Here is a 57,671-nt window from a genome sequence, read left to right on the forward strand (position 1 = left end):
CGCAAAGCGGGCCTGAATTATTCATTTTTTTTGCGATGGTCACATTTTTATCCTTTAACCATAAGCTTAAGCAATATTTTAACCGCGATCACACTCATGAAAATAATTTTCATTCATCCTCAGCAAAACCGCTAATGTATGAAATATGTTTTCAAACGAGGGGAAAGTTGTAATGAAAAAAATCATGTTGTGCTGCGCAGCCGGAATGTCCACCAGCATGCTGGTGCAGAAGATGCGTGCCGAAGCCGAGAAGCGTTCGCTGGCGGTGGAGATCAACGCCTATCCGGTCGCCGAGATTGAGCAGCAGCTTGCTCAGGCGGATGTGGTGCTGCTTGGCCCACAGGTGCAGTTTGAACTGGCTCGCCTGAGCGAAATCTCAGCGCCGCTTGGCAAACCGGTGGCGGTTATCGACATGATGGATTACGGCACCATGCGCGGCGATCGCGTACTCGATAAAGCGATCCAACTGATGGCCTGAGGCCGTGGAGCAGACGATGAAAATTACCGTTATTGGTGGGGGCAGCAGCTATACCCCGGAATTGATTGAAGGATTAATTACCCGCCACGCCTCCTTACCCATGGCGGAACTGGCGCTGGTTGACATCGAAGCGGGGCGTCAGAAGGTCGAGATCATTGCCGCCCTCGCCCGCCGGATGCTCGACAGAAGCGGGCTGGAATCGGTGAAGGTATCGGTTCATTTCGATGCCGATAGCGCCATTGAAGGCTCCCAATTCGTTCTCACCCAGCTACGCGTCGGCCAACTCCCCGCGCGTGCGGCCGATGAACGGCTGGGTTTAAGCCATAAGCTACTGGGACAAGAGACCACCGGTGTTGGCGGTTTCGCTAAAGCGCTGCGCACCATCCCGGTGATGCTGGATATTGCCAAGCGCGTAGAGCGACTGGCCCCGGATGCGTGGATCATCAACTTCACCAACCCCGCCGGGATCGTCACCGAAGCGGTATCACGCCATAGCAACGCCAAAATCATCGGTCTGTGTAACGTGCCGGTCACCATGCACCACATGATTGCCGACATGCTGAAGCTCCCCTACGACCAGGTATCGCTACGCTTTGCCGGCCTCAATCATATGGTGTGGGTGCATAAGGTTCTGGCGAACGGTCGCGATGCCACCGACGATGTGATTGAAATGCTTTGCGATGGCGAGCAGCTGTCGATGAATAACATCAAAGCGATCCCATGGCCGCCATCGCTGCTGCGGGCGCTGCGCGCGATCCCCTGCCCTTATCATCGTTACTTCTGGCAAACCCGCACCATGCTGGAAGACGAGTTGGTGGATGCCGACAGTAAAGGCACCCGCGCTGAGCAGGTGATGAAGGTGGAAGCGTCTCTGTTCAAACTGTACGCCGATCCGCATCTGGATAAGAAACCCGAAGAGCTGAGCCAGCGCGGCGGTTCCTTCTATTCCGAAGTAGCGGTCCAGTTGATTAATGCACTGCATAACAATCTTGGCGTTGAAATGGTGGTCAACGCCGCCAACAACGGCGCCATTCAAGGGCTGCCGGACGATGCAGTAATTGAAACCAACTGCCTGATTGACGCGCTTGGCGCGCATCCTTTGGCCTTTGGCAAACTGCCGCCGCTGATGAACGGCCTGACGCAGCAGGTGAAAGATTTCGAACGTCTGACCATCGACGCCGCGGTGCACGGCGACAAAGATAAAGCGCTGCTGGCGCTGGTTGCCAACCCATTAGTGGCCGACGTCAATCTGGCGACGACGCTGGTCGACGAAGTGTTACGTATCAATAACGCGTGGCTGCCGCAGTTCGGCAAACAATAACTAAAACAATAAAACCCGGTCGGCAACGTCTGCTCCGGGCAGGGAGTGTCTGTGAATAAATCGATAATTGATAAATATGTTTTGCCGACCGCGCTTAAGATCGCCGGACAAAAGCACGTGCTTTCGGTACGTGACGGTATCATCCTCAACATGCCGTTTATGCTGATAGGCTCATTTTTCCTGATCTTCGCCTATTTGCCAGTACCCGGCTACGGCCAGTTGATGAGCGAACTATTCGGCCCAACCTGGCAGGAGAAAGTCCTCTACCCGGTAAAAGCGACCTACGACATCATGGCGCTTATCTCCAGCTTCGGTATCGCCTACCGCCTGGCGGAGAAGTACCGCACCCTTGATCCGCTGACCGCCGGGGCCGTATCCCTGGTCGCGTTCGTGATGACCATTCCTCAGCACATCATGTTTACACCGGCGGGCAGCGATGTGGCGCAGCTGGTAAAAGGGGTCATGCCGATGGGGCAAATTGGCAGCCAGGGGCTGTTCGTGGCCATCCTGATTGCCCTGCTGTCGACGGAAATTTACCGCTTCGTGAACGACCGTAATCTGGTTATCCGCATGCCGGAAGGCGTCCCCCCGGCGGTGGCGAAATCATTCCTTGCGCTGATCCCCGGCTTTTGCGTGCTGGCGGTGGTGCTGGCGCTGCGCCTGCTGGTTGAAGCGACGCCATTTGGCGATATCAATACCATGATCACCGAACTGGTAGGTATTCCGATGAGCCACGTCGGCGGTTCGCTGCCGGGAATGATTATCTCAGTGCTGCTGATTGGTATTTTGTGGATGCTGGGCCTGCACGGCGACACCATCGTACTTGTGTTTATCCGCCCGGTTTGGTTGAGCAATATGTCCGAGAACCTGGAGGCATTCCAGAACGGCCTGCCGATACCACACATTATTACCCAGCAGTTTTACGATCTCTGGATTGCGCCAGGCGGCACCGGTGCGCTGTTAGGGCTGGTGATTTTCATGATTCTGCGCAGCCGCAGCGTGCAGATGAAGCAGCTCGGCAAAATTGCCGCGCCGGGTAGCCTGTTTAACATCAGTGAGCCGATGGTGTTTGGGATCCCGATCGTGATGAACCCCTATCTGGTGGTGCCGTTTATCCTGACCCCAGTCGTGCTGGTGATTGTCTCCTACGTGGCGATGACTACCGGCCTGGTGGCGAAACCGGCCGGGATAGCATTACCGTTTACCACGCCGATTGTGGTCAGCGGATATCTGGCAACCGGCGGCCATATCTCCGGCTCGGTGCTGCAAATCGTTAACCTCGGTATCTCGCTGGTGATGTATTACCCGTTCTTCCGCATCTGGGATAACCTGAAATACCGTGAAGAACAGGCCAGTAAGTCGCAGCAGACCGCCGCCGCCATGCCGGCCACGGAACAATAACCCCGTCACCCGGCCCGGTTAAGTGCTGCCGGGTGACATACCTGAAAACGAAAGCTCATCAGACCTACAAAACAAAAACGCCGGGCATCTGCCCGGCATTTTTTATGCCTTACGCTTACTTATTAATCTGCGCGTGCATTTCCTGAACTGAAATCACCTTCTCGGTAGCATCAGCATTCAGCGCCATCGCGGTGGCGAAGCCGCCGTTCAGGGTGGTGTCGTAATGCACTTTGTACTGCAGTGCGCTGCGGCGAATCAGCTTGGAGTCTTCAATCGCCTGGCGACCTGCGGTGGTGTTGATGATGTAGGTGTATTCGCCATTCTTGATACGGTCTTGAATGTGCGGACGACCTTCATGCACCTTGTTCACCAGACGTGGGTTGATACCCGCTTCACCCAGCACGACCGCGGTACCGTGGGTTGCATCCAGCTCGAAGCCCTGTTTCAGCAGCTTCGCGGCCAGGTCAACCACGCGCTCTTTATCGCCTTCGCGAACGGAGAGCAGCGCACGGCCCTGTTTTTTCATGGTTGAGCTGCTGCCCAGCTGCGCCTTAGCGAAGGCTTCCGCGAAGGTACGCCCCACGCCCATCACTTCCCCGGTGGAGCGCATTTCTGGCCCCAGCAGTGGGTCAACGCCTGGGAATTTATTGAAAGGCAGCACCACTTCTTTCACCGAGTAGTACGGTGGGATGATTTCTTCGGTCACGCCCTGCTGTGCCAGCGTCTGGCCTGCCATCACGCGCGCCGCCACTTTCGCCAGCGGTACACCGGTGGCTTTAGAGACGAACGGTACGGTACGGGCCGCACGTGGGTTGACTTCAATCAGGTAGACTTCGTTGTCTTTCACCGCAAACTGCACGTTCATCAGACCGCGAACCTGCAGTTCGAAGGCCAGTTTCTGCACCTGCTGGCGCATCACGTCCTGAATTTCCTGGCTCAGCGTGTAGGCAGGCAGAGAACACGCGGAGTCACCGGAGTGCACGCCGGCCTGTTCGATGTGTTCCATGATGCCGCCAATCAGCACCATTTCGCCGTCACAGATTGCGTCCACATCGACTTCAATTGCATCGTCGAGGAAGCGATCCAGCAGTACTGGCGCATCGTTAGATACGCTGACGGCGGTCTGGAAGTAGCGACGCAGGTCAGCTTCGTCGTAGACGATTTCCATCGCTCGGCCGCCGAGTACATAAGAGGGGCGAACCACCAGCGGATAGCCGATATCTTTCGCTTTCTCTACCGCCATTTCGATGGCGGTCACGGTGGCGTTTGCCGGCTGCTTCAGCTTCAGGCGGTCAACCGCATGCTGGAAGCGCTCGCGGTCTTCTGCACGGTCGATGGCATCCGGGCTGGTCCCGATAACCGGTACGCCTGCGGCTTCCAGCGCACGCGCCAGTTTCAGCGGAGTCTGGCCGCCGTACTGTACGATGACGCCTTTTGGCTTCTCGATGCGCACGATTTCCAGTACGTCTTCCAGGGTAACCGGCTCAAAGTACAGGCGGTCGGAGGTGTCGTAGTCGGTCGACACGGTTTCCGGGTTACAGTTGACCATGATGGTCTCGTAACCGTCTTCGCGCAGCGCCAGTGAGGCGTGTACGCAGCAGTAGTCAAATTCGATACCCTGGCCGATACGGTTCGGGCCGCCGCCGAGAACCATAATTTTATCGCGGTCAACTGACGGGTTGGACTCACACTCATCTTCATAGGTGGAGTACATGTAAGCGGTGTCGGTTGCGAACTCTGCCGCACAGGTATCGACGCGTTTGTAGACCGGGTGCAGGTCATACTGGTCGCGCAGTTTGCGAATTTCAGCTTCACGTACGCCAGCCAGTTTCGCCAGGCGCGCATCGGCGAAGCCTTTACGTTTCAGGTGGCGCAGGAAGTCAGCGTTGAGGCCGGTGATCCCCACTTCAGCCACTTTCTCTTCCAGACGAACCAGCTCTTCAATCTGTACCAGGAACCAGCGGTCAATGTTGGTCAGGTTGAAGACGCCATCGACGGACAGGCCCGCACGGAAGGCATCGGCGATGTACCAGATACGCTCAGCGCCCGCGTCTTTCAGCTCACGGCGAATTTTGGTCAGCGCTTCTGGGTCGTCGAGGCTCACTTTCGGGTCAAAGCCTGTTGCGCCCACTTCCAGGCCGCGCAGCGCTTTCTGCAGGGATTCCTGCTGGGTGCGACCAATCGCCATCACTTCACCGACAGATTTCATCTGGGTGGTCAGACGGTCGTTCGCGCCGGCAAATTTCTCGAAGTTGAAGCGTGGGATCTTAGTCACGACGTAGTCGATGGACGGTTCGAAGGATGCCGGAGTACGGCCGCCGGTGATATCGTTCATCAGTTCGTCGAGGGTGTAACCGACCGCCAGTTTTGCCGCAACTTTAGCAATCGGGAAGCCGGTTGCTTTCGAAGCCAGCGCCGAAGAGCGGGATACACGCGGGTTCATTTCGATAACGATCAGGCGACCGTCTTTCGGGTTTACCGAGAACTGGACGTTGGAACCGCCGGTCTCGACGCCGATTTCACGCAGTACCGCCATCGAGGCGTTACGCATGATTTGATATTCTTTGTCGGTCAGCGTCTGGGCTGGCGCTACGGTGATGGAGTCACCGGTATGGATGCCCATGGCGTCGAAGTTTTCGATAGAGCAGACGATGATGCAGTTGTCGTTTTTATCACGCACCACTTCCATCTCGTACTCTTTCCAGCCAATCAGCGACTCATCAATCAGCAGCTCTTTGGTTGGGGACAGATCCAGACCGCGTTCGCAAATTTCTTCGAACTCTTCGCGGTTGTAGGCGATACCACCACCGGTGCCGCCCATGGTGAAGCTTGGACGGATGATGCACGGATAGCCCACGTCAGCAGCAACCGCCAGCGCTTCTTCCATGGTGTGCGCAATGCCGGAACGCGCGGTATCGAGGCCGATTTTCTTCATCGCCACGTCGAAACGGCGGCGGTCCTCAGCCTTATCAATTGCGTCGGCAGTCGCCCCAATCATGGTGACGCCAAACTCTTCAAGTACACCCTGACGTTCCAGCTCCAGCGCACAGTTCAGTGCAGTCTGGCCGCCCATGGTTGGCAGTACGGCATCTGGACGCTCTTTCTCGATGATTTTGCGCACGACTTCCCAGTGAATTGGTTCGATGTAGGTCGCATCGGCCATTTCAGGGTCAGTCATGATGGTCGCAGGGTTGGAGTTCACCAGAATGACGCGGTAACCCTCTTCACGCAGCGCTTTACACGCCTGGGCACCGGAGTAGTCAAACTCACACGCCTGACCGATAACAATCGGGCCCGCGCCCAGAATCAGGATACTTTTTATGTCTGTACGTTTTGGCATGGCTCTTTAACTCCTGATTATTTCGCGGACTGACGGTATTGCTCAATTAACTCGATAAAGTGGTCGAACAGCGGCGCTGCGTCGTGCGGCCCCGGGCTCGCCTCAGGGTGACCCTGGAAGCTAAACGCCGGTTTATCGGTGCGGTGAATCCCCTGCAGGGTGCCATCGAACAACGATTTGTGGGTCACGCGCAGGTTAGCCGGCAGCGTCGCTTCATCAACCGCAAAGCCGTGGTTCTGCGCGGTAATCATCACCACGTTGTTATCGATATCTTTCACCGGGTGGTTGCCACCGTGGTGACCGAATTTCATCTTGATGGTTTTCGCACCGCTGGCCAGCGCTAACAGCTGATGGCCCAGGCAGATACCGAAGACCGGAACCTCGGTCTGGAGGAATTTTTCAATCGCTTCAATCGCGTAGTCACACGGAGCCGGGTCGCCGGGGCCGTTTGACAGGAAGATACCGTCCGGATTCATTTTCAGAACCTCTTCGGCAGAGGTTTTCGCCGGAACCACCGTCAGGCGGCAGCCGCGGTCTACCAGCATACGCAGGATGTTGCGTTTGGCGCCAAAATCGTAGGCGACGACGTGGAACGGCAGCTCTTCTTCGGACTTCGCTTCCGGCAGTTCGCCTGCCAGCGTCCAGCTACCCTGAGTCCAGCCGTAGGTTTCAGCCGTGGTCACTTCTTTTGCCAGGTCCATGCCGTTCAGGCCTGGGAACGCTTTGGCCTTTTCCAGCGCCAGCTGCGCATCGAGGTTATCACCGGCGATGATGCAGCCGTTCTGAGCGCCTTTCTCGCGCAGCAAACGGGTCAGCTTACGGGTATCGATATCGGCAATCGCCACAATGTTATGGCGCTTAAGGTAAGAAGAAAGGTCTTCAGTGTTACGGTAGTTGCTGGCAATCTGCGGCAGGTCGCGGATAACCAGACCCTGGGCGTGAACTTGAGAAGATTCTTCATCAGCGGCGTTAGTGCCGACATTACCAATATGGGGATAAGTAAGAGTGACGATTTGGCGAGAATAGGAAGGATCAGTGAGGATTTCTTGATAACCGGTCATTGAAGTATTGAAAACGACTTCCCCAACCGCCGAACCCGTTGCCCCGATGGCCCGACCGTAAAACTGGGTTCCGTCTTCCAGAACCAATAGCGCTGACTTAATCAAAACACCCTCCAGAGAATATTTACTCGCTTTATTTGCATATTAATTCATAACAATGGCACAAATCAATGCAAATCTGCTTACCGACGTATTTCTGGCAAACGGCGGCATTCTAGAGACAGCCTCGACAAAAGTCTACCTTAAAGGACAATTTTTATTATTATTTTGTGGCACTGGTGAAATCAGTCGCCAGAAGAGGTTAAAAAGATCAACTAACTCATTGTAGAAAACGCTTGCGGACCAGGAAGAGTGTCAAATGAGACCAGAGAAGGTAAAAAAGTGGACCAGATGGTCAAAATTTACATATAACCAACATACATTCGCCAGAAAATATAGAAAAATACGCCTTTAACAATGATTAAACGGAAAAACGGATAAAATTAAGGGCGATAAAATATCGCCCTGTGTAATCAAGTAATTATGACTACAATAACCACATCACGATGGGTAATAAATTTTATAACTCATTCAAATTTAGCACATCACGCATATCAAAAAGACCATTTGACTTTGTTTTTAACCACAAAGCCGATCTCACTGCGCCATTGGCAAACGTCATACGGCTGGAGGCCTTGTGCGTAATCTCTACGCGCTCGCCAATATCCGCAAACATGGCGGTATGTTCGCCGACAATATCGCCCGCACGCACGGTGGCAAAGCCGATGGTTCCCGGTACACGTTCGCCGGTATAGCCTTCACGAGAATAGACTGCGCACTCTTTCAGATCTTTATCGAGCGCACCGGCAATCGCTTCACCCATCGCCAGCGCGGTTCCTGAAGGCGCATCCACTTTATGACGATGATGCGCTTCAATAATTTCAATGTCGGTGTAGTCACCCATCACCTTGGCCGCTTTCTCCAGCAGCTTCAGCATCACGTTGACGCCGACGCTAAAGTTGGCGGCAAAAACAATGGCAATCTGCTGCGAGGCGTCGCGAATAGCCTGTTTACCAGCATCGTCAAAACCGGTGGTACCAATCACCATGCCTTTGCCGTGCTGGCGACAAAACGCCAGGTGCGTTAGCGTCCCTTCCGGGCGGGTGAAATCAATAAACACGTCAAAATCATCTTTTACCGCCTCAAGGCTGCTCTGAACAGTGACGCCAGATTTCCCTGCGCCTGCCAGTTCACCGGCATCGCTGCCCAACAAAGAGGAACCTTCGCGTTCCAGCGCGGCACCTAATTGAACGCCTTCCATCGCCATCGCGGCCTGAATTAACTGCCGTCCCATACGGCCACCGGCGCCCGCAATGGCAACGCGGATTTGTGCTTCATGCATAGCTATTCTCTTTTATTAAATTGCGTAAATCGTTTTCAGAGTAACTAGCCCGCTGTAGGGTCGCCAGCCGAAAACGTCCATAATTAGAATTTAATGATAAACAGAGAGGAATATCAGTAAAAGACATGATTCATCCCGCAGGATGAATCATTGCCGCACAGGGGGAAAGAAGTCAAACTCGCTCACAATGTGGCGCAGTGGTGGGATAACAACCGGAAAAGCGCAAACTCACAGCCAATCAACGTAGCCTTATTACGGGTAAGGTCTTCAGGGCACTAACGAATAGTGAACGATCATTTGCCCCTTTTTGAGTTTCAGTTGGGTTATCGTCACATCACCAATTTCAGATAAACGGGCGACGTGGGTCCCACCGCAGGGGTAAGCCGGAAGTTCACCAAACCCTACCTGCCGCAGGCCGCTCTCGCAGGTTATTCGCCGCGGAAGATCCTCTCCCTGCCAGGCGCTGATAATCGCCAACAAAGCCTCGGCGGCGGGCAGCACGGCAGACTCCCCTGGTGCGAAGGTAATACGCCCTTCCCCAGGCCAGTGATGCGCTTTAACCGGCTGCCAGCCGTACCGTTCACCCGCCATCCCTATCAGATGCCCGGCTGAATGTAATCGCGCATGGTACTGACGGGCAGCGGCATCAATGCGCAACAGGGCCTCCCCCAGCGGCAACGCCTGGTCAACGATATGCACCACGGCATCGCCGCGAGTGATCACGCTTTGCACCGCGGCATCGCCAATCCAGCCGGCGTCCGAAGGCTGCCCACCGCCCTGCGGGTGAAACAGCGTGCGATCTAACGTAATAGCGTAGCGCCCATCCGGCTCAGCCAGACAGCTCATAATGTTCGCCTGCCCCTGAGTGGCATCGCTGGTGTAATAAAGGCGTTCAGTCATGGTTGTTCTCCTCTTGATGAGCAGAGTATATTCATCTTATCCACGACGATAATCCCGTATCCACTCAATGCATCTTTGCCTGGAATGCACAAATGAATCCTAATTTGCTCCCCGACCTTGCGACTTTTGTATTGATTATCGACCAGGGCAGTTTTTCGGCTGCCGCAAAAATCGCGGGGGCGACACCTTCAGCCATGAGCCGTAGCGTTTCGCGCCTTGAACAGGCGTTGGGCAGCAAGCTGCTGCACCGCACCACGCGTAAACTGGCACTGAACGACACCGGCAAGATGGTGTATGAACACGCCCAGGAGATGCTGAACGCGGCGCAGATGGCTTTCGATTCTGGCAGCAGCCGCCAAAGCGTTGCGCAGGGGAAACTGACCGTCAGCGTGCCTAAAGCCGTTGGCCGCTTTGTGGTTCACCCTTTGATGGCGGAGTTTTTTTCCCGCTTCCCGGAGGTTGATGTCTGTCTGCGGCTGGAAGACCGGTATATGGACTTAATTGACGACGGTGTCGATCTGGCCCTTCGCATCAGCCAGTCGCCGTCACCGGGCCTCTATGGCAGGCCGCTGATGCCGGTTAGCCACGTTATCTGCGCTACGCAGGAATACTTACGTCGTCACGGCATGCCCAACAATCCGCAGGCCCTGCGCGAACACAGCTGTATCAGCCTTGGTGAAACACCCGCCGATTCGCGCTGGAAGTTTCGTCGCGGCGATAACGTGGAAACCGTGCAAACGCGTGGGCGCTATGCTGCCAACCATACCGGCGTGCGGCTGGACGCGGTGAAGCATCATTTGGGGATTGGCAGTTTGCCGCTCTTTACCGCGCGCGAGGCGCTTGCCAGCGGCGAAATTGTGCAGGTACTCCCCGAGTGGGAATTTATCAGCGATTACAGCGGCGACCTGTGGCTGCTGTGGACGCGAAACAAACATATGCCCGCCAGGATGCGGGCGATGATTGATTATCTTGGTGAAAAGCTTACCGCATCCGGTGTTTGACAGACGCTAAGCACCTGCTGGCGCAGCCAGCGATGCGCCGGATCAACCTCCATTCTCGGGTGCCACATCTGCGAGACGGTAATCGGCGGCGTTTTCACCGGCAGCGCAAAGCCCTGTAACGCGCGGCCACCGAAGCGCCTTTGCAGGCCAGCAAACCAAGAGGCGGGAACCTGCGCAATCAAGTCCGAGCACTGAGCCACCGCGATTGCCGCTGAGAACCCCGGTACGATAGCGGCAATTTTGCGCTGCATACCATGTTCAGCCAACGCGCTATCGACCGGCCCCTGTGCTTTACCGTGGCGCGATGACACCACATGCCCATAAGCCGCATAGCCTTCAGTGCTTAGCGTCTCGGCCTGCAACAGCGGATGCCCTTGCCGCACCACCCCCATAAAATGATCCCGAAATAGCGCCTGCAGACGAATCTCCGGCCCCATTCCACTGAGCACACCAATCTCAAGATCGACCCGTCCTTCACGCAGCGGAGCCGCATCTTTCTCGGCTTTAGGGACGAAGCAGAGGCACACGCCCGGCGCAACCGCCGCCACCGCACTCATCAAACGCGGACCGAAAGTCTCGATAAACCCTTCGTTGGTACGCAGCGTAAAGGTTCTCTCCAACCCAGGTAACGTCAGCGCCGATACGGCTGGAGTCAACACCGATCGCGCCTCCATCGTCGCGCTATTCGCCCGTTGCTGAATGGCCTGCGCATGCGGTGTTAACACCATCCGCCGACCGGCACGCACCAACAGTGGGTCACCGGTCGTCGTCCGCAGTCGGGTGAGTGTCCGACTCATCGCTGAAGCACTCAATCCCAAACGGCGCGCAGCGCCGGCGACGCTGGCTTCGCTCAATAGCGCATCCAGCGCCAGCAGCAAATTGAAATCAGGTTCGTTCATCGTTGGCTCCGAATGAGATAAGGCGTTTGGTGCAGGTAATCACTGTAATTGCTGCGCCTTCCGCCATCTATTGTTTACTTCTATATTTTCGACATCACGCGAGATTCGCGAACGGGAGAAAATCTTATGCAGAGCAAAACCCTACTTTTGATTGGAGCCTCACGAGGCCTGGGCCACGCAATGGCAGAAACATTCGTTCAGCGCGGCTGGAAGGTGATAGGCGCCGTGCGCGATAGCGCGCAGCATACGCCGCTGCACGCGCTGGCGGGCGAATATCCGCAGCAGGTCCACATTGAACAACTGGATATCTGTGAATCGCCTCAAATCACCGCCCTTAGCCAGCGGCTCAGCGGCCAGACGATTGATATGCTGTTCGTGAATGCCGGAACCACCAACCGCGATCCCTCACAGACCATCGGTGAAATTAGCACCGATGAGTTTATGCAGATCATGCTGACCAACGCGCTGTCGCCGATGCGGGTCATTGAGCAATTCGCGGCACAGGTCACCGCCGGGGGATTGATTGGCGTCATGTCCTCAGGACAAGGCAGTATTGCCAACAACGAAAGCGGTCAGCGTGAACTTTACCGGGGAAGTAAAGCGGCGCTGAATATGTTTATGCGCAGCCTGGCGGCGCGTCCGACGATGAAGGCACGACCGCTGGTGACGATGGCACCCGGCTGGATAAAAACGGCGCTGGGCGGCCCTGATGCGCCCTATACCATTGAGGAAACCATACCGCTGCTGGTCAACGTGCTGCTGGAAAAACAGCAGCGCCCTGGGCTTGAATATCTCGACTTTCGCGGCAATACGGTTCCCTGGTAATGATCACACCGCGCGCGACAGCACCTCAGCCACCCACGTTTGGAAACCGGCAACATCCAGCCCCAGCGCCACCTGCGCGTTGGCAGGCTGGCCGAGCCGTCCTTCGATGTCCACGACGGTAGTACCCGCAGTATATTGCCCCTGAGTCTCCACGGCGACAAAACACGATTGCAGCGTAAATAACTCAGGACGTACCAGCCACGCAATGGCGCACAGATCGTGCATCCGCAAGCCGCTTTGCATACTGCCGCTGCGATAGTGGCTAAACAACGCGTGCAGCATATTACCGGTTTTATTCAACGCAGGAAGGGACGCGAGATACTCCGGCGTCAGCATCGCCTGATTGGTCACATCCAGCCCGCACATCACAATGTCCAGACCGCTGCGGAACACCAGCGCGGCGGCTTCCGGGTCGATAGCGATATTGAACTCCGCGTTTGGCGTAAAGTTACCGCGCCCGGCAGAACCGCCCATGATCACCAGACGGTGGATGTTAAAGCGGCATTCAGGGTATTGGGTCAGCAGCAGCGCAATATTGGTTAACGGCCCGATAGCTACCAGCGTAACTGGCTCCGGTGCCAGCATTAGTGCATCGCGAATCGCCTGAAACGCCGGTTTTGCCAGCGGCTGGCGGCTATGTTCAACAAAGTCATACCCCTCCATGCCGGATTCACCATGCACCGATGCAGCATCGCGCAGTGGGCGAACCAGCGGTGCCGCCGCCCCCTGTGCCAACGGAATATCGGCATTCCAGAAGTGCAGCAACTGTAGGGCATTACGGGTAGTTTTTTCGACGGAGACGTTACCCGCCACGGTGGTCATGAGCTGCAGATCCAGCTCAGGCGCAAAAATGGCGGCGGCAATTGCCGCAGCATCGTCGATGCCGGGATCGGTATCCAGGAATATTGGCAGGCGCATGATTTCTCCATAAAAAATGCCAGACGTTAAGCCTGGCATTTTTTCACATCTGCGGGAGAATTAATTTATTCGACTTCACGAACATCCACACGCAGCTCGCGCGGAACTTCAAAGACGATATTCTCTTCACGGCCTTCGAGGGTAATGGCTTCACCACCGCCCAGCGACTGCAAACGGGCGATCACGTTCTGCACCAGAATGTCCGGCGCCGACGCCCCAGCGGTTACACCGACGCAGGCGGCATCCTTCACCCAGGCTTCCTGTATGTCCGTCGCATCGTCAATCAGATAGGCGGCTTTGCCCATCCGCTGAGCGAGCTCGGCCAAACGGTTGGAGTTGGAGGAGTTCTTCGAGCCGACCACCAGCACGACATCCGCCTGCTGAGCGAGTAATCGTACCGCTTCCTGGCGGTTAGTGGTGGCGTAGCAAATATCATCTTTACGCGGGCCAACGATTTTCGGGAAACGCTGGCGCAGCGCGTCAATGACGTCCGACGTGTCGTCCACCGAAAGCGTGGTTTGGGTCATGAATGACAGCTTGCTTTCGTCTTTTACCGCCAACGTCAGGACGTCTTCCGGCGATTCAACCAGATACATGCCCCCTTTCGGGTTGCTGTACTGCCCCATGGTGCCTTCCACTTCCGGATGACCGGCATGGCCAATCAGAATGGACTCTTCGCCACGGCGACTGGCGCGGGCAACTTCCATATGGACTTTGGTCACCAGCGGACAGGTTGCATCAAATACCGTTAAATCCCGGCCTTTGGCTTCGTTACGCACGGCCTGGGAAACGCCATGCGCAGAGAAGATCAGGATCGCGCCATCCGGCACCTCGCTAATCTGCTCGATAAAGATCGCGCCGCGTTCGCGCAGGCTGTCCACCACGTAGCGGTTATGTACCACTTCGTGACGCACATAGATGGGCGCGCCATAGATAGCGAGCGCATTTTCAACAATGCTGATAGCGCGGTCAACGCCTGCACAAAAGCCGCGTGGGTTGGCCAACAGGATCTGCATTTTACGCCTCCAGTACCGGATCGACTTCCAGTACTTCAATATCAAAGTGAACGGTATGGTCCGCCAGCGGGTGGTTAAAATCAACCGTGATCGAGTCACCGTTAATTTCACGAACCACGCCCGGCATTTCGCTGCCATCCATTGCGGTAAACAGCATGATTGCACCGATGGTCGGTTCGCCCGCATCCATAAATTCGCGGCGGGAGAAATACTGAATCAGGTCCGGCGTCGAGATACCAAACGCCGCATCTGGCTCCAGCGAGAAGGCTTTTTTATCCCCGGCCTTCAGGCCAAGAAGGTGCTGCTCCAGCCCTTCAGATAACGTGGCATCACCCAGACGAAACAGCGCCGGTTTGCCATTGCTACGGGTTGACTCAGCGGTAGAGCCATCGTCGAGTTTCAGCGTGAAGTGCACCAGCACCGCGCTATTGCTTTGAATCGATTTAGACATGCAGGGACAGCCTTTTATCTTACGACATTGGAATGACGATGATTGTTATAAGTATGACAACGTTTTCTGTGCTTTTGTTTTATCTGTATGCCCGCCGCACAATGGCTAACGGGCAAACAGAAACAGGCTGTTTATCTATCCCGGAGTCGCGCAACGCCCTCCGGGATTATTTTATGCCTGCTTTTTCGGCAGGAAGCCTTCCAGCACTACCAGCGCCGCGCCGATGCAAATGGCGGTATCGGCCAGGTTGAACGTCGCAAAGTGCCAGTCACCGACGTAGAAATCGATCATGTCGACGACGAAACCATGCCACAGACGGTCGAACAGGTTACCCAGTGCGCCGCCAATAATCAGCGCGTAGGCGATGTTGTTGAGCTTCTGCGTCGCTTTGGAGCGATACATCAGCACCGCCAGGATAACGCAGATCCCCACCGCAATACCGGCAAAGAACCAGCGCTGCCAGCCACCGCTGTCAGCTAGGAAGCTGAACGCAGCGCCATAGTTACGCGCATAATGCAGATTAAGCGACGGGAACAGCGACACCGTATCCCCCAGAGCAAAGTTCTGGAGGATCAGGTATTTGCTGCCTAAGTCGATAATCAGCACGACTACCACCAGCCACAGCCAGCGCAGTCCTGTTGAACAGACAGATTGACTCATCAGGCAAACTTACGTTTTTCGCCATCACCGGCGATGTTGCTTACACAGCGGCCGCAAATTTCTGCGTGCTCCGCCACCTTGCCAACGTCTTGAGTGTAATGCCAGCAGCGCGGACACTTCTCACCTTCGGCTTTATTCAGCGCCACTTTCAGACCTTTCAGCAGTTCGCTCTGCTGAGCATCAGCGGTCGCCTGCGCATAATCCGCAACTTTCGCACCGGAGGTCAACAGGACAAATCGCAGTTCTTCGCCCAGCGCGTTCAGTTTCGCCGCCAGCTCAGGTTCGGCGTACAGAGTCACCGCGGCTTCCAGCGAGCCACCGACTTTCTTGTCAGCACGCGCCTGCTCGATAACCTTGTTCACTTCGCCACGAACCTGCAGCAGAACATCCCAGAAACCATCGTTCATGGCTTCGGATTCCGCCAGGCCAAACAGGCCTTCGTACCATTCGCCGGTAAAGACGTATTTCTCGCGAGAACCCGGCAGATAGCCCCAGATTTCATCCGCGGTGAAGGACATGATTGGCGCCATCCAGCGAACCAGTGCTTCTGCGATGTGGTACAGCGCAGTCTGGCAGCTACGACGCGCCACGCTGTCCGCTTTCGCGGTGTACTGGCGGTCTTTGATGATGTCGAGATAGAACGAGCCCATTTCTACGGAGCAGAAGCGCATCAGGCGCTGAACCACTTCGTGGAAGTCATAGGATTCGTACGCTTTCAGGATGTCTTCCTGCGCTTCTTTCGCGCAGCCAACCGCCCAGCGATCCAGAACAACCATCTCTTCCGGTTTCACCATATCTTTTACCGGATCAAAACCGTTGAGGTTTGCCAGCAGGAAGCGCGCGGTGTTACGGATACGACGATAGCTGTCGGCAGCACGCTTCAGGATTTCATCAGAAACGGCCATTTCGCCGGTGTAGTCGGTAGATGCCACCCACAGGCGCAGGATATCCGCACCCAGTTTGTTCATCACATCCTGCGGAGAAACGGTGTTACCGATAGATTTGGACATCTTACGGCCCTGACCATCCACGGTGAAACCGTGGGTCAGCACCTGACGGTAAGGCGCTTTGCCTTTCATCGCCGTGGAAATCATCAGGGAGGACATGAACCAGCCGCGGTGCTGGTCAGAGCCTTCCAGATACATATCCGGCGTGTGACCGCCAAATTCAGGACGCGCATCAACCACGGAGTAGCTGGTAGAACCGGAGTCAAACCAAACGTCCAGGGTATCCGGCACTTTCACGTAGTTATCAGCGTCGTCGCCGAGGATCTCACGCGGGTCAAGATCCCACCACGCCTGAATACCGTCTTTCTCAACGTATTTAGCGACTTCTTCGATAAGTTCGGTGGTACGTGGGTGCAGCTCTTCGGTGTCTTTATGCACGAACAGCGACATTGGCACGCCCCAGGTACGCTGACGGGAGATACACCAGTCAGGACGGTTGGCGACCATCGATTCGATACGCGCTTTACCCCATGCTGGGATCCAGCCGCTCAGGTTTTCTTGCGCCAGACCATCCTGCTCGATACGGTCGATCTCTTTGAGCGACTGAATACGCAGGCCTTTCTGATCCATGCTGATGAACCACTGTGGGGTGGCACGGAAGATGATTGGCGTTTTGTGACGCCAGCAGCATGGGTAGCTGTGCTGCATTTTCTCAACGTGCAGCAGCGCGCCTTTTTCCGTCAGCAGCTCAACGATTTTATCGTTGGCTTTGAAGACGTTCACGCCGTCTAATCCTGGGTAGGTACCCGCCAGGTAAGCGCCGTCTGGGCCAACCGGGTTAGCAATCTCCAGACCGTATTTCTGGCTGATCACGTAGTCGTCAGGGCCGTGGCCACCGGCGGTATGTACCGCACCGGTACCGGCATCCAGAGTGACGTGGTCGCCCAGAATAGCCGGTACGTCGAAGCCCATGAACGGATGGGTAAAGCGCATCAGTTCAAGTTCGGAGCCTTTGACGGTACCCAGTACGGTGTAATCGCTGGCGCCGATACGCGCCATGACGCTATCGAGCAGATCTTTTGCAACGATGACAGCCTGACCGTCAATCTGCACCAACGCATACTCGAACTCAGAAGAGATAGAGATCGCGCGGTTTGCCGGCAGAGTCCACGGGGTGGTAGTCCAGATAACCAGAGAAATCGGGCCATTGACGCTGCTTGCGCCAAATTTCGCCTTGACTGCATCAGCATCAACCGCGTGGAATGCCACGTCGATAGATGGTGAGGTTTTGTCGTAATACTCAACTTCCGCTTCTGCCAGCGCAGAACGGCAGTCAACGCACCAGTGAACAGGCTTAGCGCCTTTCAGCATGTGGCCGTTGTGAATGATTTTGCCCAGCGCACGGATGATGTTGGCTTCGGTTTTGAAGTCCATCGTCAGGTATGGGTGCTGCCAGTCGCCCAACACGCCCAGACGGATAAAGTCTTTACGCTGGCCGTCAACCTGACCCGCAGCGTATTCGCGGCATTTCGCACGGAATTCCGCTGCCGTGAATTTCTCGCCCGGCTTACCGAATTCTTGCTCAACTTTGAGCTCAATCGGCAGACCATGGCAGTCCCAGCCTGGAACATAAGGCGAGTCATAGCCGGTCAGACCTTTGGACTTAATAATAATGTCTTTGAGAATCTTGTTTACAGAGTGACCAATATGAATGCTGCCATTCGCATATGGAGGGCCATCATGCAGAATGAAGGTTTTTTTGCCCTTTTTCGCGGCACGAATGATGCCGTACAGGTCATCTTCGGTCCAACGCGCCAGCATTCCCGGTTCACGCTTGGCGAGATCGCCGCGCATCGGGAACCCTGTTTCCGGCAAATTCAGGGTTGATTTATAGTCACTCATCAGATTCTCGGTTCCGTATTTTTACGTAGGCATTTAAGCCGGGTTTGATAGCCCAAATAACTCGCGGGCCGTTAATTCATCACGCGCAATCTGCGCCTTTAGCTCATCCAGCGAAGCAAATCGCTGTTCATTGCGTATTTTCTTACGCAGCACTACATCTATGTGGCGACCATAAAGGTCCATTACAACGTCCAGCAAATGCACTTCCAGCTGCTGGCGAACGCCAGCAACCGTTGGACGTGTGCCAATATTGGCCACGCCCGGCAAAGGCTTATCGCCAAGCCCCATCACTTCTACCGCATACACCCCTTTTACCGGGGAGACCTGACGACGTAGCGGCAGGTTCGCCGTCGGGAAACCGATGGTGCGGCCCAGTTCATCACCGTGCACGACGCGTCCGGAGATGGTAAACGGATGGCCCAGCAGGTTTTCGGCTTGCTCGAGGTTATCCTCGGCCAGCGCCTGACGCACCGCGGTGCTGCTAATGCGTACACCGCCATGACAGAAGGTTTGCGTACTGGTGATGTCGAAGCCAAACTCCGCACCTGCCTTCTGTAATAACAAGAAATCGCCCTGACGACCAGCGCCAAAGCGGAAATCATCCCCAACGGCCAGGAACTGAACGCCGAGACGCTTGACCAGCAGATCGCTGATAAACGCCTGCGCGGTTAGCGCGGCAAAGCGACGGTCAAAGCGCAGGCAAACGACGTAGTCCACTCCACTTTCGGCCAGATAGCGCAGCTTTTCACGCAAACGCGTCAGGCGCGCAGGGGCTTTATCAGCCGCGAAAAGTTCCAACGGCTGCGGTTCAAAAATCATCACCACCACGGGTAAACCTCGCGCCCTGCCTTCAGCACGTAAGCCCTGCAGTAGCGCCTGATGCCCACGATGCACACCGTCGAAATTACCAATGGTCAGTACGCACCCATGTGGTGCCTGACTGAGATTATGTATGCCGCGTATCAGCTTCATGTCTGGCTCAAAAGAGTGAAAATCGTCAGAGTATACCTTGTACAACAGCTCACGTTAACCCGCTATTGCACCTCGTCGCCGAAAGTGGGAATGATTTCATCGGCATCCAGCGAAATGGCAAGAAAATATAGTTGGGCCGGGTGATTTTTGTGCCAGAAAGACTGTATTCGTCGGCCACAAGCTGGTAGAATCCTGCGCCATCACTACGTAATGCAGCGTTGTCATTTTAGCGACGCTTATTTGCACAAATCCATTGACAAAAGAAGGCTAAACGGGCATTCTCCTCGGCCTTTGAATTGTCCATATAGAACACATTTGGGAGTTGGACCTTGGCTAATATCAAATCAGCTAAGAAGCGCGCCGTTCAGTCTGAAAAGGCCCGCAAGCACAACGCTAGCCGTCGCTCTATGATGCGTACTTTCATCAAGAAAGTATACGCAGCTATCGAAGCTGGCGACAAAGCTACTGCACTGAAAGCATTTAACGAAATGCAACCAATCGTGGACCGTCAGGCTGCTAAAGGTCTGATCCACAAAAACAAAGCTGCACGTCATAAAGCAAACCTGACTGCACAGATCAACAAACTGGCTTAATCGCCCGCTTGTTATCAGCTTTGAAAAAAACCCGCTTTATGCGGGTTTTTTTACGTCTGTCATTTGGATATTTGACCTGCTTAACGCAGAGAATAAACAGAATGCCGGCCTGATAAGCCGGAGCACTCATCGGGTGATAGGCTCCGGCTTAGCGCTGATATCAGGTTAATCAACCCCGTTGACGGCGTTTCTCGTTCAGCGAACGGGCTTAACGGGCTCGGCAAAAAGCGCAGAATAATCGCGATGGCAAATACGCTGTACCGCCGGGTGCTGGATCATACGTTCGGCAAAAATCGCATGATACTCCTCCATGACGCTGTCCATTCGACCGATTTCGACGATGCTGTTATCCGCGTAAAAATCATGCGCATACAGCGTAGGCGCAACAAAAATGGCATTATGCGCCGCACCGAACGCCTTCATCAGTGCCGCATCATCAAACTCACCCAAAATCTCCACCTTCAGCCCCTGAACGTTGAACCAGTTCAGCAGCTTGCGTCCCAGCATTGAGCGACGGCCAGGCACCAGCAGCCGACGCTCCTCCAGGCATGCTGGGAATGGTTTCTCCGGCGGCGGATTCATGCACCAGAAGCTCACGCTGCACTCCCCAATTTTCACCGAGAACAGCCCTTCCTGCTGCGTAGAGTCAATTGGGCAATCAGAGATAATCATATCCAGCTTATGCTGACTCAACTGCTCCAGCAGCATCTCGTGCGTGGATTCGAAGCAGCGCAAATGGATTTGTTCGTCCTCTACCACCGCAGCATCCAGCACGCCGCTCACCAGCCGTTTTGACAGCGCGTCGGCCACTCCGACATCAAACAGCAGGTTTGACTCTTTGCGATAGTTAACGATATCCAGCATTTCCTGACTCAGGGTAAACATCTTATCCGCATAGCGGAACACCAGCTCACCCAGTTCACTCGGCTCAATACCGCGCCCTTTACGCTTAAACAGCTTGCCCTGCAGGCGCTCTTCCAGCGCCTTAATCTGCCCGGTAATAGTCTGCGGCGTGAGGTAGAGTGCCTCCGCCGCTCCGACGACCGAACCTTCCTTGTAGACATGCCAAAAGTAGTACAGATGGTTGTAATTAATATGCGACATGCCCTGTGCTCCCCTCTCCTTTAATCATCATTTTCGATACTTACGCCGCTTGCGGCTTTAAATGCGCGCGCAGCAAGGTGTATCCCACCACCGCCGACAGCACGGAGCCCACCAGAATGCCCAGCTTCGCCCAGTTGATCAGCGACGGGTCGACGCTGCCAAAGGCCAGGCTGGCGATAAAGATAGACATGGTGAAGCCAATCCCGCACAGCAGGCCAACCGCCATGATCTGCGAGAAGTTAGCGCCCTCGGGCAGTTTAGCGAGCTTCAGCTTCAGCGCCAGCCAGCAGAAAAGGCTGATCCCCAGCGGCTTGCCGATAAACAGGCCCGCGATTATCCCCAATGGCAGCATCGACGTCAGGCCGCTGAAAGTCACACCCTCCAGCGAAACACCGGCGTTAGCAAAGGCAAACAGCGGCAGGATCATAAAGGCCACCCACGGATGCAGCACGTGCTCAAGCTGCTTCGCCGGGGATTTCCCCTCCTGCTCACGCAGCGGGATAAAGAAGCCAACGATCACACCGGCCAGCGTCGCGTGCACGCCCGATTTCAGTACCGCCGTCCACAGAACCATGCCCACCAGAATATAGATACCGGTACGACGCACTCCGCTGAGGTTAAGAATGGCCAGCACCACGATAGCCGCCGCAGCAACGCCCAGCGACAGCAGCGACAGATCGCTGGTATAGAACAGAGCAATAATCACAATCGCGCCCAGATCGTCGATGATTGCCAGCGCCATCAGGAAAATCTTCAACGAAGCCGGTACCCGGCTGCCGAGCAGCGCCAGCACGCCTAAGGCAAAAGCAATGTCCGTAGCAGCAGGTATCGCCCAGCCGCTGCTGGCGATAGGATCCTGGGCATTGAAGGCCAGATATACCAATGCCGGTACAACCATACCGCCCAGCGCGGCAATCACCGGGAAAATAGCCTGACGGCGCGTCGCCAGCGAGCCTTGCATCAACTCACGCTTGACCTCAAGGCCAATCAGCAGGAAAAAGACCGCCATCAGCGCGTCGTTAATCCACAGCAGCATGTTTTTATTGATTTCCAGTGCACCAACGCGCAGCTGTACCGGCGTTTCCAGGAATGCATGATACAGGCCGCTGGTCGCCCCCATATTAGCCATCAACATCGCCATTACCGCGGCAATAATCAGAAGAATGCCGCCGGAGGCATCATTGTTAAAAAAGCGCTGAATATGTTTCACTTTTCATACTCTCTATCAAGTAAATACTTCGTGATTACTATCTTACATCGCTAAACATATCGTTAAAATTAGATTATTCATTGCGAAAGACTCGTCTTTTCCGAACTATTTTTTTTCCTGAGAAGCCTCATTCGGACCGCGCGTGACATCCGCGTATTGCCTTTCCTTCGCTCCCGGCCATCGGGTATTTAAGCGATAAAAAAAGCCCGGAATCTCGCAATCCCGGGCTTTGTCTGATATGGCGGCAGTGATTAACGCGTTAAATCGTCAAAGAACTTTTTCACGCCATCAAAGAAGCTTTTGGAGCGAGGGCTATTGTTTTCACCGGTTGGACCGCCGAAGCTTTCCTGCAGGTCTTTGAGCAGCTGTTTTTGCTTCTCGTTCAGACTCACCGGCGTCTCAACAACCACGCGACACAGCAGGTCACCCTGCGCACCACCGCGGACGGACTTCACGCCCTTGCCGCGCATGCGGAACAGTTTGCCGGTTTGCGTTTCACCCGGTACTTTCAGCTTCACGCGACCGTCGAGCGTCGGAACTTCAATCTCGCCGCCCAGCGCCGCCATGGAGAAGTTGATCGGTACTTCACAGTACAGGTTGTTGCCCTCACGCTCGAAGATAGCGTGCTGTTTCACCTGCACCTGAACGTACAGATCGCCCGCCGGCGCACCATGTTCACCCGCTTCGCCTTCACCCGACAGACGAATACGATCGCCGGTATCGACACCCGCAGGGATCTTCACGGACAGCGTTTTGGTTTTCTCTACCCGACCGTGACCGTGACATTTGTTGCACGGGTCTTTAATCAGCGTACCGCGGCCCTGACAGTGTGGACAGGTCTGCTGTACGGCGAAGAAGCCCTGGCGCATCTGCACCTGGCCTGCACCGTGGCAGGTTGGACAGGTCTGCGGCTGTGAACCCGCTTTCGCCCCACTGCCGTGGCAAACATCACACTCTTCCAGCGTTGGAATGCGGATCTCTTTGGTCACACCACGAACCGCTTCTTCCAGCGTCAGATCCATGTTGTAACGCAGATCAGCGCCACGGGATGCGCGCTGACGACCGCGGCCACCGCCGAAGATGTCACCGAATACGTCACCAAAGATATCGCCAAAGTCTGCGCCGCCGCCGTAACCACCGCCGCCGCCGCCCATACCGCCCTGTTCAAAGGCTGCATGGCCGTACTGATCGTAGGCCGCACGCTTCTGCGCGTCGGTCAGGATCTCATACGCCTCTTTGATCTCTTTAAACTTGGCTTCGGCCTCTTTATCACCCTGGTTGCGGTCCGGGTGGAATTTCATGGCCAGGCGTTTATACGCCTTTTTGATTTCACGCTCTTCCGCTGTTTTGGAAACGCCCAAAATCTCATAGTAATCTTGCTTTGCCATTGTTGTTTTTCAGCCCCTTAACATACGAGCACGGGCGTGGAGAGATCTCCTACGCCCGTGCCGATTAACTACCCTGCATCAGGGCGATTATTTTTTGTCTTTCACTTCTTCGAACTCAGCGTCAACAACATCGTCGTCTTTCGCATTGTTCGCGGAAGCGTCAGCGCCTTCAGCGCCAGCTTGCTGCTGTGCGTGCTGCTGCTGAGCGATTTCCATCAGTTTCTGGGAAACCTGAGCCAGCGCCTGCATTTTCGCTTCGATATCGGCTTTGTCTTCGCCTTTCAGGGACGCTTCCAGCGCAGTCAGCGCAGACTCGATAGCGGTTTTGTCGTCAGCTGGCAGCTGTTCGCCCGCTTCTTCAACCTGCTTACGAGTGCTGTGCAGCAGATGGTCACCCTGGTTACGGGTCTGAACCAGTTCTTCAAACTTACGGTCAGCTTCAGCGTTAGCTTCGGCTTCACGAACCATTTTCTGAATTTCTTCTTCGTTCAGACCAGAAGATGCCTTGATGGTGATCTTCTGCTCTTTACCGCTGTTTTTGTCTTTCGCAGACACGTGCAGGATACCATCAGCATCGATATCGAAGGTTACTTCGATCTGCGGCATGCCGCGCGGCGCTGGGCTGATACCGTCCAGGTTGAACTGGCCGAGATCTTTGTTATCAGAAGCACGTTTACGTTCACCCTGCAGCACATGGATGGTTACCGCAGACTGGTTGTCTTCAGCGGTAGAGAACACCTGGCTGTGCTTGGTCGGGATGGTGGTGTTTTTGTTGATGAGCGCAGTCATCACGCCGCCCATGGTTTCGATACCCAGAGACAGTGGGGTAACGTCCAGCAGCAGTACGTCTTTCACTTCACCCGTCAGTACACCACCCTGGACTGCAGCACCGATAGCAACAGCTTCGTCCGGGTTAACGTCTTTACGTGGCTCTTTACCAAAGAATTCAGCCACTTTCTTCTGAACCATTGGCATACGAGTCTGACCACCCACCAGGATAACGTCCTGGATGTCGGAAACAGACAGGCCAGCGTCCTGCAGTGCAACTTTCAGCGGCTCGATTGAACGGTTAACCAGGTCTTCTACCAGGCTTTCCAGTTTCGCACGGGTCACTTTAATGTTCATGTGTTTAGGACCAGACGCATCTGCAGTGATGTACGGCAGGTTTACGTCAGTCTGCTGAGCAGAAGACAGCTCGATTTTCGCTTTTTCAGCTGCTTCTTTCAGACGCTGCATTGCCAGCGGATCGTTGCGCAGGTCAATGCCCTGATCTTTCTTAAATTCGTCAACGAGGTAGTTGATCATGCGGCTATCGAAGTCTTCACCACCCAGGTGGGTATCACCGTTGGTTGCCAGAACTTCGAAGGTTTTTTCGCCGTCAACTTCGTCGATTTCGATAACGGAAATATCGAAAGTACCACCACCGAGGTCATATACCGCGATAGTACGGTTGCCGACTTCTTTATCCAGACCGTATGCCAGTGCAGCCGCGGTTGGTTCGTTGATGATACGTTTGACTTCCAGACCTGCGATACGGCCGGCGTCTTTTGTTGCCTGACGCTGAGCATCGTTAAAGTAAGCAGGTACGGTAATAACCGCTTCAGTTACCGGTTCACCCAGGTAATCTTCAGCCGTTTTCTTCATTTTTTTCAGCACTTCTGCAGAGATCTGCGGAGGAGCCATTTTCTGACCCTTCACATCGATCCATGCATCACCGTTGTCAGCACCGATGATTTTGTACGGCATGATGGCTTCATCACGCTGCACTTCTTCGTCCTGGAAGCGGCGACCAATCAGGCGTTTAATCGCAAACAGGGTGTTTTGCGGGTTTGTCACTGCCTGACGTTTAGCCGGCTGACCAACCAGAGTTTCACCATCCTGGGTATATGCAATAATAGAAGGCGTGGTGCGATCGCCTTCGGCGTTCTCCAGCACGCGTGCAGTAGTGCCATCCATAATCGCTACACAAGAGTTGGTAGTACCCAAGTCGATACCAATAATTTTACCCATCTAAACGTCTCCACTAAAAATTCATTCAACATGTGGTTGTCAGTCTGTAATAAGGGCGAAACCTACGGTTTCAACTGCCCTGAATCGTTTTTTTTCAGACTCACTCACTGCGGTTGACTACAAGATGGGGGCTCAACGTCATCCATCAAGGGGCAGGCTAAAAAATTTTTCATTCAGTGCGCTTAAAATTTAACGCGCGCTGAGCGCTCCCCCGTCGTCCCCCCCCACGAAACACCAATGAAAAAAGATATTTATTCAATAAGTTAAATGGATAACGACCACCCTCGCGCGCCCAAAATCGGCGTAAAAAAGCCCGAATATTCATTTCTTCTGCGGAATCCTTTTTGGCGACTGGAAATCGGCAAAATCCCAACATGAGTCATAAATCCAGTTTTCGCCCTAGGCCAAGCGGTGGCAATCTGACCTTGCCCCTTTCACGGCAAAACACCGGGTTCAGGCGTAAAAGGGGAAAAATAGTTTATTTTCCCCTCATCAGATCATAGACAGCCCGTTGACTCCTGATTATTATGCCGCGCCCCAACATTGGGGAGATTATTTCACCATTCAATGATGATTTGAGGAATTATGGGCAACACTAAGTTGGCTAACCCGGCACCGCTGGGCCTGATGGGCTTCGGCATGACCACCATTCTGCTTAACCTGCACAACGCGGGTTTCTTTGCGCTTGACGGTATTATTCTCGCAATGGGTATTTTTTACGGCGGTATCGCGCAGATTTTCGCGGGCCTGCTGGAATACAAAAAAGGGAATACTTTCGGTCTGACCGCATTCACCTCTTACGGTTCTTTCTGGCTGACGCTGGTCGCCATTCTGCTGATGCCGAAAATGGGTCTGACGGAAGCACCTAATGCGCAGTTCCTCGGTGCCTACCTGGGCCTGTGGGGCGTGTTCACGCTGTTCATGTTCTTCGGTACCCTGAAAGCAGCACGCATGCTGCAATTCGTGTTCCTGAGCCTGACCGTGCTGTTTGCCCTGCTGGCGATTGGCAACATCAACGGTAACGAAGCCATTATCCACGTTGCAGGCTGGATTGGTCTCATCTGTGGCGCAAGCGCCATCTACCTGGCCATGGGCGAAGTGCTGAACGAGCAGTTTGGCCGCACCGTGCTGCCGATTGGTGAAAAACACTAATCCTCATCTCTTTTGAAAAGCGTCGGCCTGTCCGGCGCTTTTTTTTGCCCACCAACTACCTATCCTGGGGTTACCTCACGCCCGCTATTTACGTTATTTTCAACAGCTTCTTATAATTAAAATGGAATGTTGATGATGCGATTTACCTCGGCTTACGGCCTGTTTCTGGCCACCAGTGTCCTGCTCCCTTCCTACGGCTATGCGTTAGAGGCCAACGACGTCACCCGCGTTGATTGGGATAAAGACAATACCGTGCACATGGGCAGCAGCATCAACACGGTTTACCGAATTATGATGGCGGGAGGTTCACGCAACGATCTTTGGCTGAATATCGACTGCAACACCCAGACGAAAACGTTGCTGTATATGAACCTTCAGACGCCGGTTGGCAAAGATCTCCGCGTATACGGCAGTCGCTCCATTGGCCGCTATATCCCTGGCATCCCTTTTGAGCCTGATGCCGATAGCCTGATGAGCACCGATCCGGCGCTAAATATCTGCCAACAGAAAATCCCACAACCTCGCTGGGTTGGGCTGTCGCTGCCGGATAAAAACGCAGATCAACTGTTTATCGATCTCAGCAGCAGCTATCGCCAGGGCAGCTTGCTCAAGCTTCGGTTAGGCACCGATTACGCCCAAATTCATCGCGACGAAAAATACACTGCGCCCTATGATTTCCGAATCCAGCAAATGCAGGTCAACTGTCATAATCACCGGGCACGTATTGAACGGACATTTTCCCTTAATGGCTCGGTAGTGAGCGACAATAGCATCACAACCGATGCCAATTTCTCCCCGCTCTCTAAACCACTCATCGCCCCCATTAAAACGCTGTGCAGCCTGAAGGATCTGAACCAATTTACCGGCTTCGGGCCGCGGGTTGAACGACAGAAAACGGCCGCCGAGGCACCGCTTACCCTCCCTGATTTTACGCAAAACGATCCAAGCGCGTTGGCACGCTACCCATTAGCTGAATCCGTTAACAAAACGATCCGCCAGGTACTGGACGACACAAATAGCACGCCAACGTTTAGCCGCCTGACGTTTACTCAGGTATGGCCCGGTCCGGACGACAGCAGCGCGCAAACGCGTATCGACCGTCTGCCGGATGGCAGCACGCTGACGCTCGATACCCTGATTCTCAAAGGCATACCGTTCTATATTCAGTACCAGCGCCTGTTCAATCTGGTGAACCTGAAAGAGTGGGATTCTATGCAAAATAGCCCGCTCATTAGCCAGTCGCTGGAAACGGACTTTAATGCCGCCCCCATCGTCGGTAAACAGTACCGTTGGCTGGCGGTGATGCAAAATGCGCAGGACGCACCAAAGAGCAAGTCAAAAAGCCAGGTGTGCCTCGTGGAAAGCACCTGGCACGATGCTTCCATGCTGAATGAGCAATTCCCAGGGCGCTACCTGGAGCTGAGCTGCACCGACGACCGTGGTGACGGGAAAGCGATGAGCAGTGATTATGCCTGGCTTGAAGACCTGAGGATCTTTATCCGCATCGGCTACCAGGAAGACGGGAAGAAAAAGCGCTTTATGTTTAAAGAGGTCGAGATCATTCGCTAACCACGAGCCCGGCGCGAGGGCGCCGGGCTCACTGGCAGGCTTAGGAGCGTTGTAATTCGCCGCCGACTGCCGCCGGCGCTTCTTTGCGTAACCAAATACCCAATGCCAGGCCGAGCAGCGACAGCGCCAGTACATACCAGGCAGGCGCCATGGGTGACACCCCCATCAACATCGTTACGGCAATCGGCGTCAGGCCGCCAAAAATGGCGTACGAAACGTTGTAAGAAAATGAAATACCGGTAAAGCGCACTTCTGCCGGGAAGGCGCGAACCATCACATACGGCACCGCACCAACCACACCAACGCACAGCCCCACCAGCCCGTACAGCACGAACAGTTGTTCTGGATGCGCTCCCGCCAGGTGGTAGAAGAGCCAGCTCGAACAGGCGAGCAGAATACTGCCAACGATAAAGGTTTTGCTGGCGCCCATTTTATCCACAATCAATCCGGCCAACAGACAGCCAACACAAAGCATAACCGTGGCCACGCTGTTGGCCTGTAAAGTCAGCGCGGGAGCAAAACCGTACTGCTTCTGCAGCCAGACGGGTGACATCAGAATGACCACCACAATCCCTGCCGATAGCAGCCAGGTCAGCAACATGGAAACCACTACCGCCTGCTTATGCTTGAGCACCACTGATTTTATCGGCAGCTCCTGCGCCAGCGCCTTACGCTGCTGCATCTCAAGGAAGATCGGGGTTTCCTGCAGCCAGCGGCGCAGATACATCGCCACCAGGCCAAAGATCCCCCCCAGCAGGAAAGGAATACGCCAGCCGCCGTTATGAATCGCCTGCGGCGTCAGCTGCGTGTTAATCAGGGTGGCCACCACCGAACCGAGCAAGATACCGACCGTCAGCCCAGCCGTTAGCGTACCGCAGGCAATACCAATTCGACGCGCCGGAACGTGTTCCGCCACAAACACCCACGCGCCAGGCACTTCACCGCCGATCGCTGCGCCTTGCAAAATGCGCATCAGCAGCAATAAAAGCGGAGCCGCCAGACCGGCAGTGACATAGGTTGGCAGCAGGCCAATTGCCAGCGTCGGAACGGCCATCAGCAGAATGCTGAGGGTGAACATCTTCTTGCGGCCAACCAAATCGCCAAAGTGCGCCATAATAATGCCGCCCAGCGGACGAGCCAGATACCCCGCGGCAAAAATGCCGAAGGTCTGCACCTGGCGTAACCATTCGGGAATATCCGCCGGGAAGAAAAGCTCCCCGACCACGGCCGCAAAGAAAACGAAAATGATGAAGTCGTAAAACTCCAGCGCGCCACCTAATGCCGCCAGGGTCAACGTTTTATAATCTTGTCGATTCAGAGGTCGGGTGTAATTTGACATAACGAACCATTCGCAAAGTTGAGCTGTTGATATAAGTTTACGATTTGTGTAAAGCAAAAATTACTATACCGTAAACCCTATCCCACTCCAGAGGAATGATAGGTTATGTCAGGAATGGATTACATTCAGGATAATGTCTCGCGACGCGCGCTCTTAGGGCGAAAAGCTGCTACCACATCCGGATTGGTCTCAATATACGGCCCTTCCAGCAACTGTACACAATAAGGTACACTTGCAAAGATACCGTTAACCAACACTTTGCCTTCAGCGTCCTTAACCCCTTCCAGCGTTTCCTGAATCGCTTTCGGCTGCCCCGGCAGGTTCAAAATCAGCGCCTGCTTACGAATAACGCCCACCTGACGAGAAAGGATCGCCGTCGGCACAAAATGCAGACTCACCTGGCGCATTTGCTCACCAAAGCCCGGCATCACGCGGTCAGCAATCGCCAGCGTCGCATCTGGCGTCACATCACGGCGCGCAGGGCCGGTTCCACCGGTGGTCAGAACCAGATGGCAGCTCATCTCATCCACCAGCTCGCACAGCGTTTGTTCAATGATGGTTTGCTCATCTGGGATCAGGCGGGTTTCCACTTTAAAAGGCGTGGTCAGAGCCGATGCCAGCCACTCTTCGAGTGCCGGGATACCTTTGTCCTGATACACGCCGCTGGAGGCGCGGTCAGAGATAGAAACTAAACCAATGCGTAAAGTGTTCATGATTATTCCATTAAAACGGTGCTGTTAAGCGGAATGATACACGCGATTGGCCGGCAATACTAAATCCCCAAACGGGTTATCCCACGGTGTTTCCCGAGGTGCGCCGCAAAACCAATGAGCCAATGGAGGATTCACTGTCGCATCGTTTACGGGAATGGCAGACTCCGGCCAAAGATGACCAGGGAGGGTCAAATATGCCTAAGAAAAGATCACCTACGCCCCATGATTTGGTGTTTAAAACCTTCCTCTCGCAAATGGAAACGGCGCGAGATTTTATTGCTATTCATCTGCCCCCAGCGCTTTTGTGCCTATGCGATCTGCAGACCTTGCATCTGGAATCAGGGAGCTTTATTGAAGATGATCTCCATCCCTACTTCAGCGATATGCTCTACTCATTAAAAACCGCCTGCGGCGATGGATACATCCATGTTTTGATAGAGCATCAGAGTTCACCGGATAAACATATGGCTTTCCGTTTGATGCGCTACGCAATCGCAGCCATGCAGCGCCATTTGGAAGCGGGTAATAAAACTCTGCCGCTGGTGATTCCGATTCTGTTTTACCAGGGGCGAAAAAGCCCCTATCCCTATTCAATGAATTGGCTAAATCATTTTACGGATCCACAGCTTGCAGGGAAAATTTACGCTCAAGACTTCCCTCTCGTCGATATCACAGTCATCGCGGATGACGAGATCATGCAGCACCGCAGCATAGCCGCGCTGACGTTGATTCAAAAGCACATCCGCCAGCGCGATCTGACCCAATTGTTTGATAAGCTCGCCGCGCTGTTAACCCACAACGACATCAGCGGACAACAGGTGATTGCGCTGGTAAACTACATGCTACAGGCGGGAAAGGCTCAGGATGCCCGCACACTACTGTTTGAGATGGCGCAGCATGCGCCTCAGTATGGAGACGAACTCATGACGCTCGCAGAGCAGCTAAAGCAGGAAGGACGTCGCGAAGGCATTCAGCAAGGCCTTCAGGAAGGCTTGCAAACGGGTGAGCGCGAGGCATCACGTAAAATAGCCCAAGCTATGCTGAAAAAAGGGATATCGGTGGCCGACATCATCGAAATGACCGGCGTTAGCGCAGAAGAGCTCCCTTCTCTACAGCATTAAAAAAGCCCGCTCTCACAAGAGAAGCGGGCTTTCATCATGCAACGATGCCGTCTTACAGCAGGTCGCCGATCATTTTTTCCAGTTTTTCCTGGTCGATTGCAAACTTACGGATACCTTCCGCCAGTTTATCAACGGCCATTGGATCCTGGTTGTGCTGCCACAAGAACTCAGATTCAGTGATGCGGTCCGGACGCGCTTTAACTTCACCGGTGAAGGTCAGTTTACGTTCCAGCGCGCCTTCACTTTCTGCCAGCTCTTTCAGCAGTGCAGGAGCGATGGTCAGACGATCGCAGCCAGCCAGTTCCAGGATTTCACCGATGTTACGGAAGCTTGCGCCCATAACGACCGTCTCGTAACCGTGCTGTTTGTAGTACTGGTAGATTTCGCTAACGGAAACTACGCCTGGATCTTCTGCTGGTGCGTACTCTTTCTTATCGGTATTGGCTTTGTACCAATCCAGAATACGGCCCACGAACGGAGAGATCAGGTATACGCCGGCTTCTGCACAAGCACGAGCCTGAGCGAAGGAGAACAGCAGCGTCAGGTTACAGTTGATGCCTTCTTTTTCCAGCTGCTCTGCTGCGCAGATGCCCTGCCAGGTAGAAGCCAGTTTGATCAGGATGCGGTCGTTGCTGATGCCAGCATCGTTGTACATTTTGATCAGGCGTTTCGCTTTTGCGATGGATGCTTTGGTGTCATAGGACAGACGCGCATCAACTTCCGTTGAGATACGGCCAGGGACCAGTTTCAGAATTTCCAGACCGATATTTACGGCCAGTTTGTCGGTAGCATCTACAACCTGCTGAGCACGATCGCTGCTCTGGCTACGCGCCCACTCTACCGCATCATCAATCAGTTTACGGTACTCAGGGATCTGCGCTGCACCCAGAATCAGAGAAGGGTTGGTTGTCGCATCCTGAGGCTGATACAGCTTCATTGCTGCGATGTCTCCGGTGTCAGCCACTACGGTTGTGTACTGACGCAGAGATGTCAATTTATCCGTCATGATAGTGTTTCTCTTTAAACAGCTGTTAGGGGGATGTAACCGGTCTGCCCCGATAATATCACGCCGCACCCTCAGCGCAACCGCCGACGTCGCGAGAGCGCAGAGTATGATAAACTGAAGCATCAAACTTTGAGGGTTGAGTTTCTGCGCCCTGATCGTGGTAGCGCTTACATTGGCTGAATCGAATCGTGCGAAGCAACCTTACCTTCCCGCGGTCAGCCCTCTATTTCGGCATAGACAAGAGGACGTTTAATGCCTGATTTTCTCTCCTTTATCAGCGAGATACTTTGGGGTTCGGTAATGATTTACCTGCTCCTCGGCTGCGGTCTGTGGTTCACATGGAGAACCGGCTACATCCAGTTTCGCTACATCCGTCAGTTTAGCAAAAGTCTGAAAAGAAGCCTGACGCCCCGCGAAGGCGGTCTGACCTCATTTCAGGTTTTGTGCATCAGCCTTGCCGCGCGAGTGGGCAGTGGCAACCTCGCCGGCGTAGCTTTAGCCATTACCGTCGGCGGCCCCGGCGCGGTGTTCTGGATGTGGATTGCCGCCATTATCGGCATGGCCAGCAGCTTCGCTGAATGTTCGCTGGCGCAGTTATACAAAGAGCGTGACGCCAGCGGACAGTTTCGCGGCGGCCCGGCTTGGTACATGTCCCGTGGGCTTGGAATGCGCTGGATGGGCGTCGTGTTCTCTCTGCTGCTCCTCCTCGCCTATGGGCTGATTTTCAATACCGTGCAGGCCAACTCAACCGCACACGCGCTGGAATATGCCTTCGATATCCCTAAAGCCGTCACAGGCATCGTGATGGCACTGCTCGCCCTACTGGTGATCCTGCGCGGGATGAAGGGCGTGGCGAAATTCAGCCAATGGGTGGTACCGTTTATGGCGCTGCTGTGGGTCGCGACATGCCTGCTGATCACGCTATGGCATATCGTCGAGCTGCCCGCCATCATCGAGATGATTATCCGCAGCGCGTTTGGCTGGCAGGAGGCAGCAGCGGGCGCGGTGGGCTATAGCGTAAGCCAAGCTATCACCAGCGGTTTCCAACGCAGCATGTTCTCCAACGAGGCTGGCATGGGATCGACGCCGAACGCGTCGGCCGCCGCGTCCTCATTCCCTCCACATCCCGCCGCACAAGGGATTGTTCAGATGATTGGCGTCCTTATTGATACCATCGTCATCTGTAGCGCAAGCGCGATGGTGGTATTGCTGGCGGGCCACGGAACCAAAACCACCAGCTACGACGGTATCCAACTCATTCAGCATGCGATGAACGTACTGGTCGGCGACTGGGGAGCCAGCTTCGTGGCACTGGTGATGATGTTGTTCGCCTTCACCTCGGTGGTGGCAAACTATGTCTACGCCGAAAACAACCTGATCTTTTTACGTTGGGATATGCCGTGGGCCATTTGGCTGCTACGCATAGCCACACTGCTGATGGTGGTCGCCGGCAGTTTGCTCAATCTCCCGCTCGTCTGGCAGATGGCTGACGTGATCATGGCGCTAATGGCCATCACCAACCTGACGGCAATTTTGCTGCTTTCACCGGTGGTACGCATTATTGCTACTGACTACCTGCGCCAGCGTAAACTGGGCGTAACGCCAGTGTTCGACCCCGACTATTACCCGGAGATTGCCCAGCAGCTGGCGCCGGAGAGTTGGGATCAACCGCCGCGCCAATAGCAGCAATCGATCACCTGATAGCGTTTTTTTGTTAAAGTTGAGTGAAATTTTCTGCAAGGACTGGATATGCTAATTCTGATTTCTCCTGCTAAAACGCTCGATTACCAAAGCCCGCTGGCAACGACGCGCTATACCCAGCCCGCGCTATTGGAGCATTCCCAACAGCTGATTGGCGTTGCGCGTCAGCTCTCCGCCCCGCAAATTAAAGCGCTGATGGGGATTAGCGACAAGCTGGCCGACCTGAACGCCACGCGTTTCCACGACTGGCATCCGGACTTCACACCGGATAATGCGCGCCAGGCGATCCTTGCGTTTAAGGGGGATGTCTACACCGGGCTCCAGGCGGAAACCTTCAGCGAAGCCGATTTCGATTTTGCCCAAAAACACTTGCGTATGTTGTCCGGCCTTTATGGCGTGCTGCGCCCACTGGATCTGATGCAGCCCTATCGTCTGGAGATGGGGATTCGTCTGGAAAACCCGCGCGGCAAAGATCTCTACCAGTTCTGGGGGGACGAAATCACCCAAACGCTGAATAGCGCGTTAGCGGATCAGGGGGATGATGTGCTGGTGAATCTGGCATCAGATGAATACTTCCGCTCGGTAAAACCCAAAGCGCTCAACGGGCAAATCATCAAGCCGGTGTTCCTCGACGAGAAGAATGGCAAATTTAAGGTCATTAGCTTCTACGCTAAAAAGGCGCGCGGGTTGATGAGCCGTTTTATCATCGAAAACCGCCTGAGCAAGCCCGAACAGCTCACCGGCTTTAACAGCGAAGGGTATTTCTTCGATTCGGCAAGCTCAACCCACGACGAGCTGGTCTTTAAACGCCACGAGCAGTAACGCAAAAAAAGCCCGGCAATGCCGGGCTTTTTTTTGGATCAGTGATGATTTGGTGGTGGACGATGATCATCGCGATGATCGTTACCCGGGCCGCGATTGTCATGCCCACGATTGTCATGATGATCATCATGACCGCGGTCGTCGTGACGCGGTGGCGGCGTATGCGCATGCCAGCGGTTATCTCGCCATTCGTAATGCTCTTTCCACCAGCTATGGTCGCGCCAGTGTCCGCCATCCCAATAGCGTCCGCTATTATCCTGATCGCCAATCTGTAGCTTCACTGCGGGGATCAGCGTTATCTCCGCAGCCTGTACCATGACCGGAGCTGCCAGCATCATTGCCAGTGCAAACATCGCAGGTTTTAACATGGGGAACTCCTTTGTTCATCATTTGCCTATGGGGCCGATGAAGAGAGCTTACCGTGGTGAAACCCTGTTGGTTATTCTCCGCAATCCTATATTGTAACCTCCCGCATTTATTGGGAATTTCTCCTTTTTCTCTGCGGAATATCTACATAATTTCTCCCTATTTCCCCCTCCGTTCAGAAGGGGGAAACGGAGACGTTACGCGTTACTCATCATCAGCTTACGCAGCGCGGCATAGTCAGCCGGCAGGTTATGCGACAGCAGTGGCAGGTCGGCGCGATCCGCCAGCGCCTTTGGCAGTGGCAGCGTTTCTTGCAGGATCTCTTCTACGCTCTCTTTGAACTTCGCCGGATGCGCAGTACCAAGGAACAGCCCGTACTCACCTGGTTGCAATTGATCGCGCAGCGCACGGTAGGCAATGGCGGCGTGCGGCTCGGAGGTGTAGCCCAACGCCTGCAGCTCGCGCATCGTCGCTTTGGTGGTCTCATCATCAACCGCAGCATAGCCCAGCTCGTTCAGACGCCAGATCTTGCGGCGGAACAGCTCTTCCACGCGCGGCCAGTTGTTCGGCTGGCTGACGTCCATCGCGTTAGACAGGGTCGCCTGAGTCGCTTTTGGCGCCCATTTACCATCCTGCAGGAAGCGCGGCACGGTATCGTTGGCATTCGTCGCGGCAATAAAGCGCTTAATTGGCAGGCCTAATGATTTGGCCAGCAGACCGGCTGTCAGATCGCCAAAGTTGCCGCTCGGCACGGAGACCACCAACTGATTGCGCGCTTCCTGCGGCAACTGAGCCACCGCTTCGAAGTAGTAGCAAATCTGCGCCAGCAGGCGGCTAATGTTGATGGAGTTCGCGGAGTTGAGGCCCAGCGCCACTTTCAGCTCTTCGTCGTCAAAGGCCTGTTTGACCAGCGCCTGGCAGGCATCGAAATCGCCGTCGATGGCCACGGTTTCAATATTGCCACCTAACGTACAGAATAGTTTTTCCTGCAGCGGGCTGATTTTGCCGCGCGGGTAAAGAATGACCACTTTGACGTTTGGCAGGCCATAGAAGGCATGTGCCACCGCCGCACCGGTATCGCCGGACGTCGCAGTCAGAATAGTCACCGGTTTTTCGCCCGCGATAAGGGTCAGCATCTGCGCCATAAAGCGACCGCCAAAATCCTTAAACGCCAGGGTTGGGCCATGGAACAGCTCCAGACAACCGATATCTTCCTGCACGTTATTCACCGGCGCCGGGAAGGTAAACGCATTGCCAATGCGCTTCGCGAGTTCAGCCTGTGGAATTTCATCACCGATAAACGCGGAGAGAATTTTCGCGCTGCGGGTGACGAAATCCTGCGTCAGCAGGTCATCAATGTCGGTGAGGTTGAATTCCGGCAGATCGTGCGGGAAGAACAGCCCTTGATGTTTGCCAAGCCCTTGAGTAACGGCCTGCGCAAAGCTGACCTGTTCATTGTGATCTTTTAAATTGTAGAGTTTCATCAGTTATCCCACGACTCGTGCGCCGGCTGTATCCAGTCGACAAATATGAACAAAACCTTCTTGATTCTGCAGGTAATTCTGGCCAAGCCAGTCGGCCACGCGCTGCGCCGTATCCGCTTTATCACACAGGGCAAATAGCGTCGGCCCGGAACCGGAAATGCCGCAGGCAATCGCACCAATACCAGCCACCGCCTGACGCGCCTCACTGAAGCCCGGCAGCAGTTTGGTACGGTACGGCTCGGCAATCACGTCTTTCATCAGCTTCGCCGCCAACTGCGGTTGACGGGAATAGCAGGCGTGAATAAAGCCCGCCAGATGGCGGCCATGCGCAATACAATCCTGGCGGCGATACTGCGCGGGTAAAATGGCCCGCGCTTCCGCCGTCGAGACTTTAATTCCTGGGTAGGCCAGCACCCATAGCCACTCTTCAAAACAAGGAACCTGCTGGCTGATGATGTCATTCTCTTCAATCATCAGCTGCATTCCGCCAAGGTAGCACGGAGCCACGTTGTCATAATGCACGCTGCCGGAGATACGCCCTTCCAGCTCGCCCATCAGGGCCAACATCCGGGTTTCATCCAGCGGTCTACCGCAATGTTCATTCATAGCGACCAGCGCTGCGACCACGGAACAGGCGCTGGAGCCCAGCCCTGAGCCAATCGGCATATTTTTTTCCAGCGTCATCGCTACCGGAATTTGTTTACCAATTTCCCGGCAGAACAGCTCCCAGCACTGGTAAACAATATTTTCATGTGGCTCGGTTGGCAGCTTATCCGCGAAGTGCCCCACATTTTGCAGACTGAAGCGGTCAGCCGCCTCAACCGTTACGTTATCACCCAGCAGACTGCCGTCAATCGGCGTCACTGCCGCGCCCAGGACATCAAACCCGACGCTCATATTGGCACTGGAAGCCGGGGCATACACCTTAACCATGTTTAAACTCCTAACTTCCATGACAGTGTGCGCAGAAGATCGGCAAATACCCCTGCCGCCGTAACATCGTTACCTGCGCCATAGCCGCGCAGCACGAGCGGCAGCGGCTGATAATAGTGGCTATAGAACGCCAGGGCGTTTTCGCCGTTTTTCACTTTGTATAGCGGGTCATTGCCGTCGACCGCAGCCACCTTCACCCGACAAACGCCATCTTCTTCAATGTTACCAACATAGCGCAGCACTTTGCCTTCATCACGCGCTTTTGCCACGCGGGCAGCGAACTCATCGTCCAGTTGTGGCAGACGCGCCATAAAGCTTTCGGTGTCGCCAGAGGCATCAAAGCTTTCCGGTAATACCGACTCAACCACAATATCACTCAGCTCGAGGTGACGCCCGGTCTCACGCGCCAGGATCAGCAGCTTACGCGCCACATCCATGCCAGAAAGATCGTCACGCGGATCTGGCTCCGTATAGCCCATTTCGCGTGCGACACTTGTCGCCTCCGACAGACTCATACCTTCATCAAGCTTGCCGAAGATAAACGACAGCGAGCCAGAAAGGATGCCGGAGAAATGCTGCAGTTCATCGCCAGCGTTCAGCAGGTTTTGCAGGTTTTCAATCACCGGCAGCCCCGCCCCAACGTTAGTGTCGTAGAGGAATTTACGCCGCGACTGCCCAGCCGCATGACGCAGCTGATGGTAGTAATCCATCGACGAGGTGTTGGCCTTTTTGTTTGGCGTCACCACGTGGAAACCTTCGCGCAAGAAGTCGGCGTATTGGTCAGCCACCGTTTGATTAGAGGTGCAGTCAACGATCACCGGGTTCAGCAGGTGATACTCTTTCACCAGACGGATCAGACGCCCAAGATTAAACGGCTCTTTGGCCTCCGCCAGCTCCGCCTGCCAGTTTTCCAGATTCAGTCCATGTACGCTGGTCAACAGCGCGCGGGAGTTCGCCACGCCGCAAACGCGCAGGTCGATATGCTTTTTCTTCAGCCACGCCTGCTGACGTTTGATTTGCTCCAGCAGCGCACCACCGACACCGCCGACGCCAATCAGGAACACTTCAATCACCTGGTCGGTGTTGAACAGCATCTGATGGGTGACACGCACGCCGGTCACCGCATCGTCATTGCTGACCACCACGGAGATAGAGCGTTCGGATGAACCCTGAGCGATCGCCACGATGTTGATATTGGCACGGGCCAGCGCCGCAAAGAATTTTGCCGAGATGCCGCGCAGCGTCCGCATACCGTCACCGACCACCGAAATGATCGCCAGCCGTTCCATGATTGACAGCGGCTCCAGCAGTTCCTCTTTCAGCTCCAGATAGAATTCATCTTCCATCGCCTTTTTCGCCCGCGCACAGTCGCTCTGCGGAACGCAGAAGCTGATGCTGTATTCGGAAGACGATTGGGTGATCAGCACCACCGAAATACCGGCGCGCGACATGGTCGCAAAGACGCGAGCGGCCATGCCAACCATGCCTTTCATCCCAGGGCCTGAGACGTTGAACATCGCCATGTTATTGAGGTTAGAGATGCCTTTGACCGGCAAATCATCTTCATCGCGGCTGGCGCCGATAAGCGTACCCGGAGCCTGCGGATTACCGGTATTTTTAATCAGGCATGGGATCTGGAACTGGGCAATCGGCGCGATGGTCCGCGGGTGCAGCACTTTGGCGCCGAAGTAGGAGAGCTCCATCGCTTCCTGGTAAGACATGCTTTTTAGCAGACGCGCATCGGGCACCTGGCGCGGATCGCAGGTGTATACCCCATCGACGTCGGTCCAGATTTCGCAACAGTCTGCGCGTAAACAGGCCGCCAGCACAGCGGCTGAGTAATCGGAACCGTTACGCCCCAGAACCACCAGCTCGCCTTTTTCATTGCCGGCGGTAAAGCCCGCCATCAGTACCATATGGTCGGATGGGATCTGGCTTGCCACGATGCGGCGGGTTGATTCAGCAATATCGACTGTAGATTCAAGGTAATGGCCCACGGCCAGCAGTTTTTCAACCGGGTTAATTACCGTGACGCTGTGGCCACGCGCGCTCAGCAGTCCCGCCATGATAGCGATAGAGAGCTTCTCACCGCGGCAGATAAGACCAGCATTGACGCTGTCCGGGCACTGTCCCAGCAGGCTGATGCCGTGCAGGATATGTTTAATTTGGGCAAATTCGAGGTCAACGGCGGCTTTCAGTTCAGCGTGCGGGAAACCTGGCTGGGCGTCGGCGAGCCCGGAAAGCAGTTCAGCAAAGATACGTTCGGCGTCGGCAATATTGGTCAGCGCATCCTGCCCGCCAATGGTTTTTTCAATCATCGCCACCAAATGGTTGGTGATTTTTGCCGGGGCAGAGAGCACGGTTGCTACCTGCCCCTGCCTGGCGTTGCTTTCCAGGATATCGGCTACGCGCAGAAACCTTTCCGCGTTTGCCACTGATGTACCGCCGAACTTCAAGACTCGCATGGTTTGGACCCCTTGATCTTTAGTCGAAAAAAAAGCCCGCACTGTTTAGGTGCGGGCTTTTTTCTGTGTTTCCTGTACGCGTCAGCCCGCACCGTTACCTGTGGTAATAGTGGTGGTGGTAATTGTCATAATGCTGCTGATGCGAATCATGGATGTTGTGTACTCTGTTATTTATATCTCTGTGGATTTCGAGTTACGGGAAGGCGGTAAGCGGACGAATCCCGATAAGCTTACTTTGGTAAGTGATTCGGGGAACGAACGCAGCCAAGCACCTGTAACCTGAAAGACGACGAGAATAGCTGTCTGTGCCTTATACCCCTATTGGTTAAAGTATATGGCCGGCCAAGTCAATGAATTTCTAACTTCGTCACGTTTCGAAATCACTTCATATCAGCCCGAGTAAGCGGCGACAAACCACCGCAACAGCCATAAGTTAAGCAAAATGTCGGGTTATAACACCATACAAAAACGCAATGACAGAATTTTACTCTGGGAGATTTTTTTCAATATCATGCAGCAATCGATGCAACATGACCGTATCGCGGTGCTCAAATAAGCCAATACGTTGTTGCAGCCAGTCAGCCAGTTTTACATCTCCGGCGACGTCCAGACGTTCGAGTAAGGCAGTGATACGTCCTCTTAACGCAATCAGCTGATTTTCGTCACCTGCCGTTGCCGCCACGTTCACCGTTTGTAAGAGCGAAGAGAGCTGATAACAATAAACCATCACTGCCTGACCCAGGTTCAGGGACGGATAGTCTGCCACCATTGGCACGCCGGTTAGCACATCGGCCAGCGCCAGCTCTTCGTTGGTCAGCCCGGAATCTTCACGCCCAAACACCACTGCCGCGTGATCCATCCACTGCGATTTCTCCGTCAGCATCGGCACCAACTCCTGCGGCGTCGCGTAGTAATGGAAGCGTGCGCGACTGCGAGCGGTCGTGGCGATGGTGAAATCGACATCGTGCAAAGCGGCTTCAAGCGTTGGGTAGGTTGTAATGCCGTCGATAATATCGCCCGATCCGTGTGCCACCCAGCGGGTCGCTGGTTCCAGATGCGCGACGCTGTCAACGATACGCAGATCGTTAAAGCCCATGGTTTTCATCGCCCGGGCGGCTGCACCGATATTTTCGGCTCTTGCTGGTGAAACCAGCACAATAGATAAGCGCATTTAAAGTTCTCTTAATTTCCTGTTATCGGGCAATAATGTGATGTACTTCAACATATTGCGCAGCGCGAATTTACAAAAACGCAACAAAAATCAATGAAATGATGTTTCATAACATATCAATGACTCTAAACTATTCCCCCTGAAACTATCACTTTTGAATGTTAACAGAAGTCATATATCTCTATGTTTATACGAACTATTTTCATTACCATCGAACAATAACAATTGGATTCACCACATTTATCAGTTAACCTGTGCAACTACTTGAGTTGTGGAAAAAATGTGATAGGCGTTATCATTCCAGAGCGTTGATTTCACCAAACTGTTAACGTGCTACAATTGAACTTGATATATGTCAACGAAGCGTAGGTTTATTGGCTGTCTGGTGCCTCTTTACCTGTTATGTTGCTGTTAAAATGGTTAGGATGACAACCGTTTTTGACACTGTCGGGTCCAGAGGGAAGAGTACCCACGACCAAGCTAATGATGTTGTTGACGTTGATGGAAAGTGCATCAAGAACGCAATTACGTACTTTAGTCATGTTACGCCGATGATGTTAATTTTCGACATGCATCAGGCAGGTCAGGGACTATTGGTACTTCCTGTTTCGATTTAGTTGGCAATTTAGGTAGCAAACATGCAGACCCCGCACATTCTTATCGTTGAAGACGAGTTGGTAACACGCAACACGTTAAAAAGTATTTTCGAAGCAGAAGGCTACGATGTTTTCGAAGCGACCGATGGCGCGGAAATGCATCAGATCCTGTCTGAAAATGATATCAATCTGGTAATCATGGATATCAATCTGCCTGGGAAAAACGGCCTTCTGTTGGCGCGCGAACTGCGTGAGCAAGCAAATGTCGCCCTGATGTTCCTCACCGGTCGCGACAATGAAGTCGATAAGATCCTCGGTCTGGAAATTGGTGCAGATGATTACATCACCAAGCCGTTTAACCCGCGTGAACTGACCATCCGTGCGCGCAACCTGCTGTCTCGTACCATGAATCTGGGTACCGTCAGCGAAGAACGTCGTAGCGTTGAAAGCTACAAGTTCAATGGCTGGGAGCTGGACATCAACAGCCGCTCTCTGGTGAGCCCGAACGGTGAACAGTACAAGCTGCCGCGTAGCGAATTCCGCGCAATGCTGCACTTCTGCGAAAACCCGGGCAAGATTCAGTCTCGTGCTGAACTGCTGAAGAAAATGACCGGCCGTGAGCTTAAGCCACACGACCGTACGGTTGACGTGACCATCCGTCGCATCCGTAAACATTTCGAGTCTACGCCGGATACCCCGGAAATCATCGCTACGATCCACGGCGAAGGTTACCGCTTCTGCGGCGAGCTGCAGGAATAAGAAAACAAAACGGCGCTTTCAGCGCCGTTTTCATTTCTGCTTATTTTGCCGAACCGGCCTCATCGCCCCACGGCATAATCGGCACCGCGCTGATCGCATTCTTCGGTGAGCCATCTACAACTTTGTCCGAATAGGTCAGATAGACCAACGCATTACGTTTTCCATCGTAGAAACGCACCACCTGCAGCTTTTTAAACACCAGCGATGTCCGTTTCTGGAACACCACTTCCCCCTGCGCTTTGCCATTCTTAATTTTATCGGTCAGCACAATCGCCCCCACCTGCTGGCAGGAAATCGCCGCATCAGAGGTATCTTCCGCAAGGCCTAATCCCCCTTTAATACCACCGGTTTTCGCCCTGCTGATATAGCAGGTGACGTTCTTGACGTCCGGATCGTCGAAGGCTTCAACGACGATTTTGTGGTCGGGACCAAACATTTTGAAAACCGTATCAACAGAACCAATCTGCTCTGCATGCACGCCCAGGCTCGAGACACCCAGTAACAGGCCAGCCATTAATTTCTTGTATTTCATATTGTTACCATTTTCATTTATTGAGTTAAGTGACTATTCAACATCTGACGGGAAAGTGTTTAAAGATCACAGCTTTACAAAAAATCGCGTCATTTCTAATGTAAAAACGCACTTATGCATAAAAAAAACACTGAATCCTAAAACAGCAAAAGATGCTATTATCCGCTACTTTGGTAACAGGCACCTAAGAAATTAAGGATGAGGGCATTATATGGATCAGGCTGGAATTATTCGCGATCTCCTGGTGTGGCTGGAAGGACATTTAGACCAGCCGCTATCGCTGGATAATGTGGCGGCAAAGGCCGGTTATTCTAAATGGCACCTGCAGCGCATGTTCAAAGACGTTACCGGTCATGCTATTGGTGCTTACATCCGCGCCCGTCGTCTGTCTAAATCTGCCGTTGCGCTACGCCTGACCGCACGCCCTATCCTTGATATCGCTTTGCAATATCGTTTTGACTCTCAGCAGACCTTCACGCGCGCGTTTAAAAAGCAGTTTTCGCTCACCCCTGCGCTGTACCGCCGTTCTCCTGACTGGAGTTCTTTTGGGATGCGCCCGCCGCTGCGTCTGGGCGAGTTTACAATGCCAAAATACGAGTTCGTCACGCAGCCAACCACTCACCTGGTGGGCGTGACCCAAAGCTACACCTGCAAACTCGAAGAGATTTCCGAGTTCCGTCAGCAAATGCGCGTACAGTTCTGGACCGACTTCCTCGGCAACTCGCCATCCATTCCGCCGATTCTGTACGGGCTACATGAGCCGCGTCCAAGCCTTGAGAAAGATGACGAGCAGGAAGTGTTCTATACCACAGCGCTAACGCAGGAACTGGCGAATGGTCATATCCAAAACGCCCATCCCGTTACCCTTGAGGGCGGCGAGTACGTCATGTTTACCTATGAAGGTTTAGGGACCGGGTTGCAGGAGTTTATCCTGACGCTTTACGGTACCTGCATGCCAATGCTCAATCTGACCCGTCGTAAGGGTTTGGATATCGAACGCTTCTTCCCGCAGGATGAAGCCCGGAACCAGGAGCCGCCAATTATGCTGCGCTGCGAGTACCTGATCCCGATTCGCCGCTAACGCTGTAGCTCATCCAGTGCAGGGGTATCGAGATGCGAGATATCCCCTGCCGTTTCAACGACCCATCCCGGCGCCAGCCACAGGCTTTCCTGATAATCGACCCGCGAAATCGAGCAGTTACGCAAACGTAAGCGACGCTCTGCATGTGCCGGTAACCCCAGAATCGTACTGACCAGACAGCCCAGCGCAATACCGTGGCTCACCAGCAGCGGACGGCTTCCCGCCGGCAAATTCAGGCAGGCGGCAAGCCCTGCGTGCATGCGCTCGCTCAGTTCTTGCATAGACTCACCTTCCGGGATACGCCCGTTCGGCGTGCCGTTAACCACCAGCCGACGCCACTCTTCTTCCTGTGCGCTCAGTGAATCAAGATGACGTTGTTCCAGAATGCCCATATCCAACTCGCGCAGGCGTGCATCCAGCGTCACACCGCAGCCGCACGCATCGGCAATGATCTCGGCGGTACGCTGAGTACGGCCCAGATCGCTGGCGATAACATGAGTGATGCCGTAGGTACGAACGCGTTCGCCCACCTGCACCGCCTGCAACTCACCTTTAGCCGTCAGAGGGCTATCGGACTGGCCTTGAATACGCCGTTCGGCGTTCCACTGCGTTTCGCCATGGCGAACAAGATATACCTGTAACATGTTTTTTATCCGTTATACTGCGATGACAATTTTATTGTATGGGTTGTGATTCTCTGCGAATTTCGCGTTGCGGGATAACGGCAGGCGAGCAAATCGCAATGCGCTGACTCAAGTCGGCGATTCAGGTGAACGAACGCAGCCAACATACCTGCAACATGAAATACGACGAGTATAGATTATGCATCAAGTTATTGTAGCTACCACCAATCCTGCCAAAATTCAGGCAATTCTTGCGGCATTTGACCAGATATTTGGTGAAGGATCCTGCTGTATCGACGCAATTGCCGTTGATACCGGCGTGCCGGAACAGCCTTTCGGCAGCGAAGAAACCCGCGCCGGCGCGCGTAACCGGCTGGCGAATGCACGTCGAGTGAAACCCGATGCCGATTTCTGGGTGGCAATTGAAGCCGGAATTGACGAAGGTGCGACCTTTAGCTGGGTGGTTATCGAAAGTCGCGATCGGCGCGGTGAGGCGCGTTCCGCCACGCTACCGCTACCGGAGGCCATTCTTGACCAGGTTCGCGCAGGCGAAGCGCTGGGGCCGGTCATGTCGAAATACACCGGCATTGATAAAATTGGTAATAAAGAAGGGGCAATTGGGGTATTCACGGCGGGCGTGCTGACGCGCAGCAGCGTTTACCATCAGGCGGTGGTGCTGGCACTCAGCCCTTTCCATAACGACCTTTATCGCGATCGGACTCGCGCATAGCGCAACCCAGGGAGCACCGTTCCACCGCCAGCTCCGGTGCTCACTCACATCCGTATTCGCTTACGCCTGAGTTTTCGGTAGCGTCTGTTCCAGCCACTGACGCAGTTCAACCGGCGCTGACTTTAGACTGTTCGAGCCGCGGGTAATGGTCGCAATCCCCGCACCCAGCTCATTTTTCAGCTCGCGCTGGCTCATTTCGCCACGCAGCAACTCTTCGATAATACGCACGCGCGTTCCCAGCGCTTCACGCTCATCCGGGGTCATGATTAAATTCAACAGGGGCAGTGCAAGCTCGTCGGTATACGCCAGGCGCAGAAGCTCGACAAAACGAAGCCACTCCTGGTTACGCTGTTCAGCAACCGAAGCTGAATAAGGGGATTGTTGGGTCATGATAGGCCACCGTGTTATGCATGTACTCTTAAGCGAGTACAAGCATAACACAGGTCGGTGATATCAGTAACGTCGTTGCCACTCATTGCTGCTCAGGACATCCTCTTTCTCGCCCATAAAGTGGCGATAATAGGCATCGTAAGCCAGCACATTCTTCACGTAACCACGGGTTTCTGAGAACGGGATACTCTCGATAAACGCCACCGCATCAATACGCCCAGCGCTGTTACCCAGCCAGGTTCGCACCCGTCCTGGGCCCGCGTTATACGCCGCAGAGGCAAAAATACGGTTGTTTTCGAACTGCTGGTAGACGTACTGCAGATAGCTGGTACCAATATTGATATTGGTTTCCGGATCTAACAGCTGCACCGGGTTGCTGTAGCCTGGAAGATTAAACATCTTCACCGTATGCGTCGCGGTGCCAGGCATAATCTGCATTAATCCACTGGCCCCCACCGGTGATTTCACCTTCGGGTTCCAGGCGCTTTCCTGGCGCGCAATCGCCATTGCGTAGCTCTGCGGTACATCTTTACCCGAGGTATAGCGCGTAAACAGATCCTTGTAAGCCAGTGGGAAACGTTCCTGCAGGTTGTCCCACAGCTTACCGGCGATCGTTGCCTGTACGCTGAGATCCCACCAGTTCTGGTCAAACGCATAGCGCGCCAGCTGCGCCTGCTCGGTTTGGCTGCGGCTGCTGACCAGATTGGCCCACTCACTGCGCGCAGTGTTGTCCTGATTCCAGTACATCAGCTCGCGGACGCGCGCCATTTCAGCACCACTGGCCAGGGTTGAAGAGAGAGAACCCGGCGCTTTCTCTACGCGGAGCGAATACGGCTCACCGAGCCGCTGTGCCGCGACCATCGGATAGAATCCACGCTGCGTCATCAGCGACAGTAGAATTTGTCGTGCTTCATCATCTCGTCCCTGCTCCATCAGCAGATCCGCCTGCCAGTAGCGCCATTCGTCCTTCTCTTTTGCATCCATGGGTAATCGCGCAAGCCAGGTGTTCAACCCGCTGCGATCGCCGGTGCCGAGCGCCATTCGCACCCGGCGCTCAATAAGCGAGGTTGACTGCGAACGCATGATGGCGTCGTCCCGCCAGCGCGCCTGCTCGTCGGTCACATCGGAGCCCATTAAACGCCAGGCAACAATATCGCGTAACTCTTGGGTCTGTTCTTCATTAAGCTGCTGAGCCTGAACCAGCGATGGGATCATCAACCGCGCATTCTCAGCATCCTGCCGAGCGACGCTGCTAAACGCCACGGCCGCCAGTTGACGTGTAAAGTCGGTCGCACCGGTGGTACGCGCAAACGTCAGCACGTTGTTAGGATTATTGGCCAGGTCGGTAATTGCGGTCGCCATGGTTTGATATTCCGCTGGCATCTGCGATGCCAGCACTTTCACCAGCCCGGTATTCCCGGCCTTCATCACCAATCGAATACGCTCCAGATAGGCAAGTGGATCCTGAGTGCCAGACGAGCGCCACGCGCTAAATAGCTTATCGCAGGCATTCGGCCGGTTTTGTCCGCTTAGCCATAGCGTTTTTGCCCCTTCCCATGCGCCCTGAGTATCGCCTACGGAATATTTGGCATAGTAATAATTACACTGCGCCTCTGCGGTACCCGGCTTGTCCGGGCTAAATGCCAAAAGGCCGCGCCAGTCCTCACGGCGCGCCAGTTCATTGACGAAACGGTTTTTGAGCGTGCGGGCAGGCGGCAGCGTCGGGTTAGCCTGCACAAAATTTGTCACGGTCAGCGCAGGCGTGTTCATGAGATCGCCGGAAATCTGCCGATACTCCAGATAGGGATAAAGCGGATAATCACGCAGGGTCGGCATCAGGCTCTCCACCACATCCATCTGGCGGTTGTCCCATGCCTGTTTGATTTGCGCGTAGCGGCTGCGCTGCTGATCCAGCGAATCAGCGTGGGCCGCACTACTGACGGTCAGCAGGCAAACACCCGCTGCCAGCAGACGCCACGTAAATTGTTTGGCTGTTTCCACAGGCTCTTCCTCGTTGTCACGTTACGTCAGTGCAGCTTCATGCCGCGTAATAAATTTATGCTAACTATTGATGGCTAAATGTTCCACGTAATGAACACTTTTTTACGTTTTATCGGTGTCTTAACGCCGCTGAATTTGCCTGCTGGGCTTGAAGGGTGAAAACAGCTACACTTCGCCTTTGAAAACTCTATTCATCACTATAAAAGAGGCGAAGTCCAACGTGGCTCAATTCGTTTATACCATGCATCGTGTCGGCAAAGTGGTTCCGCCGAAACGTCATATTCTTAAAAACATCTCACTGAGCTTCTTCCCTGGCGCAAAAATCGGTGTACTGGGCCTGAATGGCGCTGGTAAATCCACCCTGCTGCGCATCATGGCCGGTATCGACACCGATATCGAAGGTGAAGCTCGCCCACAGCCGGGTCTCAAAATTGGTTACCTGCCGCAGGAACCCAAACTGAACCCTGAACATACCGTTCGCGAATCCGTTGAAGAAGCGGTTGCCGAAGTGGTTAACGCGTTGAAAGGTCTGGATGAAGTGTATGCTAAATACGCCGAACCGGACGCCGACTTCGATAAACTTGCTGCACAGCAGGGCAAATTCGAAGAAATCATTCAGGCGCATGACGGGCACAACCTGAACGTGCAGCTTGAACGCGCGGCTGATGCCCTGCGTCTGCCGGATTGGGATGCGAAAGTTGAGAAGCTGTCCGGTGGTGAACGCCGCCGCGTCGCACTGTGCCGCCTGCTGCTGGAAAAACCAGACATGCTGCTGCTCGACGAACCGACGAACCACCTGGATGCTGAATCTGTGGCATGGCTGGAACGCTTCCTGCACGACTTCGAAGGCACCGTAGTGGCGATTACCCACGACCGTTACTTCCTCGATAACGTTGCCGGTTGGATTCTGGAGCTGGACCGCGGTGAAGGTATTCCTTGGGAAGGCAACTACTCCTCCTGGCTGGAGCAGAAAGATCAGCGTCTGGCGCAGGAAGCCTCTCAGGAAGCGGCTCGCCGTAAATCCATCGAGAAAGAGCTGGAGTGGGTACGTCAGGGCGCTAAAGGCCGTCAGTCCAAGGGCAAAGCCCGTCTGGCACGCTTTGAAGAGCTCAACAATACCGAATACCAGAAGCGTAACGAAACCAACGAACTGTTTATCCCACCTGGAGCACGTCTGGGCGATAAAGTCGTTGAGGTCAGCAACCTGCGTAAATCCTACGGCGATCGCGTCCTGATCGATGATTTGAGCTTCTCGGTACCGAAAGGCGCAATCGTCGGTATCATCGGCCCGAACGGCGCGGGTAAATCCACGCTGTTCCGCATGATGTCCGGCCAGGAGCAACCTGACAGCGGTACCATCTCACTGGGTGAGACCGTGAAGCTGGCCTCCGTTGACCAGTTCCGTGACGCAATGGATAACAGCAAAACCGTATGGGAAGAAGTCTCCGGCGGGCTGGATATCATGAAAATCGGCAACACCGAAATGCCAAGCCGCGCCTACGTTGGCCGCTTCAACTTTAAAGGTGTTGATCAGGGCAAACGCGTCGGCGAGTTGTCCGGTGGTGAACGTGGTCGTCTGCATCTGGCAAAACTGCTGCAGGTTGGCGGTAACATGCTGCTGCTCGATGAACCAACCAACGACCTGGATATCGAAACCCTGCGCGCACTGGAAAACGCCCTGCTGGAATTCCCAGGCTGCGCCATGGTTATCTCGCACGACCGTTGGTTCCTTGACCGTATCGCGACCCACATTCTGGATTACCAGGATGAAGGTAAAGTGGAATTCTTCGAAGGTAACTTTACCGAATACGAAGAGTACAAGAAACGTACGCTGGGCGCAGATGCGCTGGAGCCAAAACGTATCAAGTACAAACGTATTTCGAAGTAATCTCATTAACGGGAGCAGCGGCAACGCTGCTCCCGTTTTGCTATTTGAAGAGAGGAATATCATCAGCCGTACAAAACAAAAAATCTGATTCATCCTGAATGCATATCCCGCCCCCCATTTCTTGAATTTACGCCAATAATAGAAACCTCACCCGTTCGTCCTGGATAAACCTCATCAGTAATGTTTAATGCAACTTAAAGAAAAAATAAAATCATTCAAAAAAGTATTAAACAACATCATTACCCGCTCAATTCCTCGCGTATTATGCATTAAACAATAAGCTTCAATAATATAATAAATACAAGTTAACCACGTAATATATAGTCACTATTGTGATGCTTTAATGACTGTGCTAAAAATACCGCATCGGTTCAGGAATAGAAAACATTCGCCAAAATTATCCATGATAAGGAATTCATTGGATATAGGCCGCTATTCAAATTATCACAAAGGAATGAGATGTTTGATCGCCGTGAACATCATGCGTTATATGAAATGAATCAAATAAATAAATGGAGTGGATAAATTCATCTTCCGCTAACCTGCTTATTCATTTAATAAATTCACCTAAAAATCAAATAACCCATGAAAATCAACAAAGTGCTTTTTAGTCGTTTTATTGCCAGAAAGAAAAGACTGGCGCGTACAATAGTGAAAAAATGCCGGCAAATCGATATTCAGCGCCATTTGTGGAAAGCCGTGATCGCTGCCCCGATGTGCCTGCTGATCATTTACCTGGTCATTTTCAGCCAACCTCGTTACGTCAGTGAGTCTAAGGTTGCGGTGAAACGCCCCAATGACCTCGACAGCTCGAGCCTCAACTTCGGCCTACTGCTGGGAGCATCCAATCCCTCTTCCGCAGAAGATTCGCTGTATCTGAAGGAATACATCAACTCGCCGGATATGCAGCAGGTGCTGGATAAGAAGCTCAATTTTCATGAGGCCTTTAGCCAGAGCGGCTGGGATTTTCTCTTCCATTTGCCCGCTCAAATCACCGCAGAACAGTACCTTGAGTATTACCGCTCCCGTTTGACCGTCGACTATGACGAGAAAACGGGGCTGCTATCAATCCAGACACAGGGCTTTACGCCAGCATTCGCCCAAGCGTTTAACCAGGCGGTGCTCAAAGAGTCCGAGCGCTTTATCAACGAACTGTCGCATAAGATTGCCCGTGAGCAAATGCAGTTTGCCGAAGAGCAGCTACAGGAAACCAAAGCTCGCTTGAACGCCAGTAAAGGTCAGTTGCTGGCATATCAGAACAACAATAATGTGCTCGATCCTGCGGCCTCCGCCGAGGCGGCAACCACGCTGGTCAACGCGTTAATTGCGAAAAAAATTGAGATGGAAGCCGATCTGCGCAACCTGTTGACCTATTTACGCGAAGATGCCCCTCAGGTTGTCAGCACCAAGAACGCGATTAAATCCTTACAGGCGCAAATCGATGTTGAGCAAAATAAAATTACCGCACCTGATGGTAAAAAACTCAACAGCATGGCAGCTGATTTCGAAGACCTAAAAACTACGGTGAAGTTTGATACTGATTTGTATGCGCTTTCATTACAGGCGATCGAAAAAACGCGTTTGGAAAGCGCTCGAAAATTAAAAACCCTCTCAGTGATTAGCTCACCGCAGCTTCCACAAGAGTCCCGATTCCCCAACGTACCGTATCTCTTAGCCAGTTGGTTATTGGTGTGTTGTCTGCTCTTTGGCACGGCCAAATTATTGGTCGCCATTATTGAAGATCACAGAGACTGATTAACAGCCAATATTATTAACAGAGCCTATTATGAAATTAGTTAAAACGCTTCTTGTATTGAGCATTCTGCAATCCTGTCAGGTACTGGCGATAGATATTAATGCAGACCCGCAGCTCACCGGAGCCGCAGGATTACCACAATTGCTGGCAGCAAAAAGTCAGAACGCTAACAACGACGGCTTCGATAATACGCCGATACCCGCCCCGGAGCAGCCTTTAAGCCGTATGTTTGGCGCCCAACTTTTCAACGGTTCGACGGCCGATAGCGGCAGCAGCATTGGTTTTAATCCGAGCTATATTATCGGCCTCGGCGACACCATACAGATTCGGTTATGGGGGGCGTTTAACTTTGACGGTGCGCTTCCCGTTGACCCAAAGGGTAACATCTTCGTGCCAAACGTTGGCCCGCTAAAGGTGACTGGCGTCAGTAACGGTCAGCTTAATAGCCTGGTGACGGCCAAAATAAAGGAAGTTTATCAATCGAACGTTAATGTTTATGCCTCTCTACTGCAGGCACAGCCGGTCAAAGTGTTTGTTACTGGCTATGTTAGAAATCCCGGGCTTTACGGCGGCGTCGCCTCCGATTCTCTGCTTTCATATTTAAGCAAAGCAGGCGGCGTTGATAGCGATCGTGGCAGCTATGTCGATATCACGGTGAAACGGGGTAAAAACGTGCGTTCACACGTCAATCTCTACGATTTCCTGCTCAACGGTTCGCTGAACCTGTCCCAGTTCTCCGACGGCGATACGATAGTTGTCGGTCCTCGACAGTACACCTTCAGCGTCGAGGGCGATGTCTATAACAGCTACGATTTTGAATTCCACGACGGCAGCATCCCTGTGTCTGAAGCACTGGAGTGGTCGCGACCAAAACCGGGAGCGACGCACTTTACGATCATTCGTCAACAGGGGGCGATGAAGCGAACCGAGTACTACCCGCTAAGCAACGCCTCGGGAAAGATACTGCAGGATGGTGACAAGCTGATTATCAGCTCAGACCGCTACGCCGGAACGATCCAGGTGCGTATTGAAGGCGCCCATTCCGGCGAACATGCGGTGGTACTGCCATATGGTGCAACGATGAAGCAGGTGCTGGCTCAGCTCAAACCAAACAGCATGTCTCAGCTCAGCAGTATTCAGCTCTACCGCCATTCGGTTGCTGTACGTCAGAAGGAGATGCTCAATACCTCCTTACAAAAGCTGGAAGAAGCCTCACTTTCCTCACAATCGTCAACGCAGGAAGAGGCCCGTCTGCGCGTTCAGGAAGCTCAGTTGGTGAGTCGTTTCGTCGCCAAAGCGCGCAACGTGGTACCTAAAGGGCAGGTTGTTCTTAATGAAAACAATCTCGATAGCGTGATTCTGGAAGATGGCGATGTCATCACCGTTCCGGAAAAAACATCGCTGGTGATGATCCACGGCTCCGTGCTGTTCCCCAATGCTATCTCCTGGGATAAGAAGCTTGATGTCGATGATTACATCGAGAAGTGCGGTGGTCTGACGCAAAAATCCGGGCAATCAAAAATTATTGTGATTCACCAGGACGGCGCAGCGGTCGATGCCGACGACGTGGATGACATCATTCCAGGCGATGAAATTATGGTTCTGCCGAAGTATGAAACCAAAAACCTGGAAGTCACCCGCGGTATTTCCACCATTCTTTACCAGATGGCCGTGGCGGCAAAAGTCATTCTGGAACTGTAATAACCATGGCGTGGCGGAGTATCCGCCACCATCAATACATTAATACGGAAGCCGTTCAGGATGATAGGCATCTATTCTTCGGGCATCTGGCAGATCCCTCACCTTCAGAGTTTTTTAGGTGAAGCATGCTGCAAGCTGTCCTCTTTATCAGCGATTCCTGGCGAAGTGGATGCCATTGCCGTTTGGGGCGAACGCCCCACTTCTCTGCGCCCAATTCAGCGAGCACAAAATGCTGGGCTACCGGTATTGCGCCTGGAAGATGGTTTTACACGTTCGCTAGGTCTGGGCGTTAACGCGGCACCTCCACTCGGGATGATCGTGGACGATTTGGGGATTTACTACGATGCTAGTCGCCCTAGCCGCCTGGAAGAGCTCATCAAACAAGAAGCTGAAAAGCCGAACTTAGTGCAAGAAGCGCAGCGCGCTGCTGCATTTATTGTCGAAAACGATCTTTCAAAATATAACCATGCCGCTTGTTTTGATGAAACCCATCACACGGACGTAACCCTGGTTGTCGATCAAACCTTCGGCGATATCTCCGTCACGCTAGGCGGTGCAACGGAACGGCAGTTCGCAGCGATGCTCTCATGCGCGAGAAAGGAGCATCCACATAGTGAGATTTGGATTAAAACGCATCCGGATGTGCTCACTGGCAAAAAAAACGGTTATTTTGAATCGTTGACCACCGATCCACGCATCAGGTTAATCACCAAAGATTTCAGCCCACAGTCCCTACTCCGTCAGGTGTCGCGTGTTTATACCGTCACCTCACAGTATGGCATTGAGGCATTGATGGCTGGAAAAAAGGTCGTTTGCTTTGGTTTGCCGTGGTATGCCGGATGGGGCTTAACCGATGATCGACACCCCCTTGCAGAGAAGATATCTACCCGTCGTGGCAATGCACCACTCAGCGCATTGATAGCCGCCGCCTGGTTACAATATACCCGTTATATCAATCCCTACACGGGTAACCCAGGCACTCTTTTCGATGTACTTGAGTATCTGAGCTTACAGCGTAAGCATTTGCTCACTCGCAGCGGGCATCTCTGGGTACCAGGTATGACGCTTTGGAAAAGGAGCATCGTTAAGCCTTTTTTAAAAACGTCTGGCAATGATGTCGATTTTTCCCATAAGGGGCATGAGGCCGACGCCTGCATCGTTTGGGGCGTTAAAGGCGAAATGCGTTGGCGACAAAAAGCATCCCATTTCGATATTCCTACCTGGCGCATGGAAGATGGCTTCCTGCGATCGTCCGGATTAGGTTCAGACTTGCTTCCACCGCTTTCGCTCGTTCTGGATAAAACCGGAATTTACTATGATGCCAGCAGACCCAGCGATCTCGAAAATTTACTCATCCATTCACAGCTAACGGCTCAACAGCGCCTACGGGCAGACTTATTACAAAGGCGTTTGATCGCAAGCAAACTGAGCAAATACAACCTGGGTGCTAACTGGAAAATTCCTACCGACGCCGAGGGAAAAAATAAACTGCTGGTCACTGGGCAGGTTGAGAATGATGCCTCTATCTCCTGTGGTACATCAGTTATCAACTCTAACCTGATGTTGCTACGTACCGTTCGGGAGCGCTATCCCGGTGCATTCATTATCTATAAACCCCATCCGGATGTTCTGGTCGGTAATCGCCCAGGACACATTTCCGACAAGGAGATGACAACGCTTGCCGATTGCGTAGCACTGGATGCAGATATTATCGAATGCATACAGCAAGTTGATGAAGTTCATACCATGACATCGTTGTCAGGATTTGAAGCTCTGATGCATGGCAAAAAGGTCTATTGCTACGGCATGCCTTTCTATGCGGGTTGGGGACTGACAACCGACGAGTACGTCTGCGAACGGCGGCAGCGCCAACCCAATATTAGCGATCTGATTTACCACGCGCTCATTAGCTATCCCACTTATATCCACCCAGAGACAAAACAGAGCATTTCACCAGAAATGGCTATGGATTGGCTGCTTGCACAAAAAAGGCAAGACATGGAAATGACGCGCGGCTCTGGCCAGTATCTGCAACGCCAGGGGCGAAAACTGCAGATGCTGATAAAGGCGATGAAGCACTAACATCGAGAAGGATTCTCTATGAACGGTAATACGATCAATACGCTACTCTCAGGAAAACGCTATCTGCTGTTGCAGGGGCATATGGGACCGTTCTTCAATGATATGGCGGAATGGCTAGAATCTCAGGGGCGGGAAGCGGTGAACGTCGTGTTTAACGCAGGAGATCGCTTTTACTGCCGGAAACGAGAATATCTGACGTACACGCAAACTCCAGCACAGTTTCCACACTGGTTAAAAGAGACATGGCTCGAATATTCATTCGACACTATTCTTTGTTTTGGCGACTGTCGCCTGCTGCATCAGGCGGCGAAACGTTGGGCGCAAGCAAAAGGAGTGCGCTTTTTAGCATTTGAAGAAGGCTATCTGCGACCACACTTTATCACTTTGGAGAGCGGTGGCGTTAATGCCTATTCCTCGATTCCAAGGGATCCCGAATTCTATCGCCATCTGCCTGACCGCCCTGAACTTGAGGTACACAGTTTAAAACCATCAACCAGGTTACGTATCTGGCATGCGATATGGTACTACCTCGTGAGCTGGTATCACGAGGATGAGTTTCCTCAATACCGGCATCACAAAGCCTTTTCTCCTTGGTATGAAGGTAAATGCTGGATCCGTGCCGGCTGGCGTAAGCAGTGGTATCGATACAAAGAACGGCACATCATGGAACAGTTACAGACAGAACTGGATCAGCGCTATTTTCTGGCCATTTTGCAGGTATACAACGATAGCCAAATCCGCAACCATAGCCCTTACAAGGATGTGCGTAACTATATAAATGATGTGATGTTTTCTTTTTCCAAAAAGGCAACGGCGGCAGACTTTCTTGTGTTCAAACACCATCCAATGGATCGTGGACATCGCCTATATGGACCATTAATCAAAAAGTTAGGCAAACAATATGGGGTAAGCGACCGCGTTATTTATGTACACGATATACCAATGCCTCAAATGCTATCACACGCCAAGGCTGTCATTACGATTAACAGCACTGCGGGAATATCTGCACTGATCCATAACAAGCCGCTAAAAGTGATGGGACGAGCGCTGTATGATATCAAAGGATTAACGTATCAAGGGCACTTAAATCAGTATTGGGGGGCGAATTTTAAACCTGATGCACAATTGTTTAAGAAATTTAGCATATATTTGCGGGCAAATACGCAGATTAACGCGGTGTTTTATGGGAGAAAGTCACCTGAAATGGTGCAATATCAGGTGACTCATAAAGGGGAGATTCTGGAAGGGAAATGGTTTTTACAGTAGTAATAATAAATTATTTCAACGCAACCACCAAGATATATCAAACTAATTCCATCACCCTATAAAAATAAGGCTGAGACAAAGCCCGCCATTAAGAAAACAATATAAAAATCACACTAAAAAAACCAGCCATGAAAAGAAGACAGCCATTAATATACTAATAGTCGCGAGCAGGGAGAGGCTCCATAGGTATTAACTCTCTTTGCCATTTAACATTCTCTTTTATTGTCTTAGCCGGTATGCCAACTGACAAAGTGTTTTTAGATAATGATTTAGTGACAATTGATCTTGCACCGATAATACTCCCACTACCAATTGTCACACCTTTTTGTATGATAACACCTTCTCCAATCCATACCGCATCCTCTACTTTTATATCACGTGCGGGATTTATTCTCATACCAGAATCAAGACTAATTATTGAATGCCAATCAGTAGTAGACATTGATATATCGGAAAAAAGACAACCACTCCCAATAGAAATAACAGTCTTTTCCATTGCAGTGAATAATGCATGCCTATTCATGACTGTCTTATCGCCAATCAATATCTTCGAGCCGGAACCAATGTGATAGCGGCCACGTATATATGTGTCCGCACCTAGTTCCAATATGGCATCACCTTGCTCCAAATTAATAGAGAAGTTATT

General features: G+C 53.4%; 48 protein-coding genes, 1 pseudogene and 1 other annotated feature (1 of these 50 running past the window's edge). Of the genes and pseudogenes, 19 read left to right on the top strand and 30 right to left on the bottom strand.

Going from position 1 to position 57,671, the window contains the following annotated elements; all coding sequences use genetic code 11:
* Positions 1-172: 172 nt before the first annotated feature.
* Genes KCR01S_RS12115 through celB form a run of 3 tightly spaced genes read left to right on the top strand, consistent with a single transcriptional unit; the run spans position 173 to position 3,200 of the window.
* Positions 173-478 (top strand): PTS sugar transporter subunit IIB, encoded by a 306-nt coding sequence (locus KCR01S_RS12115; protein WP_061282985.1) that lies wholly within the window; start codon positions 173-175, stop codon positions 476-478.
* A 16-nt stretch (positions 479-494) separates the two neighbouring features.
* The gene (locus KCR01S_RS12120; protein WP_061282986.1) at positions 495-1,799 is read left to right on the top strand and encodes a 6-phospho-beta-glucosidase; all 1,305 of its coding nucleotides are present in this window, start codon (positions 495-497) and stop codon (positions 1,797-1,799) included.
* Between the two features lie 51 nt (positions 1,800-1,850).
* Positions 1,851-3,200: a PTS cellobiose transporter subunit IIC gene (gene celB / locus KCR01S_RS12125; RefSeq protein WP_061282987.1), complete on the top strand. Its 1,350-nt coding sequence runs from the start codon at positions 1,851-1,853 to the stop codon at positions 3,198-3,200.
* Positions 3,201-3,315: 115 nt separating this feature from the next.
* Here the strand turns inward: celB and carB are convergent, their stop codons facing one another.
* From carB to KCR01S_RS12145, 4 genes are all read right to left on the bottom strand, one after another.
* Positions 3,316-6,540, bottom strand: a complete 3,225-nt coding sequence (gene carB, locus KCR01S_RS12130; protein WP_061282988.1) for a carbamoyl-phosphate synthase large subunit — start codon at positions 6,538-6,540, stop codon at positions 3,316-3,318.
* Between the two features lie 17 nt (positions 6,541-6,557).
* A complete protein-coding gene (carA, locus tag KCR01S_RS12135; protein ID WP_061282989.1) occupies positions 6,558-7,706 on the bottom strand; it encodes a glutamine-hydrolyzing carbamoyl-phosphate synthase small subunit in 1,149 nt (382 codons plus the stop codon).
* 454 nt (positions 7,707-8,160) lie between these two features.
* Positions 8,161-8,982, bottom strand: coding sequence for a 4-hydroxy-tetrahydrodipicolinate reductase (gene dapB / locus KCR01S_RS12140; RefSeq protein ID WP_061282990.1), 822 nt, complete (start codon positions 8,980-8,982; stop codon positions 8,161-8,163).
* A 267-nt stretch (positions 8,983-9,249) separates the two neighbouring features.
* Complete coding sequence (locus KCR01S_RS12145; protein WP_061282991.1) at positions 9,250-9,882, bottom strand: alanyl-tRNA editing protein; 633 nt, start codon at positions 9,880-9,882, stop codon at positions 9,250-9,252.
* Between the two features lie 92 nt (positions 9,883-9,974).
* Between KCR01S_RS12145 and KCR01S_RS12150 the strand changes: the two genes are divergently transcribed.
* Complete coding sequence (locus KCR01S_RS12150; protein WP_061282992.1) at positions 9,975-10,883, top strand: LysR family transcriptional regulator; 909 nt, start codon at positions 9,975-9,977, stop codon at positions 10,881-10,883.
* Here the strand turns inward: KCR01S_RS12150 and KCR01S_RS12155 are convergent.
* Positions 10,847-11,782, bottom strand: a complete 936-nt coding sequence (locus tag KCR01S_RS12155; RefSeq protein ID WP_061282993.1) for a LysR family transcriptional regulator — start codon at positions 11,780-11,782, stop codon at positions 10,847-10,849. The genes KCR01S_RS12150 and KCR01S_RS12155 overlap by 37 nt on opposite strands.
* Before the next feature lie 126 nt (positions 11,783-11,908).
* Between KCR01S_RS12155 and KCR01S_RS12160 the strand changes: the two genes are divergently transcribed.
* Positions 11,909-12,607, top strand: coding sequence for an SDR family NAD(P)-dependent oxidoreductase (locus KCR01S_RS12160; protein ID WP_061282994.1), 699 nt, complete (start codon positions 11,909-11,911; stop codon positions 12,605-12,607).
* A gap of 3 nt (positions 12,608-12,610) precedes the next feature.
* On the opposite strand, the gene rihC is transcribed toward KCR01S_RS12160, so the two are convergent.
* The 6 genes from rihC to ribF all read right to left on the bottom strand — a co-directional run bounded on the left by rihC (position 12,611) and on the right by ribF (position 19,473).
* Entirely contained in the window at positions 12,611-13,525 is a 915-nt protein-coding gene (rihC, locus tag KCR01S_RS12165) for a ribonucleoside hydrolase RihC (RefSeq protein WP_061282995.1), read from the bottom strand.
* 65 nt (positions 13,526-13,590) lie between these two features.
* Entirely contained in the window at positions 13,591-14,541 is a 951-nt protein-coding gene (ispH, locus tag KCR01S_RS12170; protein ID WP_061282996.1) for a 4-hydroxy-3-methylbut-2-enyl diphosphate reductase, read from the bottom strand.
* Position 14,542: 1 nt separating this feature from the next.
* Entirely contained in the window at positions 14,543-14,992 is a 450-nt protein-coding gene (fkpB, locus tag KCR01S_RS12175) for an FKBP-type peptidyl-prolyl cis-trans isomerase (protein ID WP_061282997.1), read from the bottom strand.
* 171 nt (positions 14,993-15,163) lie between these two features.
* On the bottom strand, positions 15,164-15,652 hold the full coding sequence (lspA, locus tag KCR01S_RS12180) for a signal peptidase II (protein WP_061282998.1): 489 nt from the start codon (positions 15,650-15,652) through the stop codon (positions 15,164-15,166).
* Positions 15,652-18,501 carry an isoleucine--tRNA ligase gene (gene ileS / locus KCR01S_RS12185; RefSeq protein WP_061282999.1) on the bottom strand — a complete coding sequence of 950 codons (2,850 nt, stop codon included), beginning with the start codon at positions 18,499-18,501 and terminating at the stop codon, positions 15,652-15,654. Before ileS ends, lspA begins: the two co-directional genes overlap by 1 nt.
* Positions 18,502-18,534: 33 nt before the next feature.
* The gene (gene ribF / locus KCR01S_RS12190; RefSeq protein WP_061283000.1) at positions 18,535-19,473 is read right to left on the bottom strand and encodes a bifunctional riboflavin kinase/FAD synthetase; all 939 of its coding nucleotides are present in this window, start codon (positions 19,471-19,473) and stop codon (positions 18,535-18,537) included.
* A gap of 329 nt (positions 19,474-19,802) precedes the next feature.
* Here ribF and rpsT point away from each other — a divergent pair, with 329 nt between their 5' ends.
* Positions 19,803-20,066 carry a 30S ribosomal protein S20 gene (rpsT, locus tag KCR01S_RS12195; RefSeq protein ID WP_003018940.1) on the top strand — a complete coding sequence of 88 codons (264 nt, stop codon included), beginning with the start codon at positions 19,803-19,805 and terminating at the stop codon, positions 20,064-20,066.
* Positions 20,067-20,261: 195 nt separating this feature from the next.
* On the opposite strand, the gene nhaR is transcribed toward rpsT, so the two are convergent.
* The 4 genes from nhaR to dnaK form a co-directional block, all read right to left on the bottom strand.
* A complete protein-coding gene (gene nhaR / locus KCR01S_RS12200) occupies positions 20,262-21,170 on the bottom strand; it encodes a transcriptional activator NhaR (protein WP_061283001.1) in 909 nt (302 codons plus the stop codon).
* 40 nt (positions 21,171-21,210) lie between these two features.
* A complete protein-coding gene (gene nhaA, locus KCR01S_RS12205; protein ID WP_061283002.1) occupies positions 21,211-22,380 on the bottom strand; it encodes a Na+/H+ antiporter NhaA in 1,170 nt (389 codons plus the stop codon).
* A gap of 251 nt (positions 22,381-22,631) precedes the next feature.
* Positions 22,632-23,768 carry a molecular chaperone DnaJ gene (gene dnaJ / locus KCR01S_RS12210; protein WP_061283003.1) on the bottom strand — a complete coding sequence of 379 codons (1,137 nt, stop codon included), beginning with the start codon at positions 23,766-23,768 and terminating at the stop codon, positions 22,632-22,634.
* Between the two features lie 87 nt (positions 23,769-23,855).
* Positions 23,856-25,778: a molecular chaperone DnaK gene (dnaK, locus tag KCR01S_RS12215; RefSeq protein ID WP_061283004.1), complete on the bottom strand. Its 1,923-nt coding sequence runs from the start codon at positions 25,776-25,778 to the stop codon at positions 23,856-23,858.
* Positions 25,779-26,363: 585 nt separating this feature from the next.
* Here dnaK and satP point away from each other — a divergent pair.
* Both satP and KCR01S_RS12225 read left to right on the top strand, forming a co-directional pair.
* A complete protein-coding gene (satP, locus tag KCR01S_RS12220; protein WP_061283005.1) occupies positions 26,364-26,930 on the top strand; it encodes an acetate uptake transporter in 567 nt (188 codons plus the stop codon).
* A gap of 132 nt (positions 26,931-27,062) precedes the next feature.
* The gene (locus KCR01S_RS12225; protein WP_061283006.1) at positions 27,063-28,499 is read left to right on the top strand and encodes a hypothetical protein; all 1,437 of its coding nucleotides are present in this window, start codon (positions 27,063-27,065) and stop codon (positions 28,497-28,499) included.
* 40 nt (positions 28,500-28,539) lie between these two features.
* On the opposite strand, the gene KCR01S_RS12230 is transcribed toward KCR01S_RS12225, so the two are convergent.
* Positions 28,540-29,838, bottom strand: a complete 1,299-nt coding sequence (locus KCR01S_RS12230) for an MFS transporter (protein WP_061283007.1) — start codon at positions 29,836-29,838, stop codon at positions 28,540-28,542.
* A 125-nt stretch (positions 29,839-29,963) separates the two neighbouring features.
* Positions 29,964-30,551: a molybdopterin adenylyltransferase gene (mog, locus tag KCR01S_RS12235; protein WP_061283008.1), complete on the bottom strand. Its 588-nt coding sequence runs from the start codon at positions 30,549-30,551 to the stop codon at positions 29,964-29,966.
* A gap of 194 nt (positions 30,552-30,745) precedes the next feature.
* Here mog and KCR01S_RS12240 point away from each other — a divergent pair, with 194 nt between their 5' ends.
* A complete protein-coding gene (locus tag KCR01S_RS12240) occupies positions 30,746-31,672 on the top strand; it encodes an Rpn family recombination-promoting nuclease/putative transposase (protein WP_061283009.1) in 927 nt (308 codons plus the stop codon).
* 52 nt (positions 31,673-31,724) lie between these two features.
* Here the strand turns inward: KCR01S_RS12240 and tal are convergent, their stop codons facing one another.
* Positions 31,725-32,678, bottom strand: a complete 954-nt coding sequence (gene tal, locus KCR01S_RS12245) for a transaldolase (RefSeq protein WP_061283010.1) — start codon at positions 32,676-32,678, stop codon at positions 31,725-31,727.
* Between the two features lie 252 nt (positions 32,679-32,930).
* Here tal and KCR01S_RS12250 point away from each other — a divergent pair, with 252 nt between their 5' ends.
* Both KCR01S_RS12250 and yaaA read left to right on the top strand, forming a co-directional pair.
* Positions 32,931-34,361 (top strand): alanine/glycine:cation symporter family protein, encoded by a 1,431-nt coding sequence (locus KCR01S_RS12250; protein WP_061283011.1) that lies wholly within the window; start codon positions 32,931-32,933, stop codon positions 34,359-34,361.
* 66 nt (positions 34,362-34,427) lie between these two features.
* Positions 34,428-35,201: a peroxide stress protein YaaA gene (yaaA, locus tag KCR01S_RS12255; protein ID WP_061283012.1), complete on the top strand. Its 774-nt coding sequence runs from the start codon at positions 34,428-34,430 to the stop codon at positions 35,199-35,201.
* A gap of 38 nt (positions 35,202-35,239) precedes the next feature.
* Here the strand turns inward: yaaA and KCR01S_RS12260 are convergent, their stop codons facing one another.
* The 7 genes and pseudogenes from KCR01S_RS12260 to yjjY all read right to left on the bottom strand — a co-directional run bounded on the left by KCR01S_RS12260 (position 35,240) and on the right by yjjY (position 42,162).
* The gene (locus tag KCR01S_RS12260) at positions 35,240-35,569 is read right to left on the bottom strand and encodes a DUF2502 domain-containing protein (protein ID WP_061283013.1); all 330 of its coding nucleotides are present in this window, start codon (positions 35,567-35,569) and stop codon (positions 35,240-35,242) included.
* A gap of 195 nt (positions 35,570-35,764) precedes the next feature.
* Positions 35,765-37,051 carry a threonine synthase gene (gene thrC, locus KCR01S_RS12265; RefSeq protein WP_061283014.1) on the bottom strand — a complete coding sequence of 429 codons (1,287 nt, stop codon included), beginning with the start codon at positions 37,049-37,051 and terminating at the stop codon, positions 35,765-35,767.
* 3 nt (positions 37,052-37,054) lie between these two features.
* Complete coding sequence (gene thrB, locus KCR01S_RS12270; protein ID WP_061283015.1) at positions 37,055-37,984, bottom strand: homoserine kinase; 930 nt, start codon at positions 37,982-37,984, stop codon at positions 37,055-37,057.
* A 2-nt stretch (positions 37,985-37,986) separates the two neighbouring features.
* The gene (thrA, locus tag KCR01S_RS12275) at positions 37,987-40,449 is read right to left on the bottom strand and encodes a bifunctional aspartate kinase/homoserine dehydrogenase I (protein WP_061283016.1); all 2,463 of its coding nucleotides are present in this window, start codon (positions 40,447-40,449) and stop codon (positions 37,987-37,989) included.
* A 25-nt stretch (positions 40,450-40,474) separates the two neighbouring features.
* Positions 40,475-40,592 (bottom strand) — a sequence feature (Thr leader region).
* Positions 40,531-40,599, bottom strand: coding sequence for a thr operon leader peptide (gene thrL, locus KCR01S_RS25835; protein WP_072129079.1), 69 nt, complete (start codon positions 40,597-40,599; stop codon positions 40,531-40,533). It overlaps the preceding feature by 62 nt.
* Positions 40,600-40,933: 334 nt before the next feature.
* The gene (locus KCR01S_RS12280; RefSeq protein ID WP_061283017.1) at positions 40,934-41,620 is read right to left on the bottom strand and encodes a tRNA/rRNA methyltransferase; all 687 of its coding nucleotides are present in this window, start codon (positions 41,618-41,620) and stop codon (positions 40,934-40,936) included.
* Positions 41,621-42,020: 400 nt separating this feature from the next.
* A pseudogene (yjjY, locus tag KCR01S_RS25150) lies at positions 42,021-42,162 on the bottom strand (YjjY family protein).
* A gap of 96 nt (positions 42,163-42,258) precedes the next feature.
* Here yjjY and arcA point away from each other — a divergent pair.
* Entirely contained in the window at positions 42,259-42,975 is a 717-nt protein-coding gene (gene arcA, locus KCR01S_RS12290) for a two-component system response regulator ArcA (protein ID WP_015966004.1), read from the top strand.
* Positions 42,976-43,015: 40 nt separating this feature from the next.
* Here the strand turns inward: arcA and creA are convergent, their stop codons facing one another.
* Positions 43,016-43,507, bottom strand: a complete 492-nt coding sequence (gene creA / locus KCR01S_RS12295) for a protein CreA (protein WP_061283018.1) — start codon at positions 43,505-43,507, stop codon at positions 43,016-43,018.
* A gap of 211 nt (positions 43,508-43,718) precedes the next feature.
* On the opposite strand from creA, the gene robA reads away from it, so the two are divergent.
* Positions 43,719-44,588 carry an MDR efflux pump AcrAB transcriptional activator RobA gene (gene robA / locus KCR01S_RS12300; protein ID WP_061283019.1) on the top strand — a complete coding sequence of 290 codons (870 nt, stop codon included), beginning with the start codon at positions 43,719-43,721 and terminating at the stop codon, positions 44,586-44,588.
* Here the strand turns inward: robA and gpmB are convergent.
* Entirely contained in the window at positions 44,585-45,232 is a 648-nt protein-coding gene (gene gpmB, locus KCR01S_RS12305) for a 2,3-diphosphoglycerate-dependent phosphoglycerate mutase GpmB (RefSeq protein WP_061283020.1), read from the bottom strand. The two genes, robA and gpmB, sit on opposite strands and share 4 nt — an antisense overlap.
* Positions 45,233-45,410: 178 nt before the next feature.
* Between gpmB and yjjX the strand changes: the two genes are divergently transcribed.
* Positions 45,411-45,941: an inosine/xanthosine triphosphatase gene (yjjX, locus tag KCR01S_RS12310; RefSeq protein ID WP_061283021.1), complete on the top strand. Its 531-nt coding sequence runs from the start codon at positions 45,411-45,413 to the stop codon at positions 45,939-45,941.
* 60 nt (positions 45,942-46,001) lie between these two features.
* On the opposite strand, the gene trpR is transcribed toward yjjX, so the two are convergent.
* Together trpR and sltY are read right to left on the bottom strand one after the other, a co-directional pair.
* Positions 46,002-46,331 carry a trp operon repressor gene (trpR, locus tag KCR01S_RS12315; protein ID WP_061283022.1) on the bottom strand — a complete coding sequence of 110 codons (330 nt, stop codon included), beginning with the start codon at positions 46,329-46,331 and terminating at the stop codon, positions 46,002-46,004.
* A gap of 63 nt (positions 46,332-46,394) precedes the next feature.
* Entirely contained in the window at positions 46,395-48,332 is a 1,938-nt protein-coding gene (gene sltY, locus KCR01S_RS12320; RefSeq protein WP_061283023.1) for a murein transglycosylase, read from the bottom strand.
* Positions 48,333-48,552: 220 nt separating this feature from the next.
* On the opposite strand from sltY, the gene ettA reads away from it, so the two are divergent.
* From ettA to KCR01S_RS12345, 5 genes are all read left to right on the top strand, one after another.
* Positions 48,553-50,220 carry an energy-dependent translational throttle protein EttA gene (gene ettA / locus KCR01S_RS12325; RefSeq protein ID WP_052283161.1) on the top strand — a complete coding sequence of 556 codons (1,668 nt, stop codon included), beginning with the start codon at positions 48,553-48,555 and terminating at the stop codon, positions 50,218-50,220.
* A 585-nt stretch (positions 50,221-50,805) separates the two neighbouring features.
* Positions 50,806-51,975, top strand: coding sequence for a capsule biosynthesis protein (locus KCR01S_RS12330; RefSeq protein WP_112205632.1), 1,170 nt, complete (start codon positions 50,806-50,808; stop codon positions 51,973-51,975).
* Between the two features lie 31 nt (positions 51,976-52,006).
* Positions 52,007-53,677, top strand: a complete 1,671-nt coding sequence (locus tag KCR01S_RS12335; RefSeq protein WP_061283024.1) for a polysaccharide biosynthesis/export family protein — start codon at positions 52,007-52,009, stop codon at positions 53,675-53,677.
* A 60-nt stretch (positions 53,678-53,737) separates the two neighbouring features.
* Positions 53,738-55,759, top strand: a complete 2,022-nt coding sequence (locus tag KCR01S_RS12340; RefSeq protein ID WP_061283025.1) for a capsular polysaccharide biosynthesis protein — start codon at positions 53,738-53,740, stop codon at positions 55,757-55,759.
* A gap of 18 nt (positions 55,760-55,777) precedes the next feature.
* A complete protein-coding gene (locus KCR01S_RS12345; protein WP_061283026.1) occupies positions 55,778-57,025 on the top strand; it encodes a capsule biosynthesis protein in 1,248 nt (415 codons plus the stop codon).
* Positions 57,026-57,179: 154 nt separating this feature from the next.
* Here KCR01S_RS12345 and KCR01S_RS12350 read toward each other — a convergent pair whose 3' ends face one another.
* On the bottom strand, positions 57,180-57,671 hold the 3' portion of the coding sequence (locus tag KCR01S_RS12350; RefSeq protein ID WP_061283027.1) for an acyltransferase. Its footprint extends 150 nt past the window's final position; the window shows 492 of its 642 coding nt (coding positions 151-642); its start codon lies off the right edge, out of view; its stop codon occupies positions 57,180-57,182.

Source organism: Kluyvera cryocrescens NBRC 102467 (assembly GCF_001571285.1).
In the GTDB taxonomy this organism is placed as follows: domain Bacteria; phylum Pseudomonadota; class Gammaproteobacteria; order Enterobacterales; family Enterobacteriaceae; genus Kluyvera; species Kluyvera cryocrescens.

Bases quoted from the DNA above. Each gene is read 5' to 3' on its own strand.
- KCR01S_RS12115 (WP_061282985.1), top strand. From the start codon at position 173: ATGAAAAAAATCATGTTGTGCTGCGCAGCCGGAATGTCCACCAGCATG.
- KCR01S_RS12120 (WP_061282986.1), top strand. From the start codon at position 495: ATGAAAATTACCGTTATTGGTGGGGGCAGCAGCTATACCCCGGAATTG.
- carB (WP_061282988.1), bottom strand. From the start codon at position 6,540: ATGCCAAAACGTACAGACATAAAAAGTATCCTGATTCTGGGCGCGGGC.
- dapB (WP_061282990.1), bottom strand. From the start codon at position 8,982: ATGCATGAAGCACAAATCCGCGTTGCCATTGCGGGCGCCGGTGGCCGT.
- KCR01S_RS12145 (WP_061282991.1), bottom strand. From the start codon at position 9,882: ATGACTGAACGCCTTTATTACACCAGCGATGCCACTCAGGGGCAGGCG.
- KCR01S_RS12150 (WP_061282992.1), top strand. From the start codon at position 9,975: ATGAATCCTAATTTGCTCCCCGACCTTGCGACTTTTGTATTGATTATC.
- KCR01S_RS12155 (WP_061282993.1), bottom strand. From the start codon at position 11,782: ATGAACGAACCTGATTTCAATTTGCTGCTGGCGCTGGATGCGCTATTG.
- KCR01S_RS12160 (WP_061282994.1), top strand. From the start codon at position 11,909: ATGCAGAGCAAAACCCTACTTTTGATTGGAGCCTCACGAGGCCTGGGC.
- rihC (WP_061282995.1), bottom strand. From the start codon at position 13,525: ATGCGCCTGCCAATATTCCTGGATACCGATCCCGGCATCGACGATGCT.
- ispH (WP_061282996.1), bottom strand. From the start codon at position 14,541: ATGCAGATCCTGTTGGCCAACCCACGCGGCTTTTGTGCAGGCGTTGAC.
- fkpB (WP_061282997.1), bottom strand. From the start codon at position 14,992: ATGTCTAAATCGATTCAAAGCAATAGCGCGGTGCTGGTGCACTTCACG.
- lspA (WP_061282998.1), bottom strand. From the start codon at position 15,652: ATGAGTCAATCTGTCTGTTCAACAGGACTGCGCTGGCTGTGGCTGGTG.
- ileS (WP_061282999.1), bottom strand. From the start codon at position 18,501: ATGAGTGACTATAAATCAACCCTGAATTTGCCGGAAACAGGGTTCCCG.
- ribF (WP_061283000.1), bottom strand. From the start codon at position 19,473: ATGAAGCTGATACGCGGCATACATAATCTCAGTCAGGCACCACATGGG.
- nhaR (WP_061283001.1), bottom strand. From the start codon at position 21,170: ATGTCGCATATTAATTACAACCATCTGTACTACTTTTGGCATGTCTAC.
- dnaJ (WP_061283003.1), bottom strand. From the start codon at position 23,768: ATGGCAAAGCAAGATTACTATGAGATTTTGGGCGTTTCCAAAACAGCG.
- dnaK (WP_061283004.1), bottom strand. From the start codon at position 25,778: ATGGGTAAAATTATTGGTATCGACTTGGGTACTACCAACTCTTGTGTA.
- satP (WP_061283005.1), top strand. From the start codon at position 26,364: ATGGGCAACACTAAGTTGGCTAACCCGGCACCGCTGGGCCTGATGGGC.
- KCR01S_RS12225 (WP_061283006.1), top strand. From the start codon at position 27,063: ATGATGCGATTTACCTCGGCTTACGGCCTGTTTCTGGCCACCAGTGTC.
- KCR01S_RS12230 (WP_061283007.1), bottom strand. From the start codon at position 29,838: ATGTCAAATTACACCCGACCTCTGAATCGACAAGATTATAAAACGTTG.
- mog (WP_061283008.1), bottom strand. From the start codon at position 30,551: ATGAACACTTTACGCATTGGTTTAGTTTCTATCTCTGACCGCGCCTCC.
- KCR01S_RS12240 (WP_061283009.1), top strand. From the start codon at position 30,746: ATGCCTAAGAAAAGATCACCTACGCCCCATGATTTGGTGTTTAAAACC.
- tal (WP_061283010.1), bottom strand. From the start codon at position 32,678: ATGACGGATAAATTGACATCTCTGCGTCAGTACACAACCGTAGTGGCT.
- KCR01S_RS12250 (WP_061283011.1), top strand. From the start codon at position 32,931: ATGCCTGATTTTCTCTCCTTTATCAGCGAGATACTTTGGGGTTCGGTA.
- yaaA (WP_061283012.1), top strand. From the start codon at position 34,428: ATGCTAATTCTGATTTCTCCTGCTAAAACGCTCGATTACCAAAGCCCG.
- KCR01S_RS12260 (WP_061283013.1), bottom strand. From the start codon at position 35,569: ATGTTAAAACCTGCGATGTTTGCACTGGCAATGATGCTGGCAGCTCCG.
- thrC (WP_061283014.1), bottom strand. From the start codon at position 37,051: ATGAAACTCTACAATTTAAAAGATCACAATGAACAGGTCAGCTTTGCG.
- thrB (WP_061283015.1), bottom strand. From the start codon at position 37,984: ATGGTTAAGGTGTATGCCCCGGCTTCCAGTGCCAATATGAGCGTCGGG.
- thrA (WP_061283016.1), bottom strand. From the start codon at position 40,449: ATGCGAGTCTTGAAGTTCGGCGGTACATCAGTGGCAAACGCGGAAAGG.
- KCR01S_RS12280 (WP_061283017.1), bottom strand. From the start codon at position 41,620: ATGCGCTTATCTATTGTGCTGGTTTCACCAGCAAGAGCCGAAAATATC.
- arcA (WP_015966004.1), top strand. From the start codon at position 42,259: ATGCAGACCCCGCACATTCTTATCGTTGAAGACGAGTTGGTAACACGC.
- creA (WP_061283018.1), bottom strand. From the start codon at position 43,507: ATGAAATACAAGAAATTAATGGCTGGCCTGTTACTGGGTGTCTCGAGC.
- robA (WP_061283019.1), top strand. From the start codon at position 43,719: ATGGATCAGGCTGGAATTATTCGCGATCTCCTGGTGTGGCTGGAAGGA.
- gpmB (WP_061283020.1), bottom strand. From the start codon at position 45,232: ATGTTACAGGTATATCTTGTTCGCCATGGCGAAACGCAGTGGAACGCC.
- yjjX (WP_061283021.1), top strand. From the start codon at position 45,411: ATGCATCAAGTTATTGTAGCTACCACCAATCCTGCCAAAATTCAGGCA.
- trpR (WP_061283022.1), bottom strand. From the start codon at position 46,331: ATGACCCAACAATCCCCTTATTCAGCTTCGGTTGCTGAACAGCGTAAC.
- KCR01S_RS12330 (WP_112205632.1), top strand. From the start codon at position 50,806: ATGAAAATCAACAAAGTGCTTTTTAGTCGTTTTATTGCCAGAAAGAAA.
- KCR01S_RS12335 (WP_061283024.1), top strand. From the start codon at position 52,007: ATGAAATTAGTTAAAACGCTTCTTGTATTGAGCATTCTGCAATCCTGT.
- KCR01S_RS12340 (WP_061283025.1), top strand. From the start codon at position 53,738: ATGATAGGCATCTATTCTTCGGGCATCTGGCAGATCCCTCACCTTCAG.
- KCR01S_RS12345 (WP_061283026.1), top strand. From the start codon at position 55,778: ATGAACGGTAATACGATCAATACGCTACTCTCAGGAAAACGCTATCTG.